Annotated in this window: 26 protein-coding genes; 12 read left to right on the top strand and 14 right to left on the bottom strand. The window is 36.0% G+C overall.

Annotated features, from left to right (window positions below; genetic code table 11):
- Nucleotides 1–94: 94 nt before the first annotated feature.
- The 3 genes from D0817_RS23435 to D0817_RS23425 are packed head-to-tail and all read right to left on the bottom strand — an operon-like array spanning nucleotide 95 to nucleotide 1,568.
- Complete coding sequence (locus tag D0817_RS23435; protein WP_127340774.1) at nucleotides 95–607, bottom strand: hypothetical protein; 513 nt, start codon at nucleotides 605–607, stop codon at nucleotides 95–97.
- Nucleotides 608–611: 4 nt separating this feature from the next.
- Nucleotides 612–848 carry a hypothetical protein gene (locus D0817_RS23430; RefSeq protein WP_127340773.1) on the bottom strand — a complete coding sequence of 79 codons (237 nt, stop codon included), beginning with the start codon at nucleotides 846–848 and terminating at the stop codon, nucleotides 612–614.
- A gap of 6 nt (nucleotides 849–854) precedes the next feature.
- Entirely contained in the window at nucleotides 855–1,568 is a 714-nt protein-coding gene (locus D0817_RS23425) for a transglutaminase-like domain-containing protein (RefSeq protein WP_127340772.1), read from the bottom strand.
- 372 nt (nucleotides 1,569–1,940) lie between these two features.
- Here D0817_RS23425 and D0817_RS23420 point away from each other — a divergent pair, with 372 nt between their 5' ends.
- On the top strand, nucleotides 1,941–3,332 hold the full coding sequence (locus D0817_RS23420; RefSeq protein WP_127340771.1) for a hypothetical protein: 1,392 nt from the start codon (nucleotides 1,941–1,943) through the stop codon (nucleotides 3,330–3,332).
- Between the two features lie 7 nt (nucleotides 3,333–3,339).
- Entirely contained in the window at nucleotides 3,340–3,918 is a 579-nt protein-coding gene (locus tag D0817_RS23415) for a DUF6705 family protein (protein ID WP_127340770.1), read from the top strand.
- A gap of 55 nt (nucleotides 3,919–3,973) precedes the next feature.
- Here the strand turns inward: D0817_RS23415 and D0817_RS23410 are convergent, their stop codons facing one another.
- From D0817_RS23410 to D0817_RS23365, 10 genes are all read right to left on the bottom strand, one after another.
- Nucleotides 3,974–4,219 carry a hypothetical protein gene (locus D0817_RS23410; protein WP_127340769.1) on the bottom strand — a complete coding sequence of 82 codons (246 nt, stop codon included), beginning with the start codon at nucleotides 4,217–4,219 and terminating at the stop codon, nucleotides 3,974–3,976.
- Nucleotides 4,220–4,223: 4 nt separating this feature from the next.
- Complete coding sequence (locus D0817_RS23405; RefSeq protein ID WP_127340768.1) at nucleotides 4,224–4,523, bottom strand: hypothetical protein; 300 nt, start codon at nucleotides 4,521–4,523, stop codon at nucleotides 4,224–4,226.
- Between the two features lie 67 nt (nucleotides 4,524–4,590).
- Nucleotides 4,591–4,866 carry a hypothetical protein gene (locus D0817_RS23400; RefSeq protein ID WP_127340767.1) on the bottom strand — a complete coding sequence of 92 codons (276 nt, stop codon included), beginning with the start codon at nucleotides 4,864–4,866 and terminating at the stop codon, nucleotides 4,591–4,593.
- A 97-nt stretch (nucleotides 4,867–4,963) separates the two neighbouring features.
- Complete coding sequence (locus tag D0817_RS23395; RefSeq protein ID WP_127340766.1) at nucleotides 4,964–5,203, bottom strand: hypothetical protein; 240 nt, start codon at nucleotides 5,201–5,203, stop codon at nucleotides 4,964–4,966.
- A gap of 214 nt (nucleotides 5,204–5,417) precedes the next feature.
- A complete protein-coding gene (locus tag D0817_RS23390) occupies nucleotides 5,418–5,675 on the bottom strand; it encodes a hypothetical protein (RefSeq protein ID WP_127340765.1) in 258 nt (85 codons plus the stop codon).
- Between the two features lie 11 nt (nucleotides 5,676–5,686).
- Nucleotides 5,687–5,908 (bottom strand): hypothetical protein, encoded by a 222-nt coding sequence (locus tag D0817_RS23385; RefSeq protein WP_127340764.1) that lies wholly within the window; start codon nucleotides 5,906–5,908, stop codon nucleotides 5,687–5,689.
- 11 nt (nucleotides 5,909–5,919) lie between these two features.
- A complete protein-coding gene (locus tag D0817_RS23380; RefSeq protein ID WP_127340763.1) occupies nucleotides 5,920–8,880 on the bottom strand; it encodes a primase-helicase family protein in 2,961 nt (986 codons plus the stop codon).
- Between the two features lie 56 nt (nucleotides 8,881–8,936).
- Nucleotides 8,937–9,131: a hypothetical protein gene (locus tag D0817_RS23375; RefSeq protein WP_127340762.1), complete on the bottom strand. Its 195-nt coding sequence runs from the start codon at nucleotides 9,129–9,131 to the stop codon at nucleotides 8,937–8,939.
- Nucleotides 9,132–9,264: 133 nt separating this feature from the next.
- Nucleotides 9,265–9,516, bottom strand: a complete 252-nt coding sequence (locus tag D0817_RS23370) for a hypothetical protein (protein ID WP_127340761.1) — start codon at nucleotides 9,514–9,516, stop codon at nucleotides 9,265–9,267.
- 541 nt (nucleotides 9,517–10,057) lie between these two features.
- A complete protein-coding gene (locus D0817_RS23365) occupies nucleotides 10,058–10,318 on the bottom strand; it encodes a hypothetical protein (RefSeq protein ID WP_127340760.1) in 261 nt (86 codons plus the stop codon).
- 576 nt (nucleotides 10,319–10,894) lie between these two features.
- On the opposite strand from D0817_RS23365, the gene D0817_RS23360 reads away from it, so the two are divergent.
- Complete coding sequence (locus D0817_RS23360; RefSeq protein WP_127340759.1) at nucleotides 10,895–11,263, top strand: hypothetical protein; 369 nt, start codon at nucleotides 10,895–10,897, stop codon at nucleotides 11,261–11,263.
- A 727-nt stretch (nucleotides 11,264–11,990) separates the two neighbouring features.
- Here the strand turns inward: D0817_RS23360 and D0817_RS26040 are convergent.
- The gene (locus D0817_RS26040; protein ID WP_167470969.1) at nucleotides 11,991–12,167 is read right to left on the bottom strand and encodes a hypothetical protein; all 177 of its coding nucleotides are present in this window, start codon (nucleotides 12,165–12,167) and stop codon (nucleotides 11,991–11,993) included.
- Between the two features lie 1,082 nt (nucleotides 12,168–13,249).
- Here D0817_RS26040 and D0817_RS23355 point away from each other — a divergent pair.
- The 9 genes from D0817_RS23355 to D0817_RS23315 form a co-directional block, all read left to right on the top strand.
- Nucleotides 13,250–13,645 (top strand): OmpH family outer membrane protein, encoded by a 396-nt coding sequence (locus D0817_RS23355; protein WP_161568459.1) that lies wholly within the window; start codon nucleotides 13,250–13,252, stop codon nucleotides 13,643–13,645.
- Entirely contained in the window at nucleotides 13,629–14,231 is a 603-nt protein-coding gene (locus D0817_RS23350; protein ID WP_127340757.1) for a hypothetical protein, read from the top strand. Before D0817_RS23355 ends, D0817_RS23350 begins: the two co-directional genes overlap by 17 nt.
- A complete protein-coding gene (locus D0817_RS23345; RefSeq protein ID WP_127340756.1) occupies nucleotides 14,228–19,843 on the top strand; it encodes a hypothetical protein in 5,616 nt (1,871 codons plus the stop codon). Before D0817_RS23350 ends, D0817_RS23345 begins: the two co-directional genes overlap by 4 nt.
- Nucleotides 19,844–19,854: 11 nt before the next feature.
- On the top strand, nucleotides 19,855–27,543 hold the full coding sequence (locus D0817_RS23340; RefSeq protein WP_127340755.1) for a PKD domain-containing protein: 7,689 nt from the start codon (nucleotides 19,855–19,857) through the stop codon (nucleotides 27,541–27,543).
- 70 nt (nucleotides 27,544–27,613) lie between these two features.
- Complete coding sequence (locus D0817_RS23335; protein ID WP_127340754.1) at nucleotides 27,614–30,151, top strand: PKD domain-containing protein; 2,538 nt, start codon at nucleotides 27,614–27,616, stop codon at nucleotides 30,149–30,151.
- Between the two features lie 67 nt (nucleotides 30,152–30,218).
- Nucleotides 30,219–32,900 carry a hypothetical protein gene (locus D0817_RS23330; RefSeq protein WP_127340753.1) on the top strand — a complete coding sequence of 894 codons (2,682 nt, stop codon included), beginning with the start codon at nucleotides 30,219–30,221 and terminating at the stop codon, nucleotides 32,898–32,900.
- A 68-nt stretch (nucleotides 32,901–32,968) separates the two neighbouring features.
- Nucleotides 32,969–36,904 (top strand): VWA domain-containing protein, encoded by a 3,936-nt coding sequence (locus D0817_RS23325; RefSeq protein WP_127340752.1) that lies wholly within the window; start codon nucleotides 32,969–32,971, stop codon nucleotides 36,902–36,904.
- Nucleotides 36,905–36,908: 4 nt separating this feature from the next.
- Nucleotides 36,909–37,622, top strand: a complete 714-nt coding sequence (locus D0817_RS23320; protein ID WP_127340751.1) for a LolA3 family protein — start codon at nucleotides 36,909–36,911, stop codon at nucleotides 37,620–37,622.
- Nucleotides 37,623–37,638: 16 nt separating this feature from the next.
- Nucleotides 37,639–48,090, top strand: a 10,452-nt coding sequence (locus tag D0817_RS23315; protein ID WP_193555369.1) for a thrombospondin type 3 repeat-containing protein, incomplete at its 3' end; no start/stop codon positions are given.

Here is a 48,090-nt window from a genome sequence, read left to right as displayed (position 1 = left end):
GTAATAACGTAGTTGCCCCATTTGATACCATACCACCTAGTACCCCTCCTCCAATAATTACTACTTCTTTATTCATTTTTGATTAATTTAATTACTAACTCTTTTTTGTGGCTAAATAAATTCCGCCCAGTACGACAACCGCACCTACGGCATATAAAGCAGTATTATCCTTTGCAGGGCTTTGCAAAACAGTTGCACCCGTTGCAGGGCTAACGGGGGTTAAATCTCCGACAGGCTGTTCAGATTGATCTGCGTTAAACGTTGGGTTGGTAACAATTGGCGCAGGTTTTAAAGTGCTCACGGCCTGAACTTGTGGGTTAATGTTATTTTTAACAGTACTCACAATTGTTTTTCCAACGGCTGTTTTTGAAAGCGATGTCGCAGTATTGGCAATTTTACCAATAAAACTTGCAGAACCATCTGTCTTCTTAAGCGCTTTTGATAAAATACCCGAAACGGCTGAACCGCCAACAGGGATAAGACTTGTAGCAATTGGTAAGGCTGCTTTAGTAAGCTTTACCGCGTTTTTCAAACTCACATCCTTGATTCTGATCTTTTTCCAAAACGGTTTTCCAAGGCCACTATTTACATATACATAATCTTGCATCTGGCTATCTTTTAAGGGTTATTGGTCTTCTGTTTGATCGAACCAAACGTTTCTTTTTGTTTTTAAGCAACAAATGCGGTGCAAAGGCTGCCTTTGCAACTGTGCCCTGAGCCTTTTTTGAAAGAAGCAAATGCGGTGCAAATGCTGCTTTAGCTACGTTCTTTAAACTGACATTTTTAAGTCGAATCTTCTTTAAAAAGGATCTTCCAAGACCCGCGTCATTTACATTAACATGTATCATACTTCATTATTTATTAGATTTTCCAAATAGAAATAAACCTCCTAAAAGTGCTCCTATCCCTAGAAGTAAAGGTTTATTGGATTCCTTTGCAACGGTTTTGGTTTTTGTTGCAATTGTTTTGCGCTTACCCTTTGCAGTGGGAGCATTAAGCCCGTAATGCGGTAAATTAACTTCGGTGTCGTGTGCCATAGTGTATATAGGTTCTCTGTTATTACTTGTTGTACCGTCTATAATAAAATAGCCGTCTTTTATATCGCCTGTTTCTTGGTTAAGGGGTACAATTACGTATACATGAGTATACAGGTCAGGGCGAAAACTCGGTTGTTTGATTTGCCTGATATAATGGCGAATACCCATATTGGCCAGTAAACAACTGGCAAAGATGGAATAGGTTTTACAATCAACGCCCGAAACCCTTTGCCTGAAAGCGCAGGCAGGACTTCTAAGGTTTTGTTCGAGTCCATCGGCTTTGTACTGTATATGATTGTACAAAAACCAATAAATCTTATCACACGTTTCTTTCAATGAACTTTTTTGCAACACCTTTGCAACTTCCTTTGTCTGATGGTTATATTTTATAACCATTTCTTTAATCATTCTCACCGTATCAAAAGTATTGCCGTTGCCCAGTTTAGTCTTATCACAGCTAACACGTGGAAACAACGGTTCGTACTCCTGACCGCCTAAGATGTTCCTTTGTAACAAGTTATCAATATCCATTTATCTCATTTTCGTTCTTGTGTTAGGTTATTAGGCTGATTCGATTACAAATATGAATAGGATATAATGATGCGATAAAGGATTACTAAGGCAGGGTTTGATTTGTAAATGTTCGGATAGCTTTGCAAAGGTTTTGCAAAACCTTTGCAAAGGCGATAGCCCTAAAGATGGGGCTTACGGGAATTTAATCTACATTTTAAAACTTTCTTGTAAAAAAATACTTAGATTATTTGTTAAAACCGTCAAATAGTATACTTTTGATTTTCGAAAGAAAAAACTGTAATAAATGATATTTGTACTTAAAACAGTAAAGCAGCAATCATAAAAACAAGACGATAACTGCCAAAAGCTTAACTAATTAACCGTTAAAAAATGAATAGAAAATTAAAACAAATTACAAAAGTAGTTTTATGCAGTTTCATTCTCCTTGCCTCGGGTTGTGCCACTGACAACGAGTTTACCCAGCAGGAAGCCCAAATGAATCAGGCCAAGAACTGGTTTGATAAGTATGACGCCAACGGGGCGAATTATGCTTTATTTCAGAAGATGCAATATAATTGGAACCAGGCAAGCGTTACAAGATCAGAGGACGGGACAGAGACGATTATTGTACCCGTTACGGAACTTAAAAAAGATCAGCGCGAATTTTGGGAGCAGAAATTGTATATCTATAAATCAGATGAAGGTAGATATTCAGCCCTATTGTTCGAAGCCTATTCCAATAAGGATATTAAACCGGAAAGTCAATCCGTAGACGGTGGAGATTTTACAGGTTATATGACGGTTTGGGATTTGAAAAAAGGCGCTGTAAGGGCTGCGAAGTTTTTAAATAATCAGGTAGTTGAAGAGGGAGTAGCGGCATTTCCTAATGATAGAAGCAAGACCAACAAAGCTCCGGAAACTGGTGAATGTATTTACGCTGATTTTGGTGAGGGATGCCATAATGATGGTGGAGACGGTACTGGTAATGCAATTCCGTTAAGACCAGTTATTGTAACGGGTCCCAGTACAGGAACGCCAGTGATTTACACCCCACGTGGCCCTGTAATTGGAGGAACAACCCCGGGCGGTTATACTTCACCCGGTGGCGGAAATGGTGGCGGTGGTACTGCTCCCCCTCCTTCAACGGCTATAAATCCATGTGATAAAATAAAGACACTCTTAACAAATGCAAATTTTAAAGCCAAAGAAGAGGAACTTAAGAAAAAAACAAATTTAAAAGTTGAGTCTGGATATATGCAAAGTAAAAATGGTCCTTTTACACCTCTTACAGGAACTTCAAGTACGGAAAATTCAGATCAGATAAGTCTTGGATCAGATGCGAATACAGTAGGCTATATCCATACCCATCTTGACCCTTATGAAAGAGTACTGCCAAATGGTGAGACACAATCTGTAGCGCCGATAAAAATGTTTTCTCCCGGAGATGTGAAACAGTTTGTAATTTTGCTTCTAAATGCCAGTAGGAATAATATTCCTATTGATAATATTTACGGAACAATGGTTTCCAGTTCATCAACATATCAACTGAGGTTCTCAGGAAATATAAATGATGTTATTTTAAAAGGCGGCAGTATTAATTGGAATGGGTTAGATGACCTCTATAAAGTAGCAATGAGAGGAAATAAAGAATTGGGTTTTTTAAAATTTTTAAATGAACAAATAGGGATTAACGGGATTGAATTGTATAAAATTGAAGCCTCAGGAAATTCTAGAAAAACATTGGATAATAACGGAAAAGTATCAACTATTAATTGTAATTAAAATAAACATGAAAAAAATATTCATATTAGGAATTATTCTGCTATTTGCATTATCCTGCAAAGCACAAACAATTGAACCTATCGAAAAAGCGATCGACTACAGAACATCAGAAAATGGAATACCAGACAATACTTATTTAAAAGACATTAATAATTTACTTAATAAGTATGTAGGCACTTGGAAAGGTAGTTATGAAGGCAAAAACTATACGCTTTTTATAGTCAAAAATACTTCAAAATTTGATAAAATAACTGAAGACATATTGTTGACACGTTATTTAATTACGTCTTCAAATGGTACTGTATTGGAAGATACTAGAAATGTACCGGACAACAATACTTATGTGATAAAAGGAAATTATTTCAGCAAGGATTTAACTTCGTATGCATCAGATTTTACTGGTAAAAATTCTCTCTGTGGAAATGCAGGAACAGTATTTATTCGAACCAAAAATGCAGCAAATACACTAATGTCATTGGGTTTTGAACCGGATAAAATCATGATTTCTGAGGAAACCTGTCCCGGTTTTAAATTAGCAGAACTCACATTTCCACGTAACAACTCAATTATGCTTACTAAACAATAGCAATAAATAAAAACAGCTTTCAATATTTTGAAAGCTGTTTTTATTTACTTTAAAGTTATTTTGATTGAAAATCGATTTTAAGCCTACTTCTTATAAGGAAAGTATATTTGTCCTTGCCTTCGTCTAATACCTTCTTAAATAGCTTTATTTTGATTTCATCGTCATTTATATACTTCGAAAGCTTGTTTGCAGAAGTTAACTTTGTGTTTTTAACGTTGTTTTCCTTTGGATTCTCCAAAACACGGATAATAAAGTTTTGATTAATAAATGCATTTGTCGGATTATCGGATTTCTTTGCCATAAGATTATTGTTGTTTTTGTAAAGCCACTTTCTTGGCAAAATCTTCTCTGTATTCCCGCAACTTAATTTTCAATTCTTCGGAAAGAATAAAGCCGTCAGGAACCCCATTTCTGTCAATAAAAATTATGGCTTCAAATGTTGATATATTTTTAGCGAATAATCTTGTTCCAACAGAAATACATTTTCTGGTTTCACTTATAATATCGTTTATCTCTTTTCGGATATAATCAGCCGAAAATTGACTTATAAACAAATCCTGTAGTTGAGATTTGTTCCGTATATAATTTAAAGTTTTTAGGTTCATAGATTTTTAGTTTTGCTAGTTATTGAATTTGATTTACTGTCCGTTTTTTGATTGATGATTGATATGCTTATTTCGCCTTTTTCAGGAACTCATTTAATTCATTTATCTTTTTTGAAGCTGATTTGAAAAAGTCAATTTTTAAGTTCAGTTGGAAAATTTCTTCCTTCTTTGTGTTAATGATTCCGTTTAGTTTTTCGATTTCTTTTTTTTGCTCCAAATATTTATCGAGGCTAAAAAATAATATCTCAGGAGTAGTTTTAAAATTTTGCTCCTTTCCAACCTTTTCAAGTTGCTTTATCTGCGAATCTGTAAAACTTCGGATGTAAGTGCTTTTCTTTATCATGATGTTTAATTTGTAGATTTTTTTTGAAAAGATCCGGAGCTGCAGCGTTTCCAGGTTCGCAAAAAAATCTACTTTTTTTAAAGGTTAGTTTATGTTTTTAATAGCCTATTATTAGACCGCCCCCGATATACATAACCGGAATGCCGTCTTGCTTTTCTTGCGTTGATCTAGTGACCGAAACACTAAAATCGTGATCGTTTGTATGTTCGCCTTCATAATCCCAAGTGGTCAAACTTGCATACTTTTTGCCGTTTCCTGCAATGGTTATTTTTTCGGGCGGTATATTTTCTAAATCGGTTATGCAAATAGATAACCTGCGTAATCTTGATGTTTTCATATTTTGCTTATTTAGTTGTTATCTTTATCAGTAAGTATAAATGTTATGAAAAGTGTAAATACATAAATCAATCTTAGCCAAAAACCCCATTTATTAAGGTCAGTTGTCCCCGCTATAAAACTAAAAACCAACGCTTCTAAAAATATTATGATTACTGGCCTCATAAAGTATTTTATAAATAATCTTAATTTTTTTGCTTTCATATTTTGAATTTTTATTGTGTTATAGTTTCTTTTTCTTCGACTACTTCGATATCATCAAAAAGCCCCACAGGTACATAAATTTGATTGCGTGTGTACAATTCCCTGAATGTCGATAAATCCGTTTCATCTGAAAAATAACAAGGCTGAGTACAAATCGCGCCTGTTATCGATTGGGTGAAATAAATTGCACCGATTTTTTTGCGTCCAAACTGATCTGCAAAATCTTCCTTGTCAGCTACTCGAATTTTCATAAATACATATCGTTTCATAGTGATAGTTTTTAATAATTTTCGATTAAAAAGCTTAAAAACTCTTTTGTTAGTTCTTTACTTTTAGCATTTCCATGCAATACTTCAAAGTCTTGTCTTATTGTATAGATTAAATGAGAAACAATCAATTTGTTTGCTTCTAAAATGTTTAACGTTGTGTTTTCTTGTAACATTAAAGAACTTGACAAAAATTCGTCATTATCAAATTCAAAAGTAAATTCAGATACTTGCATAGTGATAGGTTTTAAAATGGTAAATCGTCAGGGCGGTCGCCTAAATTCAATTCTTTTTGTTCCGGTATTGAAACTTCAATATCATTAGTTCGCACATAGAAAAATTCAAGAATGTTGCGGTTTCCTTTTTCGTTGGTGTGCGGTTTTTTGATGGTTTTTTTATCAGCACTTAAATATTCAACAGGGTTGAAAGTCCAACCTTTCATTTTGCAATATTCTCCCAAACTCTTTTTAAAGTTCGTGGCTGTTTTTTTGTATTTTTCCCCGGCATGTGAGGTATACGCTTTTTGAACTTCATCACGCAATAAAAATCTGTTTAATGTCCCGTGTACTATTTCTTTTGTTGCGCTGTCTTCATCGATCATAGAAAGAGTAAAGTAGCTATCACACCAATTCATAAAGTTTTCACCCATTGAAGCTTGTATGTTGGTCAAATGAATATTAGTTTGCGGGGCTTGCAATTCGTTATCCCTGTTCGATAAATACAACTGGCAACACTCCATTAAGAAATAATAAAACTTATTCCATTGCTTTTCATCCCAGTAGCTTGAAAACAAATCTTTATTATTGAAGTCATGGGAAATTTTACGCTCTTCGTTGTATTTATCGGTTTTTACGTGATAGTAATCTGAAAATGAAATAAAGAACAAACGCCCTAATGTGGATTGATTTATTTTACCGATACCAAAATTTGAAGTTGCAGCCATTTTTCCCGCATCGTGAAACTCAACGTTGTAGGGCTTCTTTGTTTTTGGATTTACAGAAATCGGACCCGTAACCCAGTTATAAAAAAATTCAACACCTAAATACTGGTCAATATCTTCAATTCGCAAATAATCGTTTTCCTTTGTAAAACCATCCAATAAGTGAGAATTAGTAGTTATGTTTTTTGACTTCCCATTGATATAATAATGATTGTTCAATAGTTTATCTATACCATTTAAAAGAACTGACTTCCCGGAACGTCCGTTGCTGTCCTCTTCGCTTTCTTTGGGAGCATCATCCATTATATAAATGAATTTTGCAAAGGATTCAATTTTGTACCTGTGTAATAAATAACCGATTCCGAAGCATTTATTTAAGAAGTGTTTTTCCTGAATTAATCGCTCACTTTCTGTCAAACATTCAGCAGAAAGATTAAAACGGTTTTCGTCGTGATATTTTTGTTTCGCTTCTTTTAGTTCCTTGTTATTTGAAAAATCCCCGAAAGGCTCTTCTAACTCTTTTCTCCAAGACATTCGAGAGCCGTTTATTAGATAATTCATGAAGTCACAATCCTTTTGCAAAATTTCTACCCTATCGTTGCAATTGTCGTCTTTGTAGTGGCGGAAGCTTTGCTTTTCAGCAAAAATGGTTTTATTTACAATTCTGTAATCCCAAACATAATTTTTCAAATCTTTGTAGGGTTTGAGTTCGATACCGTCTTTTGAAATGGTGGCAAACTGATTTTTATAAAAGAATGTTTGTGTTTCCTCTGTAAAATTTTTAAAATCCAAAACTATTTTATCCATTGATAAAAGCTTTGGTTCATTAAATTGCTCCGTATTTTTTATAAGATCAATAACTTCAATCGGCTGGCCTTTTTCAATCAGGTACATTTCCGTAAATTTTCTTATATCATTAGGGAAAAATTGCTCTACAATATGCTCGTTTATCCTGATGAAAATAAATTCCTGAACGCCTGTTTTTTCGGTGTACTTTTTCTCCGGGTAATACAAGTGAAATCCTTTTATCTTAAGGAAATAATGCAAATAAGAAGTTTTGACAGACCATCGTTTGGATTTTTCGTTTTTTTCAAAGAATTTCATTTTTAATGCACCTGTAAGAAGGTTTCCAAACTGGAATTTAACAGCACCTAAATCCGCTTTTTTGTAGAATTTCATCCAGTCCCTGAAATCTTTGCCGTTTGTTCCCAGTTTTTCTTTAGGAAGCCAAATACTTTTCATATTCCAAAACTTCTCAGCAACTTCATAGCCATATTTAACGCCCGATTCGTCAAGATCAGGAAGATTGTAAATGTTTTTACAGATTTCCTTTAGTTGGTTGTATTCTGTGTAATTGATTTGTTCACTTTCGGAGTTGTACCAAATCAGATCATAACCTAAACTCGCAACATTTAATCCGTCAGAACCACCCGAAGCGACTATACAATTTGGTATTTTATAGGCGTCACGTTCTTCAATTAATCTAATTTCAGTGGTTTTATCGCCTTTTGTTTTTTTTATTTGCCTGTTGAAATCGTCAATTTTATCATCATATTTTTTGATAATTCTTTGCAATCCGTAAACGTGACGAACAGGTTTTTTACCTAAATAACCGTGTTTAAAACTTTTATCTTTTGAAAAAGGAGCATAAGTTTTGCACCAAGTTTTTTCAGGCATATAGCAAAAGATCGGGAAACTTTCAGTTGCCGAAACTTTGATATGATTTTTTTGGTTTGTCTTTTTATTGATGAATATTTTTTCATAATATTCTACGCTGAAAAAATCGTATTCTTTGGCCAATTCAGCAGTTACGTAAGTTCCGATTATATCAAGCTGTGTATGCTCTTTTGTGACAACATTGAACCAGTCTAAGGGGCGTTTGTCTTTATCGTCAAGGGTTGTTATTTCGACCGTGGCAGTAAAAAAAGTATTGTTCCCGTCAAGATTAAACCATTCGTACAACATTTTTAAACAAGGGTAGAAATCTAAACCGCTTTGCTCCATTGCAATGCCTATAGGGGTGAAAAAATCGCCTCCAAAATCCTTAACACGCCAATAATTAACCCCGATGCTACCTTTTAGACCTTTATCGTTTTTTACCAAATAACAGGACGCAGATTTATCTGTATCTCTGTATCTAAAAGCGTTTTTGTCGTTTTCTAACGCTTTGCTGAAACCGTCACAATTGTCAAGATATTTTTTTATGATATCTAAACCGTTATCGGTTTTCTCGTAAAGTGTTTCAACGTTAAATTTATAGTTAGCCATTATAGGTATTTACTGGTTTGGTGTAGTTTGTTAGTTGTAATTATTTACCGGAATCATTATAAAATGATAGGTTCTATTACTTCTTTTTCCTTAATAATAGCAGCATGACAGATTTCTAATATTTTGTCGTAAAGGCTGTCTAATTCTGTTTTTTGGTGAGGTGTAAAAACCGTTGCAAGGGGCATAATTTCCCTTTGCAACTCTAGTCTTTGTGTATAGGCGATTAGTTCTACTGTTTTGAAAAGTGCCATGATTAAAGGTTTATTAGAATTAATATTATAACAATCACTATATTAATAATGATAAGTGCAACAATTGAAAGTTTTACAATCCGAAGCGTTTTGCTTAAATTTCTATACTCTTTTCGAAAGCTGTCTTTTTCCATTAGAGTAAGGTTTGAAGTTTTTTAGCAGTTTTTTCATTACGCTTTTTAACAGCGGTTACGAGGTTCACGATTTGCAATTCGACAATATCATTTTTTTGAATTCCTGATACTATTTTTTGAATTGATGCACTGGAAAAAGGATTGCCATTTGAATTGCAAATTTTCTTTTTATTCAGGTATTCAATAATTTTAGGAGAGTACTGTTTACCCAATACTGCAATTATTGTGTCTTTTTGGTTCTCGTTTATCATGATGGTATTTCAAATTGAATTTGATAATTAAATTTTTCGTGTAACTCTCTTAAAGCTTTATTTGTCATATCGTCCGAATCAGGTACATAAATTATTTTCTGACGAACCTGAAAGCGATAAAGACGCTTTATTTTACGATGTAATCTGTACCGCCTGTTTGTCTTTTTGTTGTCTGTATCCATGATTAATATTATTTGACTTTTTAAAAAATTGTAGACTTTTTACGCTCAGATCCTCAGCTGCAGGTTTTCCAGGTTCGCAAAAAAATCTACTTTTTGAAAAAGAAACCCTTATATTCGTTTTGATTGGTGTTAAGCAAATCAATCTTAACACCATGAATGAACATGGAAATACAAATACCAGTTTGTGTGAATGTTAAGAATGTTACAGTTTTGCCGATAGTAAAACGGTCAGTAGAATATCGATTGGGTGAAGCTTTTGCCAAACTCTTTATTTATCTAGTGACCACGTAACAAAACTAGGCGGGGCAATGCTCCGCCTTTGTTTTATAAGGGTTTCAGTATTTCAATGAACTATTTAATTATTTTTTAAACAAATTTTCCATTTGCTCATCTGATAGTGGTTTTTCTCTAATCTCCCAAATTTGTGTGTTCCAGAAAAAACCCTCTTTAATAGTGAGTTTGAAAAATTTTATTTTCAATCTAAACTCCTTTTCGTCAGTATTGATTTTATTAATATCTGGTTGATCTTCCGGGCACAGAATTATTTCTTTATTTTTTATAAATTGAGCTAATGGTAAAAGACCGCCTGCGATTAAAAACTGTAGTACTTTGTTATCCATGATTTATAAATTAATTACGTTATAAAAATTGTAGACTTTTTGCACTCAGATCCGTTCCAGGAATTTGCACCGGTTATCAAAAAAATCTACTTTTTGAAAAAAGAAACCCTTGCATTCGCTAAACGCTGCAATAAAGCTTGCGTACTTACACTCTTATTTTATGAAAAACGAACCCATCCAAATGACAGTTTGGAAAGGCAATGCTGTTGTGAATTTCAAGTTTAACGAACCTAACGCCTTACTTTTAAGTATTGCAGTCGGGCTAATCGCTTACGCTTGTTTAAGTACAAAAAGCATTGCTTAGCGAAATTTGAGGGAGGTAAAACTCCCTCTTTTTTAAGGGTCTCAATATTTCAATGAACTATACCAATTTTGCTAAAACATGGCACTTGTTTTGCATTACGTATTCTTAATGAATGCAACAAAAATTGCAATCATATTGCAACCCAATTTTTTGTATATTGCAGGTTGCTTTTGATCTGTTTTTAAGTGGTTTTCAATCCGCTTTCGGGAACCAAAAGTACAAACTATTTTCTAATAAACAAGTTATTTTCTAATAAATACATATTTTTTTCTATGTCAGAAGATTTTATAAGTGAAAGAATTAAACAAATCATTGAACACATGGGGGTTTCCGTAATGTTTTTTGAAAAACAAATTGATACTTCTAATAACTCAATAGGGAGTGGTGTGAGAAAAAAATCTAATTTCAGTGGTGAAATATTAAAGAAAATTCTAAATAAATATCCGGGTATTTCAGCAAAATGGTTGATTACAGGAAAAGGTGAAATGTTTGTAAATCCAGAAGAAAATAAAGAAAAACTATCCGAGAAGGATAATAAATATATTTTGTCGCTTGAAAAAAATGTTGAGTTACTGGAAGAAAAATTGCAACAATGCCAAGACGAAAAAAAGTTACTTAAGAATAATAAATCTAACGTATAACTTGAATTGATAGATTATCAAAAACATATCCATTTTCCCGATAAGGCCAAAATTAAATTTTGGCTTATTTTTTTGCCTTTTTCAAATGTTTATATTTTTTTTGTAAACAAAAAAATATGTAAACAAATTTATAAACAGGGTTAAAGCCTTGAATTTGTTGCTTATTTTACAATTGTTTATAATGTTTATATTTTTTTTATAAAAGAAAGAAGATAGGATATAAAGGAAAAAAGGGAAAGAGCGAAAAATCGGGAAGTTATGAGGAAAAAAGGGGGCGGGGGTAAAAAAACCACCGTATGAGTGCGGACAGACAATGTGCTGAACGATCTTTTTTCCAAGCTATTAAAATAGAGCTTTCGAATAATTACCGTCCGAGGGTGTAAAATAGGAACGTTGAATAATTACAGTACAAGGGTGTTGAATAAGGGGTAAGATAAAATAAAGAGGGCTTATTGTTCCTTTGTTTGCTGATCGCAAACCAACTCACAAAAAGCCCTCTTTATTTTATCTTACAAGTTTTTTATACAACCGCTTCGCTATTGACTTGGTGTCAAATTCGTGTCAAATTATTAATTTATATATGTTTATTGCAACGCAAATAGTGGGTTAAGCAATTATTTTTTGTGTCATTTTACGGAAAAAGTATCCGGTATTCTCCACATCATTTAAAAACCCTTGTAAAACTAGCTTTCACAAGGGTTTTCTTTTTTCTTCCTAATATTAGAAACTATCGTTCATTTGCCGTATTATCTACATCCGGCTCCTCTTCTTCGTTTTTCTTAAAGTCGTTATTTAAGAATGCAGTCAACTTCTTTTTTTCCTTTTGGTTTTTTCTAATCATAAATAAGATTAAAACAATTAAAACGGCAGCTACAATTCCTATTATTGTCCAATTGATTTCCATAACTTTAATTTTAGATTAAAGATAAAGTATTCTCTGTTGGCGCATATTATGATAAGGTTAAGACTATGCCTAACACCAGACTCCAATTTTTGTTATCAGACATGCCACCTTTTCATCCTATGCTACTATCCCTGAAAAATTAAAAGTTAATTTTAAAATTGTACTTATTTAAATTAACAGGCTTTTTACTCCAAAACTGTTTATTGTGTAATATGTACACTATTTATAAATCAAAATTTACACTATAATTGATAAATTTAACCTAAAATTGACAATTTATTAAAACTTCTATTTGTACTTTTGCAAAAAAATTGGGAGGCATTCGTAATTTATTTTAATTCTTCCTTATTCATTTAAGTAAACATAAAATTGTATCCAACTAAAAACATAACTGAAGTATAACGCAAAACAATCCGGAGATCTTCAAAATAATAAAATAGTATCTGTTTTCTGAATTTAAGTATCATTTTTAAATATTTCTGAATTAGTACCCTGAAATTAAAGCATACCACATTCAAATATAAAACAAGTACCAAAAGCCATAATCAATATGATTGTGGCTTTTTTTATTTAAGCTCATTTCCATAGAGATTCTTCAGTATAAGCAAAAGATAGGTTAAGGCCGTTATTCTACTATTTTCTTCTATTTACTAAAAATGCAATCCAACTGACTTTCAATTTTCACAATCTTACAAGAATAATTTACGGCGAAATTTCCAGGCAACGTCGATCCAAAATATTTATTGTGTAAGACATCCGCAACGCAACATATTCATTATTATTGCATTACAAAAAAACGCGTAAGTAAAGCATTACAATATAATGCCATTTTTTATTAATTTGTTGAATTAAACACAATAAATCTCACAAGAAACTTGAAATATTTCATGATTTAACAAAAATAAAATGAGAATTTTCTTTGTTAAGAAAAATAAAATTATATTTTTACCGAAAAATTAACAAGTCTTTCCGTGATAAAAAATAAAAGCCGTTTGTTGCTCATTTTCAATTATTTACTAATTTTCTCACTAATATTTTATATTATAGTTAGTTCATTTATTTCTAAAACAAAAATTGTTTATGTGAACAACAGCGAATTATTTGATGGCTTTGTAATGACCACTGAATTGAAACGCGTTGGGGAAAAAGAATTTATAACCCGAAAAACAGCACTTGATAATTTATATTCTAAAATACAATCACAATCTATTTCTGCATCGCAAAAAGAAGCTTTAATGGCTGAGTTTATTAAAGGAAAAGAAGAACTTCAACAGTTCAACCAGGCCTTTGCATCAAATGAATCTGCCAAAATCTGGTCGAGAATACACAGTTACACAGAAGATTTCTGCAAAGAGAATAATTACCAGTTAATCTTAGGGTCGGAAAACAAAACGAATGTTTTATACGCGGACGAAAAACTCACTGTAACCAAAGAATTACTTACCTACATAAACAAGAGATATGAAGGACTTAAATAAGTTGTTTTGTATCCTTTTCGTTTTTTTATGTATTTCCTGTAAAAAAGAGACTAAGGAAGATACGCGAAATTCAGAAATCCGCGATCGCTATTTTAACTTAGAAAAAATAGGATGGAAATCCCGTGCCTACACCCAAAAGGTCGACGACATTGGTTTTATCGCAACCGAAGTACCTATTCAGTATTATCTTCTAAAAGATCTGGGAACCGAAAACCTGATTCCGGTAGACTCCCTGTATGAAGCAAACAAAAGAGAGCGTATTATAGAATTCACTTTTCAGCAGGACGAAGAGAAAGATTTACTTGAAAAAGAATTTACCGGTATTAGCTACACCGATGCGGTAAAATATATGTCTTTCGGACTTGACAAAGATTTTTACGTCGTGACTTCAAAAAAAGATACCATTGCCTGTTCGGGGGTTACTTACGAACGCAATTATAAAATAGCGCCTTATCAAAAAGTTTTACTGTTTTTTTCCGGGATTGATCCCAACGAAAAAATACAGCTGATCTACGAAGATTATCTTTTTAGAAAAGGAACATTAAAATTTCAATTTAAAGACACCTATACTCAAATAGCCTTATGATTCAGCCAAAAATTAATAAGTTTAAAAAAACTCTTGCTATTTATTTAGCAATGATGATTCTTTTGGAAACAATTCAACCGATGCAGATTTATGCATTGACCGGAGGTCCTTCACAACCGGAATTTGAGTCCTTTACTCCTATTGGAACTTCAGATATGGTTGATTTGTCAAGCGGGGACTTCAATTACAACATTCCTATTATGGATGTTGGTGGATATCCGATCAACTTAGCCTATAATTCAGGTGTAAGCATGGACCAGGAAGCATCGTGGGTAGGCTTAGGCTGGGATCTGAACGTTGGACAGATTTCAAGACAGTTACGTGGCCTTCCGGATGATTTTAACGGGGATGAAATGACTTATGAGAACAGCATGAAACCCAATGTAACAGTAGGTTCTAACTTTAATGTTTTTGTTGCCGGCTTTGGTGTTAGTGAAGCCAGGGCAAGCGTCGGAATGGCTATTAAATATAATAATTATGACGGATTCGGGGCTACTGCCAGTGGTGGTATGAGTGTTCAGATTGCCGATAACTTAAGAGTCGGAATGGATTTGCAATCTTCTGCCTCTGAAGGCGTTTCTGCATCTCCGACCATTACTCTGGATAATAAAAACAAAAATAGCACAACCCAAGATAACGTTTTAACAGGGAGCCTTGGTGTTACTTACAACAGCAGAAAAGGTATTGAAGGTTTTACTATGTCAGCTTCCCGATCACGAAAAGATGATAAGCAGCGCAAAATAATGGGTGGTGAACATAAGGGTGAAATGATCAATGGTACTCCATCATTTGGCGCCGGAGGTGCTATCTCTTTTATTGATGCCTCATACACTCCAACAAAAAGAGTGGGTATGGTTTCAACCAATTTTATGTTTAACTTAAATATAGAAGGAGAAATCTGGGGTGTCGAGCCCGGAATGAAATTTACGGGATACAGAACCAGTCAGGGAATCAAGAATTCCGAAAAATACAAAATAGAAAAAGCATACGGCTACGAGAATACCTATAATGCTGCCACTTCGGACATTTTAGATTTTAACAGAGAAAAAGACCGGACTTTTAATAAAAATACGACTTCATTACCGATTACCAGTAATACCTATGACATCTACAATATTCAGGGACAGGGAATATCCGGAATGTACCGTCCTTACAAATCACAGGTAGGTTATGTATATGATAATGAAACCAATGACGATACTGCCGGAGGAAACCTGGGATTGGAATTCGGTGCAGGTGGTGGTGTTCACTGGGGTTTTGATGCTACGGCTACAATAGGTAAAAGCAGTTCAGCAGTATGGAAAACATTAAATCCTGCTTTGGGCAGATTTAAAGAGAAAAAAGATGGCAACAGACCCGATTACGAAAAAGTATTTTTCAAAAATATTGGCGGGGCACATGTAGACAAAGAGTTAGATTTATTCAGCACCCAAATGGGAGGTTATGATGCTGTAAAATTTGGGTTAGAAGGTGGTAAATTTTCAAGACGTACTAATGTTAACTATTCAAAAAACAGCGGGACGATTGCCAACACCGGAATTCTTAAAAGAGAATCCTCCCGTTTGTCCAGAAATCAGTCAATACAAAAATTAACCAAACTGGAAGCCAAAAGATTTGGTTCAAAACTTCAGGCAAACGAATATGCCAGAGATCATCATACGGCCGAAGTAAGAATTACCAAAGAAGGCGGTGAGCGTTACATCTACGGCAAAACAGCTTATAACGTCATTAAAAAAGAAGTAACCTTTGATGTTAGTAACAAGAGTAACCCTAACGAAAAAGTTAAATTTGATAAAGGTCTGGTAGAATACAATCCGGGCGTTGATAATTCTGCCAAAAACAACAAAGACGGAGACCAGTACTTCAACAGGGTAACTACTCCTGCTTATGCACATTCCTACTTATTAACTTCAGTACTGTCACCGGACTATCAGGATTTAAAAAATGACGGCCCGACAGATGATGATTTAGGAAACTATACCAAATTTGAATACGAAAACAAAACTCCTGATAAAGACAATTTATACAAATGGAGAATTCCGTTCCTGAAAAATCACGCCAATTACGACGAAGGTTTGCGTTCCAGCAGGAAAGACAACAAGGGAAATTATCAGTACGGGGAAAAAGAACTGATCTACATTAAAAAAATTGTAACCAAAACCCACGTGGCTATTTTTCACCTTTCCGTGAGAAACGATGGTTATGGCGTTGAGGGAGAAAATGGTGGCCTGAGCGATAAATCTAAAATGTACAAATTAGATAAAATCTCACTATACTCCAAACCGGAATATTTAGCTTCTGGAGACGAAGCTACTCCAATAAAGGAAGCCAACTTTGAATACAACTACAGTTTGTGTCCGGGTATTGACAACAGTATTACCAAAGAAGGGAAACTAACCTTAAGCAAAGTTTATTTTACCTATAAAAATTCTAATATGGGTAAATTCACTCCGTATGTGTTTACCTATGGTTTTAACCCTGCATACGATATGAAAGCGTATGACGTATGGGGGAATTACAAACTTCCACAAGACAAACTGGGTCCTGATACAACATCTAATCTTTCTAATGCCGAGTATCCGTTTGTAGATCAAAGCAACAGAGCGACTGCAGACGAATACGCTGCAGCCTGGCTTTTAAAATCGATTCACCTGCCATCCGGTGGTGAAATGGAATTAAAATACGAGTCAGATGATTACAGCTCGGTACAAAACAAAGACGTCATGCAAATGTTTAAAGTGGTAGGAAGCGGTCCTAAAACAGGACTGACTGCATCGAACATTTCTAACATAATCGAAAAGAGAAATCTTGGCGAATATATTTATGTGGAGTTAGATCATAAAATAGATGATAAACTGGCTATCAATGATCCGAAAATTGCAAAGATTTTTTACGATAAATATATACGAAATCTCGGAGAGGCTTCTAATCCCCTTTATTTCAGGTTCCTGTTAAACATGGCCAATCCCACTCCAATACCAGGAATTGACGGGAGTGATAAGTACGATTATGTAACGGGATATGTCAATATTTCTAAAAAATCAGCCGATACCGATTATGGTTTTCTGGAAGTAAACGGAAAACAATACGTAGCCATTCCTGTGGATTATGTTGGAAAAGGAGACGGTTTTAATGCAAAATCGGAAGTAAACCCAATTACAAAAGCAGGGTGGAATTTTGGAAGACAAAATTTAAACCGATTGGTGTACAGCATGACTAATGAAGAAGACACCACCGACCTGAAAGGTATCGTAATGGAACTTATCGGCTGGATCCCAACCCTTCTTGACATTTTTAAAAGTCCAAATGCAAAACTGGAACAAAACGGTATTGCATCGAAATTTGTAACCGACAAATCATGGATCCGTTTATTTCAGCCGGAATCGAGAAAAATTGGTGGCGGCAGCAGGGTACATGACATCAGGATCAATGACCAGTGGAATGTCATGACTAATAATCCAACCAAAGAGATTTACCAGCAATCGTATGGTCAGATCTATTCTTATGATGCTGAAAACGGAAAATCTTCAGGAGTGGCAACTTACGAACCGTTGGGTTGTAAAGAGAACCCATTTGTGAAGCCCTTTTACGACGAAAAGAAAAGAGAATTATTACTGGGACCTGACAGCAGCAATTATGTGGAAGAGCCTTTCGGGGAATCTTTCTTCCCTTCTCCTAAAATAACCTACAGCAGGGTAACCGTTACCAATCTTCCAAGAGATAAACAAAATGCGTCTAATGAGATTACCAGTATCGTAAAAAAACACGCTACCGGATCTGTGGTAACAGAGTTTTACACCTCTAAAGATTATCCGACCATTACGGATCGTACGACCTTATCGTCTAATTATGATAAATCATCGGCCCTGGCGAGCATTCTTAACCTGAGTGTGAAAGATCATATTACTTTGTCTCAGGGATTTGCTGTTCACACCAATGATATGGATGGTAAGATGAAAAACCAGCGTGTCTACGCAGAAGGTCAGACTGATTTTATTTCGGGCGTTGATTACAAATACAAAACCTTACCGACCAGCAAAAATCGCCGTAACAGTTTAGGAAAGCTTGACAATACGGTTCAGACTATTGATTCAAAAGGAGTGATTAGTGATAAATTAGTTGGCGTCGATTATGACGTCATCAATGACTTCAGAGAAAGCAAATCTAATACAGAAACTGCAGGTATTCATTTCAATACTGCCGGTCTTCCTTTGTTTTTAGTTTTAGTTATTGTGCCGGTTCCTTTGCCAAGTTATTCCAGACATGAAAGTTTAATAAGAACTGCAGTGACTACTAAAGTAATCCATACTACAGCACTTCTTTCAGAAAAAATAGCCTATGACCTTGGTTCAAAAGTATCGACAAAGAACCTTGCGTGGGATGCAGAAACCGGGGATTTATTACTGACTGAAACGGTCAATGAATACAATGATAAATATTTCAGTTTGAATTTTCCTGCTTACTGGGCATATGCCGGAATGAGTCAGGCCTCTAAAAATATTGGTTTGGAATGGGATATCACGGCAACAGGCGGTAAATACCAATTGAATGGAACGCATCTTGAATCTGATTATCTGATTGATGGTGACGAATTATGGTTAACGGGTTTAGCACCGGATAAAAAGACGAAAACATTAATGAAAGCCTGGGCGGTACATGTGACCGACAGTAACTTCAAACTGATTGATGATAAAGGATTGCTGATCAAACCGGAAGTAATCAATACGGCTAAGATGAAAGTAATCCGTTCCGGATACAGAAACATGCAAATGGCTTCTATGGCAAGTGTGACATCTATGACAAATCCACTATACGATTATGATGCGAATAATACCATCGTAAAAGTAAAAGGAAACATTGGTGAAAATCCGTATATGTCTACTACTGCCGTTAACAGAATCGTCAATGCGTCTGCGGTACAATACAATGACAAATGGCCTTCTCAGTGTGAATGTGATTTACCAAAAATGACCTTTGCCACTAATGGTGAAATGACCTTTGAATACGAGAAAGAAAACAATACGGCTGAGGAAGATGATATCTTAAAAAGATCATTCAACCCTTACCTGTACAATATTCTAGGAAACTGGAGAGCCAATAAATCGTATGCGTACCTAACCGGTAGAAATTACACCATCGATCCGACTCCGCGTAAAACAGGATTCTTCAATGATTTCTTCCCGTTCTATGTATTTGATACAACTAAAAATACCTGGGGAAAAACGGCTGCCAACTATGACCGATGGACTTTTGCATCGGAAGTAACACAGTACAGCCCTGCCGGACAGGAAGTAGAAAATAAAGATGCCTTAAAACGTTATTCTTCTGCTTTGTACGGATACAACAATCGTTTCCCGGTTGCTGTAGCTTCAAACACCAAGTACACCGAACTTGCTTCTGATGGTTTTGAGGATTATGATTTATCAAACTGCGGAAATGCTTCGCACTTTGACTTCCAGGCACAACTGAAAGTAAATGATGTTTCTGTTTCCGACAAACAATCCCACACCGGAAGAAAAAGTTTAAAAATAGCACCGAGTAAAAAAGCAATTATAAAAAAACAGGTTGTTTCATGTAGTACACCTGCACCTGCTGTAACCGCTAAAAAATAATGAAGAGCCAGATGAAATTAAAATACACATTAGTTTTTACTATAATTAGTTTTTTTATTACGATAGCGGGGTTTGCTCAGCAGTATAGTGATCAGGAAATTGGGTTTAACGCTACAAGGGTTGCTACTTCATTGAAAGAACACGGAGTTAAGGATGCTGATATGAATAGTGAGGTTGCGAGAATGCGAGAAATGCATACTGCACAATATTTGCAAAATATCAAAAGCTTAGATACTTATAAGAAAGAAATTAAAAAAACGGCTAAATCTAGCATGAAAAGTGAAGAGCTAGCAACTCCTGCTGAATTAGCTCAGGATAGAGCTGCCTTAATTGCTTTGTATAATAGTACTAATGGAGCCGGCTGGGCTAATACACAGCAAGGCAAAGGTGTTTGGGCTATAAATGATCCAAATGCAGTAATAACATCCTGGAATCCTGATACAAATACAGGATGGTATGGAATTACTACTGAACCAAGCGGAAGGGTTACCGGCTTATATCTTGAAAGCAACAATCTAAATGGTACTTTGCCTTCTCAAATTGGACAGCTTAGCAAACTTTACTCTTTAACAATTAAATCTAATCTATTATCTGGCACCAATATACCTGCTGCAATTGGTCAACTACAAGATCTTTTAGTACTAGACTTAGGAAATAATAATTTATCAGGAAGCATTCCTATCGAACTAGGTCAATTATCAAAAATGGTATATTTAAGTCTTGACTTTAATGCATTTACTGGATCAATTCCAACAGAGATTTTAATGCCTAATCTTATAAGGATTAATTTAGGATATAATCAATTAAGTGGAAATATTCCACCTGAAATAGGAAACTTAATTAAAGTTGAATCCCTTACGCTAACCGGAAATAAACTAAACGGATCAATTCCGCCTCAAATAGGTAACTTGGCTAAAATTGATTGGTTGGCCTTCCCTAGTAACGAATTAACCGGAAGCATTCCTACGGAAATAGGCCAATTAATTACTGCCAGAACCCTATATTTTGATTATAATAACCTAACAGGTCCTATCCCATCGGAAATAAAGACTTTAGCTAATCTTGGCACTTTTTGGGCCTATGATAATCAACTTAGTGGCTCCATACCAGCTGAATTTGGCCTGCTAAAAAATTTATTCACTATACGACTATCCCTAAACAATTTTACGGGCTCAATACCTCCGGAAATTGGAGAAGCAACACAACTAAGACAATTCGAGGCAGGTGAAAATAAATTAACAGGCAGTATCCCAGATACCTTCAAAAATTTACCAAAATTATCTACACTTGTATTAAATGATAATAGATTAAGCGGTAAAATACCTAATCTAACTGCGTTACCTTTAAGCACTTTCCGACTTTATCGTAATGCATTCCGTTTTGTAGATTTCACAATTGAGGAGCATTCGATTTATAGAAGTAAGATGGGTTATTCAAACTATTCTTACCCCCATCAGGTTTTTGTTGATGAAGAAAAAACTATTGTCAAAAATTCTGGTGAATCGGTAACTTTTACGATGTATGAAGATGGTAGATTTACACCTAATGACACATATCAATGGTATCATTTTCATGGTAATACCACAATAGCAGTCCCTGGAGCAACATCAAGGACTCTTACCGTTGAAAATATTAAGTTTAAAGATAGTGGTGATTATTATTGTATATCTACAAATCCTTATATCACATATAAGCCGTACTGGGAATCAAATTTGTACTTGACAAAGAATACAATACACTTAAATGTTAATGTTATCTGTGAACCTCTTGTTGGAACAATAAAAACTCCTGCGGGGACTATTTCAGCAAATCAGGATATTAATATTTCTTTTGAAAATAGTGGGACAAATTTAACTTATAACTGGACATTCTATGATTTAGATAATACTACTATCTTATTAAATACAATAGATAGTTCACCTAGTCTGTATTATCCATTACCAGGAACTTATAAGATTAATCTAGTAGTAACTGATGAGAATCGATGTACTACTTCTTTTGATAGAACAATTACGATAGCTCCACAAGTTTGTCCAATAGTAACAGGAACGATAAAAACTGGGGCGAATAATTTATTGGTAAATGCTAATTCCTTATTTTATTTAGATTCACCTTCCAACTTCTCATCGTATGAATGGACATTTTATGATTTAAATAATAACATCGATGAAACGATCTACGGCAACTATAGAATAAAATCATTTAATGCACCTGGAAATTACAGAGTTCGTTTAACTGTGATTGACCAAAATAGATGTAAAACCAACATAGACAAAACGGTAACTGTTACTCAACCACAAGCTTGTCCATCTCAGGAAACCGGAACTATTTTTTCCGGAGAAAATGATACTGTTTACATTAATACTAATAATGAATTTTATTTTAATACCAATACAGATCAAGACCTTCATTATAACTGGACCATTTACAATCCCGACAATACTATCAATAATACTTTTATTGGTAACGATAATTATATATCTGGATTAAATTTTACAACTGCAGGAACGTACAAAATCATGTTAAAGATAACAGACATGTCTGGCTGTACTGCAACTTTTAGCAGGAATTTTAATGCTATATATAATTGCTACACATATGGAATGATTAAAGATCGTGATTATCCCTTCTCAAATGAAGGTTTGCAGCCTGTTGTTCCAAATACCAATTTAACCCTTTATTATAATTCATTTACTTCCGATACAGATAATAAGGAGTACTCTTGGAGCTTTTTAAGTCCAAATGGCGATATTATCAAAACAGGAAACGGGGAAAATTTTAATGTTACACCTACAACAATCGGAGATTATAAAGTACTAGTACAACTGACAGACACCGTTACAGGGTGTGTTAACAATTTTGACGCTATTTTACCATGTGTTGATGAGTGTGAAATGAGTAATTCAGAACGTGGCGGTAAAATTACTATAAATGGCGATTATGACACTTCGGAAGAGGCTATTTTTGTTGAACTTAATAAACCAATTGATTTAGGTTTAAATCGAACATATTATTCAGATACAGGTAGGCCTTTAAGTTTTGAATGGAGTTTACTTAATCCTAATGCACAGATAGTAAGTACGGGAACTGATACACTATTCCCTATTGTACTAACATCTCCTGGATTCTACAAAGTCGTTTTAAAAGTCACTGACGCTTTTAATGGATGCAGCACTGAAGTTACAAGAGCATTTGGTAATCAAATGACCAATAGTTGTACACAAACAAATGAAAGATCATCTCAGGTACATGAATTAGCCAGAGCTTTGGCAAAAAAACTTCTTCAACGTACAGCAAGTGGTGAAACTGATATTCAAATAAACAATAGTAGTTTAATAGACGAATTTATTGCTTTAAAACCCTTTATTACAAATTCTCCTAAAGACAAAATATATAATTATAAAACGACCAGAGATAGATATAATGCTATAATTAGTATGAATTTTTCATTCTCGCCAGATAGAGAATCCGATTTTTATATTTCGATCAGAGATGGTGTGTATACAAACGGCGTTACTCCTGATTATTTAAATTATTTAATTGATAAAGCAGTTTATGTAGATGTTAGCCAATATGTTTCTTCTAATGAAATATTAGCTTCATGCTGGGTTTACGACCAGAATAACAGAAGTATGGCAAAATCAGTTTTGGATCCAAAAGATTGTCGATATTCTTCTGAAATTAAAAACATAAATTTTTGTCCGCCAGCATGTAATGTAGTTACGGGAGCACTCAAACAATCAACTCAGGAAATTTTTACCAATAGAAATACTAATTTCTCTTTGGAAACTGCGGCAACAGATTTAACTTATAAATGGACATTTTATAATTTAGGAAATGAAGGAATTACTGTTTATACAACAAATAGTGTAGATAATATATATACACAACAAGGAAGTTATGATATCAAGTTAGAAGTGACCGATTCGAATGGATGTGTTACTACTTTTAACAAAACCGTAATCGCAACTGTAAATACAAATTGTAATGCACCTGTAGGAACAATAAAAACATCTACACCAGAAGTTTTTGTGGGTACAAACACTAATTTCTCTCTTGAAACTGCTGCAACTGATTTAAGTTATAAGTGGACGTTTACTCAAAATGGTGAATCTACTATTATAACCACTAAAACTGTAGACTATACATACATCGCTCCTGGCACTAATAATGTTACATTAGAGGTAATAGATTCTAATGGTTGTAAATTTACATTCCAAAAATTAGTAAACCTTAAAACAGGATCTTCTCTTTGTGACAACGTAACACAATTTGGGCGTTCATTTGTTCAGGTGGGAAGTGATAACGATTTATATAGAGCTGCAAAAATTATTGCAAATCAAAGTACAAACGTAACTTTCCCAATTCAGAGTTATGGTTCTGCATTTGATTTTGAATATAAATGGAGCTTATTAAACGAAAATGATCAATTAGTAGATTCCGGCACCAGCCTGAATTTTCCGATTATGCCTACTAGTGGAGGATTCTACAGAATAGTATTAGATCTTAAAGAAAACACAAGTGGCTGTGTTCATCAATTTTCAAGATCTATAGTTTGTCTGATACCAAACAGCTGTGCGCAAACTAATCCGCAATCTTCAGTTGTAAAAGGTTTAGTCGTTAATCTAATAAAAAACCTAATAGCGCGAGCTATGTTAGGTGAAAATGACGCTCAAATAAATTCAAGTACCGTTACAGCAGAATTTAATGCTTTAAAACCTTATATAACATCTGGCTTAAAAGATAAAATATACAATTTTACATCAACCCGAAATCTTAATGGTGAATTTACTGGTGTAGATTTTTCTTTTGCATCTGATAGAGCCTCTGACATACATATCTCAATCCCTCACAGTTTGCGCTACGAGGAAGATATGCCAATGGAAGATCTTTTGTCATTAATTGAATCTAAGATTTACATTAACCTTAACCAATACAGCTCTTCAAATCAATATTTAGTTTCATGCTATACACAACAATCTACAGGTAAAAGTTTGTTAAAACCAAATGATTGTCAATATGGATCTGAGATAAAATTTATTGATTTTTGTCCTAATGAGTGTGATCCATTGTTAGGCGTTATTAAACTAAACACTGAAAAACCTGCTTTAAATACGGTTACCAATTTCTCTCTTGAAACTGTTGCAACTGGTTTAACTTATAACTGGACTTTTTATAATGCTGATAATAGTATTAAAGAAACTCAAACAACGGCCACTGTTTCTCAAACGTATACAGTTGCCGGAACTTATAAAGTTATTTTAATTGCTACTGATGCGAATAATTGCACTACAACTTTCACGAAAACTATAACTATAACTGCTCCTTCATGTGTTGCTGCTACCGGCACAATAAAAACAGTATTACCTAATATATTTGTAGGAACAACTGCTAATTTCTTTTTTGATACAACAGCGACAAACCTAACGTATCAATGGACATTATATAGAACCGTAAATAGCAGTACAGCAACTTTTACCAGCGGTACAGCAGACATGTATTATGATGCACCTGGAAATTACAACGTTAAACTTGTAGTTACAGACGTTAACGGATGTACAAATACTTTCCGCACAACTGCTGTAGTAACTGTAAAACCGCCTTGTGTAACTGTTTCCGGAGATATAAAAACAGCAAATCCAATTATTTCCACAAATGAAAATACAACATTCTCTTTTGAAACCACTGCAAGTAATCTTCGTTATAACTGGACATTCCATAGCTTAAATAATACGCCACTTTTAACGACAACTCAAAGTAATCCAACGCTAGTATACCCTTACGCCAACGATTATAAAGTTAGTTTAACTGTAACAGACGAGAATAATTGCTTCACTACTATCGAAAAATATATCACAGTACAAGTAAAACATATCTGTGCTGAAATCGTCGGAACCATTAAAACATCAACAGAAAAAATAAAAACCAACAACAGTGCTGTTTTCTCTTTACAGACAGCAGCAACGAATATTGCTTATAAATGGATCTTTTATAACACAAACTCTGTTGAAATTGGTACCGCAACAACAAGTACGGCAGAATGGACATATACCACTCCTGGCGATTATTTAGTTGAATTAGTAATTACAGATCAATACAGCTGTATAACTAAATTGTATAAAACTGTAAAAGTTACTGAACCAGTGGAATGTACGCCTATAGTTGGTACAATAAAAATGGACACTGAAACTCCTTTTTTATATACATATGTCAATTTTACGTTCGAAACTACAGCCACCGATCTTACTTATACATGGAATGTTAAGATCCCCGAAAATGGTGGAACTTATAATTATCCACAGGGAGGCAATCCATTTCAACTTTACCTTCAATATGGAGAAGGAGAATATACAATACTGTTAGATGTTAAGGATTCTAATGATTGTATAACCCATTTTGAAAAAACATTTACACCAACATATGACTGCAGTAGAAATTCTGTAACTGGTATTATATATAATCGTACTCATTCTGAATATTATAGTCCTAATATTTTAATAAACAAGCCAAATGAATTTACATTTTGGCCTTACAGCATGTGGAACTTAAGTGATCTTACACTCAATTGGGAATTAACCAAGCTGGACGATACGCCTATAACCTCTTTTACAGGAGAAGTATTTGTTTTTACACCAACAACATCGGATAATTTAAAACTGAAATTAACAATCAAAGACCGTAATGGCTGTCCTCATTATTTTGACAGAGAGCTGGAAGTTATGGATGCCTGCGCATTTAGTGGTGAGAATCTATCCGGCTCTATTGCTTTCGAAAATGAGGACAATGCCGAGGTATCAACCCTACAAATCAATCAGACAAAAGAGTTAGGATTTCGCCCTGATCGCGAAATAACAAGATCTTATACATATAAATGGGAGATTTACAATGCCAATGATGAATTGGTAGATTCCGGAAATCAGGAAAAACATTTATTAACACTAACGACAGCTGGATTTTACAAAGTGAATGTTGCTATTGAAAATGCAGCAGGGTGTATTCTTAATTTTACTAAACCGGTTAATTGCCTGATTCAGAACTCCTGTACTAATGAAAATCCAAAATCGGAAATTGTAAAAAACATTTATCTGAATGTGTTAAAGAATCTTATCGCAAGATCTCTTACTAATGAAACAGATGAGCACATTAATGCCAGCAGAGCCACAGATGAATTTGAGGCATTAAAACCTTATATCACAAATGGTACAAAAGATAAGATCTATAATTATACTACTGCACGAGATGAACAGGGAAGATTAATTAGTGTTAGATTCTCATTCTCACCAGACAGGAACTATGATGTCCAGATCTTACTGAAAAAAGGATTATGGAATTTCGATTCGGATTATGATGGTACATTAACGCAATTTTCTGCGAATATTGCAGCTGAAATTTACATGGACTTAAGTCAGTATACTTCTTCAGATAATTATTTGATTTCGTGTTATGTTCAGAATGCCCAGCAAAGTTCTGTTCCAAACCCGGAGAATCCACCAACCGTTCAAAGAGCACAAAAAACAAAAAAGCTAAGTAAGATATCCTTAAATACAACTGACTGCTATAAAGAATCAGAAATCCGATACATCGATTTTTGTCCTGCCCAAGCATGTAAACCAACTATTGGAGTTATTCAAAGTGGCTTTGGTTTAGCAAATCCATCCCGACCAGATAAGAATTCAAAAAAATCAGGTTCGAAACTATAACTCATTTAAGATAAAAACATGCTGGTGTCTATGAAAAACACCAGCATAAAAAACAAAAGATAACTAGATTATGGTAAACGATCTTAAAATAAAAAAATACTGGATAATCACGCTTTGTATGGTGTTTTGTTCATTGGCTTCTTTTGCGCAGGAATGTACCGATTCATGGAATCGAAGAGGTGAAATTTATTTCACAAATGATGTTTACGGGGATCCCAGAGGAACACTTATTAACACTGCGGTAAATCTTACGTATGGAAGTTATGGCAGTCCTATTTCAGGCTTAACCTATGAATGGAATTTATATGACGCCAATGGGACCTTCGTTAAATCAGGAAATACAATTAATTTCCCAATTATGTTAACCAGAGCGGAAAATTATAAAGTTACCATAAAGGTTACCAATTCTCAAGGTTGTTCCTATTATGAAAAAACAATCACAGGAAGAGATCCTAATGCCTGCATTGTACCAGCTGAAGATCGTTTTCAGGGTTCTTTCGATATAGAAACCTATTGGAGGGGAATTCCGTTACATGTTGAAACGCCTATGGTATTAAGTAATCCCATCGGATACAATGCTGCAAACTTTACTTTTCTTTGGAAACTGTATAATGCTGCAGGAACATTAATCACTACTGGAACGCAATCGACTTTTCCAGTAACATTTACTTCTATTGAGGAATACAGAATAGAATTAGAAGCCAAAGACCTTAGGGGCTGTATTACTAATTTAACCCAGTTGATAACGCCAATTGAACCTTGTATTTATAATTCAGAAGAAAGATCAGGATATATAGCCACAGATAAATCTCCCTACGATAACGGTTTAGAAATTTACGCTAACGAATCTAATAATTTATCTTTCTATTCTTACGGAAAACCAGCGGAAGATTTTACCTATAAATGGGAACTTTTTAATCCTAAGGGAATTTCAATAGGCACTTCAGAAGAAGCCAGCTTTCCTATGACCTTACCTTCAGGGGGAGAATATGAACTCCACTTAAAAATTACGGACCCCTCTAACGGATGTGAAACAGATATGGTTCAAGGTATCGTATGTTTAATTACAGACTCTTGTACGAATGATAATCCAAAATCCCAAAAAGTAAAAGCTTTATATGAAGATTTATTAGTAAACCTTATTTCGAGATCTATTCAGGGAGAAACAGATGCTCAGATTAATGCGAGTGCACCAACCGCAGAATTTATAGCATTAAAACCCTATATCACAAATGGGCGAAAGGATAAAATATATAATTATGTATCAACATCACGAAAATATACTGAAGTAAGTGGCAGAGAAAAAATTGTGGGAGCCCGTTTTTCATTTTCTCCGGACAGAGAATATGATGTTGATGCTGTAATTGGTTGGGGTATTGGATATGATTCGAAAAAAACAACTATAGAACAGCTTAAAAAAACTATAAGAGATTCCATCTATACTGATTTGGGTCAATACATGACTTCAGAGCAATTTATAACTTCCTGTAAAAGCAGATACAGTGGCGGAGGAAAAATGAGTAAAAAGAAAGATGGTTCTGATCTGGAGTATTGTGATTTTGGTTCACAAATCAGACATATTGATTTTTGCCCGGGAACAGGAGTTACCTGTGATCCGGCAATAATTGGCTTTATCGATAATCGTTCCCAAACTGTATTTACACACGAGGACGTTCCTTTTAAATTTACTACAACTGCAACAAATTTAACGTATAGCTGGGCTGTCGCATTAGAAAGCGGAGAAATAATCAATACGAGTGATCCTGATATCACGGTCCCCTATATCTATAAATTTAAATATGAGGGCACTTACTTTGTTACAGTAACCGCTAAAGACCCAACAGGCTGCAGCAAAACTTTCAGCCGTCTTATATCAGTTCGTGATACACATTGTGAGAACACGCCCTATACTTTTAAATTTGAAACAGCTGATACGATTTTAAATTATGAATGGAAAGCTATTGATACTCTAGGACAAACTATTAATCCACAGACAAACACAACAGGCACCTATACGTTCACGCCTCCTACAGCCGGAAATTATGAGATCCGGTTGGCGACAACCAATGCCGAGAATTGTGTTACATTGTTTTCGAAATATGTACAAATAACAAGTTGTAATGGCAACCCTGTCTCCTGTACACAAAACAGTCCAATGACACCAAAAGTACACAGTTTATTTATTGCTTTAATCAATAAATTGGTTACTACACCAAACGGAACGGATGTAAACAGGTATGCCCGTAATGAAATTATAGCATTGGCTTCGTATACCTCGACTTCAAGAACCAGAATTTTCAATTTTGTAAACACCAATGCTGCTGTAAGTTTTTCTTTCACGCAAAATGGAGCTTCAAATGATGTATCCCTGCCAAAATCTGCATCCGGAACGATTTCAGGTATTGATTTAAGCAAATATTTCGGTTCGCAGCAAATTACTGAGGTCATTACCAATTATAGCGACGGATCGAATAATCCTGCTGGCGGATTTGTTCGAAATATTGATTTCTGCCCTGCTGCAGACTGTTTACCGGCTATTGGTCAGATGACTATTATTCCTTCAAATGGAGCAAGTAAGAGTTCAACAGGCAATCGTTCAAAAATATAACACACTTAAGATAAAAACACACTAATTGTTTTAACCGACAAGTAGTTATAAAAATGATAATCAGATTATGGTAAAGAATCTTAAAATAAAAAAATACTGGATCACTACGCTTTGCATGGTGTTTTGTTCACTGGCTTCTTTTGCACAGGATTTAAGTGATGCAGCGATTGGTTTTGATGCAGCCAGAACTAATGTTGCTTTAAAACAACACGGCATTAAAGATCAGGATATGGAGGCTCAAATCTCTATGATGCGTGAGGCACAAAAACGTCAGTATTTGGAAACTAGCAAAATAGAAAATAATATTTCACAAAAAATTAAATCTGAGCAAAGTAAAAAAGCAAACACAGGTAAGACAACATTAGCCAGCCCAGAGATTCTTGCCCAGGAAAAAGCAGCTTTAATTGCTTTATATAACAGCACTAATGGCGCTGCATGGACAAATACAAAAAATAATCAAGGCGCCTGGCCAGTAAATGATCCTAATTCAGTAGTAACAAGGGATTGGGCTGGAGTTAGTGTAGATGGTGCAGGAAGGGTTACAATGCTGAATTTATCTTCTAACAATTTAACGGGAGTTTTACCAAATCTAAATGCTTTAACAGAGCTATCAGCAATATGGCTTCAGGGAAACAAAATACAGGGAGGAAATATTGATACATTCAGTGAATCGACAAAACTATCACTATTAAATATACAGTCATGTAACCTTGATGGAAATCTTCAATCACTAATGAAGTTAACAGATTTACAAGTTTTTACCGCATCCACTAACAATATAAGTGGTAGTTTTCCTGAAGATTTTTATAAATTATCGAAGTTACTAACATTAGATTTATATCTTAATAAATTAGAAGGAGACTACAGTATTCTTGGGCAAATTCCTACATTGACAACTTTGGCATTAACCTGGAATAACTTTAATAAGGCAGGATCTTTGGATTATAATAACAGATCAGTTCCGGAAAGTTTTAAAAACTTAACGAATCTGACCTCTTTAAGATTACAAGGACATGGCTTGAAAAACAACCTGAAAGTTTTAGGTAATCTGGTAAATTTAAACTCTCTGGAAATCGACAGCAATAAGCTAGAAGGCCCTCTGCCTTCTGAATTCTCAGCATTACAAAAATTATCTTTTTTCACTGCTACAATTAATATGATAACAGACATTTCAGTGTTATCGGGTATAAATTCATTACAAACGATTGGATGTCAATCAAACTCAATTGTTTCAATACCTTCCGGCTTTAGCCAGTTAAGTAATTTATCTTCCTTAAATGTAGCCAAAAATAAACTCAGTGGTCCCCTTATTGATTTAGCCTCTCCTAAGTTAAACTATTTGGATATTTCTGAAAATTACTTCCGATTTATTGATATAGAACCTGTTTTTTCTAAGTATAGCAGCTTTGCTGCTTTTAGTTTTCGTTATGCCCCTCAGGCAAAAACAGATCTGGCTGAAACAATAAATCGTGGTACAGGTGGTTCTATAACTTTATCCATGTCTGATGATGGAATTCACAGATATACCGACAGTGATAAATTTAAATGGTATAAAGGGGCTTATCCTAATGGGGTACTAATTTCTCAGGATGAATCGAGACAAATTACTATATCGGATTTAAAGCTGGCCGATGCAGGATATTATTACTGTTTATCGACACATCCTCAAATTACAAATGCAGCAATAGCAAATCGAAATCTTATTTTAGAGAGACAACCCATTACATTAAAGATAACAAACTGTCTGATAGTAGAAGGAAGTATAAAAGCAGCCACGGAAAAATTCCACACCAACGCCGCAAACAGTTTCACATTCGAAACTACGGCTACCGGTTTAACGTATGAGTGGTCTATCGCCACAGCGGCAGGAACTCCCGTAAATGCAGCACCATCCAATACAATTGGATCCTATTCCTATACTTTTTCAGAAGCCGGGGATTATATAGTAACCTTAATTGCGAAAGATGCCAATGGGTGTGCGACAACATTTACAAAAACTATTCAGGTCATTGTCGAAAGATATTGTGCAAAAGAACCCATAAATTTTGGCTTTGAAACCACTACTCCGGGATTAACTTATACCTGGAACAGTTCAGACGCTTCGGGTACTATAGTACATACGGTTACAAACACAACAGGCCTTTATACTTTTACACCGCAACTTGGTGGTGAATATGAAGTAGAATTAATCGTAAATACGGCAACAAGTTGTAAAACGTTATTTACGAAAAACATTACCGTAGAAGATTGTACACCAATTGTTTCCTGTACGGCAAACAATCCTATTACACAAAAAATACACAGTTTGTTCATCAATTTAATCACGAAACTGGTAAGTACTCCAAACGGAACAGATGCAAACGTGTATGCCCGTAATGAGATCATCGCTTTATCTTCTTATGTGGCAGGTACAACCAACAGCATTTACAATTTCAGTAATTCAAATGCGGCTGTAACCTTTACGTTTTCTCAAAACGGAGCTGAAAATGATGTGTACATTCCAAAATCTGCCTCGGGAGCAATTACAAGTATTGATCTAAGTAAGTATTTCGGTGCACAGGGCACCACTGCTGTTACGACCAATTATAGCAACGGAACTAACGGTTCCGGCGGATATGTTCGCAATATTGATTTTTGTCCAATCGCAGAATGTATTCCAATTACCGGTGTGATCAACATTGTCAAAAAAGCAACTGCACAGGCAAAAAAAACAGGTCAAAGTTCAACAAACTCTAGTTCAAAAATATAACTCACTTAAGATAAAAAACACTAATTGTTTTAACGGACAAGTAGTTATAAAAAAAAGAAAATTAGATTATGGCAAACAATCTTAAAATAAAAAAATACTGGCTAACCACTCTTTGTATGGTGTTTTGTTCATTGGCGTCCTTTGCACAGGATTTGAGTGATGCAACGATTGGTTTTGATGTAGCCAGAGTAACCGCTTCTTTAAAAGAGCATGGTGTTAAGGATCACGATTTGAATCCTGAGATTTCTCGTATGCGAGAAATTCAAATACATCAATATACTGAAATGAGAAAAACAGATGCAGAAATTATAGCAAAAGCGGAGTCAAAACTTTTACTAAAAAATTATACTTCACGTACCTCTGCTGTTACAGATATACCTCAAAGTGAAAAGAACGCCTTAATGGCATTTTATAATAGTACAGGTGGGGCAACCTGGAGAAATAAAACAGGTTGGAATTTCGACAATCCCGTTGTTGATTATTTCTCGGGAGCAGCCGGTGGCTGGTATGGAATACGTCTTAATAATGGGCATGTATCTGAAATAATTTTATCTTCAAATAATCTTACTGGTCCAATTCCATCGGAAATTAAAGATTTACCGTATCTAAGACGTTTAGATATAAATGCCAATAATCTAACAGGAGGAATTCCTAAAGAGATTGGAGATCTAAAAGTTTTATACAATTTACAAATAAACAACAATAAGTTAACAGGACATATACCCGTTGAAATTGGTGCTATGCCGGAATTATTATTTGCATATTTATCAGATAATCAACTTACTGGAAGTATTCCTCATGAAATTGAAGGAGCAACAAAATTGCAATTACTTTATCTAGGTGGTAACCAACTATCCGGAACATTACCTCCCGAATTAGGGAATCTGAAAAATTTGAAAGAACTAGCCCTGCAAACCAATCAAATTACCGGAAGTATTCCGACTGAATTAGGAAATGCAACTTCATTACAACAGATAAATTTTAACACTAACTTATTATACGGAACAATACCTTCGTCCTTGTTTAAAGCACCTAAACTTTTTTTAATATCAATAACAGATAACAATTTAACTGGTCTTCCTTCTGATATGGGGGAAAATACTAATGTTAACTTTTTATATCTAAACAGAAATAAAATATCCGGAAATATTCCTTCCACTTTTGGACTCTCTTCATCATTTCGTACAGTAGATTTATCATATAATCTGCTACAAGGAACAATACCAAATGAAATTTCAAATTGTCAATCAGTTACTGCATTACTTCTAAATAATAATTTATTGGAAGGAAACTTTAATTTAAACGTAGGAGGCTTTACTGCTTTAGTGAATCTTGATCTGAGTTCTAATAAATTAACCGGAGCATTTTCAAACTTAACATCACTTTCTAATTTAAAATTTTTAAAGATTAATAATAATAATTTACGTTTTATAGATTTTATAGATCAGTTCCCATCATATAAAGCTACAAAAACAACATTCAATTTCTCACCTCAGGCAAAAATTGGAAATTTAGAAACAATTAATAAAAATTCAGGAAGTTCTGTTGTTTTAGATATGTTTTTAAACACGGATAACAGATCTCACGAATTAGATACTTATCAATGGTTCAAAAATGGCAGTGAAATTACAGGTGCTACTAATAAAACATACACAATTAACAATTTATCCGATTCAGATGCCGGGGTATATACTTGTAAAGCGTATCATATTACTAATCCTGATATGTCACCGCTAATTTTAGAAAGAGAGGCCATAACATTACAAATAACAAACTGTCCATCAGCACCGGGAACTTTAAAATCAACCGCAGAAAAATTCTATACCAATGCCCAAAGCAAGTTTTCATTCGAAACTACTGCTACTGGTCTAACATACGAATGGTCTGCAGCAACAGCAGTCGGAACCCCGATAAACACAATGCCATCCAGTACTAAAGGATCGTATTCCTATACCTTTACGGAAGTTGGCGATTATGTGGTGACCTTAGTTGTGAAAGACGCTAATCAATGTTCGACCACATTCACGAAAGCCATTAAAGTGGTAGACAGATATTGTGCAAAAGAACCGGTTGATTTTGCTTTCGAAACAACATCTACGAATCTGAACTATACCTGGACGAGTACCGATTCTTCAGGAAATATTGTCAATACCGTAACCAACAGAACAGGCCTTTATACTTTCACACCAGAGCTTCCCGGAGACTATGTAATTGAATTAGTAGCCAACGGAGCATCACAATGTGTGAGCTTATTTACCAAAAATATTACGATTGACGAGTGTGTACCGTTTATTTCCTGTACCAAAGACAATCCACTTTCTCCGGAAATGCACCGTTTGTTTATTACCATGATTAGTAAACTGGCAACCGCTCCAAACGGCAGTGATGTAAACGTGTATGCACACAAAGAGATTGCAGCAATGGCTCCGTATACTACGGAGAAGACTGCCATGATCTACAATTTTATCAATACCAGCAGTGCTATAAGCTTCTCTTTCACCAAAACCGCTACGGAAAGTGATGTCTATCTTCCTAAATCTGCTACGGGATCGATTCTGGCAATTGATTTAAGTAAATATGAGGATGCCCTTACAGCAACTACTGTAACAATTACGTATAACAATGGTATTCCAAATACGAAAGACGGTCACGTTAAAAATATTGATTTCTGTCCTAAGGAATTGTCTTGTGTATCGCATGTCGCGCTTGTTATAGATGAATCAGGTTCTATTGATGCAACCGAATTCAATAAAATCAAAAAACAATTAAAATCATTTGTGCTGCAACAAGCCAAAACCAACGACGATATCGGATCTAATATTCATGTTTCCATCACCGGTATGTCGGATAGTGATTTAAATACAAGAACGGATTTTATTGCTCCTCTTAAAATGACAATGAGCAATGTAGGCTTGTTTAACGACTGGATCGATAAGTTAGGAAAACGATACGGGAAACAAGAAGGAATCAGCCAGGCTTCCGATTACTGGAAAAGTGGACTGGATGGCGCTTTAGCCTATCAGATGAAACCAACTTTTGTGATCATGGTAACCGATGGTGCACAAACGGATGATGTTGCTGGTTTAAGAGCCACCTTTAAAAAGTTCAACAACAATAATAAAGCAGAAACAGAACCAAAACTGCCTCACTTATATGTAGTGGGTATCGAAAACGGTTTCTACATTGACAGGGCTTCGTATACCAGTAAGGGCATACCAAGAGATCAGGATCCTAATTACAATCCGTCGTTAGCGCCTAAAGATAATCTGGCAGCAAGAACAACACCATGGCTTACCAAATCCTTACAGTACCTGTTGGATCTTTCACCAACTGAATTCCCGTTATCAGACATCAATCAGTTTACGGTGGGTACGTATTACGGACACGATAATTTTGAATTACTGGCTTCAGATGAAACCTATTTCTCAGATAAATTAGCCGATGGAAAAGTAGTCTGCGGAACTGCTGCCATAAAAGATTTCTGTGATGACTGTTTCTCTTTCAAACCGGAACCGGGAAAAGAATATATCCTGAGTGCCTGGGTAAAAGAAGAGTCTTTTATACAAGTAAAGAATTACGAAAACCCAATAATCAAAATCGTTTTCTATAACAATAAAGAAGCATTGGACATCCCTGCCCAAAGAATTGATTCATTAGTAGTAAAAGCAAATGGTGATATTATCGACGGCTGGCAGCGTGTCGTGAAGAAATTCAAAATACCAACAGCAACCATTACCATGGCAATCGAGCTGGAAAACATGAGCCCGAGTATCCCGGTGTATTTTGATGATATCAGAATTCATCCGTTACGGGGAAGTGTCAAATCATTTGTTTATGATCCTGTAACCTTCAAACTGATGTCGGAACTGGATGAAAACAATTACAGTACTTTTTACGAGTACGATAATGAAGGCGGCCTGGTTCGTGTGAAGAAAGAAACCGCAAAAGGGATCAAAACCATTCAGGAAACCCGCTCCGGTAGTGTAATTAATATAACCCAATAATAGTATGTTCTGTAAAAAAATAATATACGTATGGGTTTTATTCACTTGTTGTTTAGCACATACACAGACGGTAAACGAGGTTTTTCAGAAAGTAGCGAAGCAATACAGCCTTGCCCAGCCTTTACAATACAAATCCAGTTATGCCCTGTACAAGGATTTCGATTCCAAAAAAATCGAGGAAAGTTACAAAGGCACTTATTATAAGAATGCGGGAAATGAAGTCTATACCAAAGTCGGCGAGACCGAAATACTGAATTCAAAAACCGTTTATCTGAAAATAAGCCATCCGGAGAAAGCCCTGGAGATTTCAGATCCGGTCCCCAATTACGCCGGGGATTTTGATATGAAACCGCTGCTGGCTCTCTGCAAAATTGAAAAATTTGTTGATCGCAAAACCTATTGGGAAATAACCCTGGTAGCCAAACCCTACTCGAGTCTTCCCTATTCTAAGATTATCGTACAGATTACAAAAGGCTTTTTAATACAAAAACAGACCTTTTATTACAGTACAGTAGTCAATTTTTCGAAAGATTACCGAAGCCCGGATCCACATTATCCGAGATTAGAGATTATCAATACGAATTATAACAGAAATCCGGTTAACGCTTCGATTTTTAATAGCAAGACCTATTTTACAACATCGGCCAAAAAAGAAATCATTTTAGCCGAAAGATTGAAAAAGTACGAGATTATCGATCAAAGAGTTTCCAATAAATAAAATAAAAAATAGATATATGTATATCAACAAGCATCTAATAGCATTTGTATTTACACTGTTTTCATTGTTCGCTTTCAGCCAGCAGGAAGAAACTTTAGGAGATAAAAAACAGGGCAATCAACTGAGCGGAAAGCCAAAGCTGCAAGTAACAGACTCTAAAATTGCCGACATCGACAAGCAAAATGTCTTTACTTCTGTAAACCCGGGAGTATCCATTCATTTTGGTTTTGCTGATGAGACGACTAACAGCGCCGCTTTTGCAAGTGTGTATTACAGCCAGGTCGTGTTAACGGTGATTCCGCTTGATAAAAACGGAAACCCGATTACTACTTATAAGGACAAGACCGGAGCGGTAAAAACGTTCCAGAATTCTTTGACCTTAAAAATCAAACACGATTATGCAACAAAAGAAAAGAAATTTGACGATTACGCCATATACCGTTTACCGGGCGTTCATAAAGCAGAGGTCATCGTTGAATCGATCAAATATTTTGACGCCGATGGTACCACTGAAATCAATATCACGAATGCTCCGGCCTATCTGGAGCTGAAGTTTAATACCGAACGCTATTACAACATGCAATTGAGCAATACACAGTTTACCTCTGTGCTTCCGCTTACGCACCAATTTGTAAAGTACAATTCGACAAGAGGAACTGTAGTTTCTAAAGTAAGTGACGGTGCAGATGAGTTAATCATCAACTGGACCAAAGACCTTGTTGCCCCTGCAGTAGAATACGAACTGGAATGGACGTGGATTGACAACTACAAAAGAGACGGCAGTAAATTAATGCCGGCTGAAATTGCCTTAACCGAACAGGATTTCAAACAAAACAGTACCCGAATCCAGACAAAAGAACTGGGGTACAGAATTCCGTTGGTGTATTCCAATGGTTATCTGGTATACAGGGTAAGACCTGTTGGACGCTTTCTGGATAATATTGCTAAAAACTATTACGGAATGTGGTCTTCGGGTTTGACCGACACCTTTACAAACATAAGTGATTGGAAGAACGTGGTTGAAATAGACCAGCCACACGAATTGGGTAAAAAGAACTGGCAATACCAGGCTTCTTTTGCCGAAGACGGAAAAAAGAAAGAGGTCGTAAGTTATTTCGACGGAAGTTTACGTAACCGTCAGACTGTAACCAAGACCAATACAGAAGGAAAAGAACTTTCCGGCGGACAATTAGTCGATACTCAGGGAAAAGCCATTGTTGGAGAGGTAATCTACGACACACAGGGAAGACCAGCTGTAGAGATACTGCCGGCGCCTGTTAACTCATCGGGAATTCATTATTATAATGACCTCAATAAAAACATGGGGAACACAATTTATTCCCACAATGACTTCGACTGGGATAACCCGAGTGTTTTGGACTGTACTCCGGTACCGGCTTCCAAAATGTCGAATGCAAATGGTGCAGGTAACTATTATTCAGAGAATAATGCTGTTGCTGATAATTTTCAGGATTTTGTTCCAAATGCAAACGGATATCCGTTCTCGCAGGTAGAATATACGCCTGATAATACAGGAAGAATCAAAAGAAAAGGAGGCGTAGGATTAGACCACCAGATTGGAAGCGGCCATGAAATGTTATATTTCTACGGTCAGCCAAAACAGGAAGAACTAAACCGTCTTTTTGGATATAAAGTTGGTGATTTCAAACGTTACAAAAAAAATATTGTAATCGACCCGAACAGCCAGGCCAGCGTTACCTATGTGGATCCGCAAGGAAGAACCGTGGCGACTGCCCTTATTGGAGACAACAAAGGAAATCTGGTGTCTTTAGACGATGAAACCAAGGATAATCTGCATCTGATCACAACTACCAATTTATTATCGAACAACGATAAATATTCTTCAGGAGTTGCCGGTATAGAAGAAGACGGAATAAGATTAAACGTTCCTGTGTCGGTGGTGAAAGAAGGTGAAACTACATTTGCCTACACCCTGACCAAAACAGTGGGTTCTTATACCGACTTATGCCTGACCGGAAAACAATATCCGTTTGTGTATGACTGGTCGATGGGTATGAAAAATGACTGTGCCGACGAATTACTTGTAGGAGCTGATCCGTTGCGTGCAAAATTCGGAACAGAGAGTATCAGTACTTTTGCCCCGGTTGCCCTGACGATTGCAAAAAGAGAATACAAAGGCTTAAATAATGGTCAGTTCTTAAAAGTCGGAACCTATCCTTTAAGCAAAGATCTTAAAGTAGATCACGATGTCTTAAACAGATATGCCAATGATTATATCGCTCAATTGGTACTCGATAAAAAATGTCTTCCGGACTATTCGGGGTTAGAACCGGATATCAAAGAGGAAGATTGTAACGTAACCTGCAAAAGCTGTGAAGAATCATTGGTATGTGACAATCTTACCATAGAACAGTGTGATGCTTTTAAACTGAAACTTTCAACAGATCCTTCTTCGCTTGGAAAAACCAGCGAAAGAGAATCGTATATTGTGGATGCCGAAAAACAGTACATTCTTAAAAACCTAAATGCCGAATTTGCGATAAGTACTATTAAGCATAACGGATCTCAGTATACTGATTCTAATGCTGCTTCTACCCTGACGCAAACTCAGATCAATACGAAAGCAAATGCCTTTAAACTTGAATTCAGAAGTTTATTGTCGGGCTGTCGTGAATTGTGCGCACAACCGGTGAATGTTTGTAATCTTAACCTGCAAAATTTATTAGGGGATGTGAGTCCGCATGGCCAATACGGTTCCGTGGATGGTTTAGAATCTGAAGACGACGAAATCAACGATCCTTCAAAGAGCAAAATAACAGACCCGCTAAGTATTTTCAACGATCAGAACCAATTTTTATACGCTGGCTACACCACTGCAATGGATACCGTTCCGGATACGAAGGAAGTGGTAGAAATTAAAGTTTCCAATTACAACTGGAGAAAACCTGTTGGAGGTCATTACAGGCATGGAGAAGACGAGACCATATCTAAAATCCGTGTAAAATTAGTGGGAGAAAACCTTTATAGTCCGGAATTGGTAGATGCTGCTGTTGTAACAGAAGCAGACCGTGACCCTGAAAGTGACGATCCGAATGTATTTTTAGTGGAGCCGCAATACCTGCGTTATGTGGCCAATTTTGTACCCTTATGGAAACCTGAGTGGGCCAATGCGTTATTACCATACCACCCGGAATATCAATATTACATTTACAATAAAGCCATATGTGAAAAATTCAATACCATTGGCGATAACTCAGATGGATTTGATGAAAAAATAAGAGACATCCATTACTACGACAGTGAAAATAATATCGTTAAAGACAATAGCATCTTTACACCAACAGGAATAATCAATTCCCTGTTAACAAAAGTTGATGTTGTAAATGATAATAGCGATCCATATTATATTTCTAAAAACAATTTAGAGTCCGAGGACGACTTTATACTCCGCAGGGATTTAATGAGAGAAGCCTTAACGACCAATTTTGATGGTATTGTGATGAGCAACGGAAAGAGACTGAACATGCTTCAGGCCTCTTATTACTTTGCCGTGTACACGAATGGAATTGCTCCGGAATCTGTATACGAAGATTTCGTAAACCTGAGTCAGGACCAATTACTGAACAAGATTAATACCACCCTGACAGATCCAATCAAAGAACAGGTATGGAGCAATTTCAAAACGAATTATATTGCTTTAAAACAAAAAACAAGAACCGTTTTTGCTCATATTTTTGCAAGTAAAAACAACAATTACAATGATTGCATCGGTAATCCTGAAAGCTCAGATACCTTTGTTACGTTGTTTAAAAAATATACAACCGTTGGAAATCCAACTAATTATGGAAGACTTACGAAATTAATAGACCCCATTTCTGATCAACCCGCTAAACCTGCAGGAAGTGACGGAATTGAATGGGCTTGTTCCGAAGAAACTTCTGCTTTGTACAAAACCAAAGAAAAAAGATTTGTACCTGCCGATTATGGATATGACTCTGCTCTTAGTGATGCACAGGCCCTGGCCGATATTAAAGCAAGTACGGAAGCAGCGATGTTTATGGAAACCGGAAAATGTCCAATGGCATTTGAAATGGAATATTTTCTTCAGGGATTAGTAGACCGTAAAATTCAAAGTCAGGGATTATTGATCAATGGTTTCAAGACGACCAGCATGCCGTATCTGACTAAAAATTTATTCAATGCGCAGGTTAACCCAACCTTTAATTTACAGACCGCTTCAGAAACACCGAAAATAAAAGCTTTCGAAGATGCTTCGGGAACTTTAAACATTGGTTTTACCTATTTAGGCAATGATATTGCAACACCAATCGAATTGCGTTTTACCAACAATACCTCCGACTATCACGATGCCTGTGGAAACAGTGTAAATGCACCAGGATGGCAGGATATCGTTGGATTCAAAACGGTATATTACATCCCGGGATCTTATGATATGGTGGACAAAACCTACAGGTTCCAGATTATCGCGCTTGTAAAAAGAAGTGGAACAAGTTCTGATTGTAAATCTCCGGAAGAAGTAATTATTGAAGGTACTACTAAAGCAAACGTTGGAGAATGTTCTTATTTAGCAACAGCACCTTGTGATAAAAAAGATAAATTCGATGAATCTTTTAGAAAACTGGTACTCAATCTTCAGGCCACAGGACAAATTAGAAATGCCAGTTTAGATATTACGAAAAATCCTGTTTTTACAGATGGTTATTTGTATACGTATTTAGGCGTTAAGGAAAATGATGTGGTAACCTGGAGAAATACTTCAGAAGGTATTTCCATTTTTGTTAATGATGGCAAACGTGTTGCCCTTAATACAGGAAGCTACACTTTAGGAACAGACCGTATTACGAATATTTCAATCGGAAATTTACAGGGCGGTTATAACCTGGTTAGAATCACAACCCGAAGAGGTCTTTTGTTTTCAAGCAGACAAGTAACGGGAAGAATCACGTCCGGAAATACCAACAGACCGCTTTATTTAACCTGTTGTTCGCCTTGTGGAGAATGGGATTATAATGGAGATGGTTTAGGTGACGCCTGTGGCGGTGGTGGAAATTGTGGTACTATAGATACAGATGGTGACGGAATTTATGATAATTGCGACAACTGTGTTAACACACCCAACCCGAATCAGGAACCATGTAACAACTACACGCCTGTAATCTCGTGTAATGTGGTTGCCGCTGAGGAATTGGCGTATGAAACAAATGTAAAAAACCTGTTAAACGATTTCTTAATCTCAAGAAACCATGAGATTAATGCTGAAGGGGACTTCTACAAAGCAGGAAGCGTATCAGGAAACAGTTTGGTGAATACTTTTGTGAGAGATTCTAAATTAGTATCGCACTTCCAAAAAGAAAGAACCCGATATACGGAGAACAATTTCCGTCCGGTCGTGATCGATAAATATTCTATCATTGCGGAAAATACTTTGGTAAGCATCACGTTTGATGAAAATTCAGGTTCGGTTTACAACAAGAATTTCATCAACTTTTATGATATCAATCTAAAAAATGCCAGACGTATCAACTACATAGACGTGACAAGTGATTTATCTTTTGTCATTAACTTTGTAGACAGTCAGAACAGAACCATCACACAAAAAGGGGGTAAAATTTCGCATTATACCTTTACGAAAATAACAAGTTCAGAAGCCAAAGCTCCTGCCGTAGCCTTCTGTCCTTTTGTGTCGGAAACGTATCCGCCTAAAACCACCAGCAAAAAAGCAGACAGTTCAGACGATTTGTATGTTACTATTTCTAAAGACGGAGAAGTAGAATTCCAGAATAACAAAATGGCGTTATCGTCAAAAACAGGAAGAAGCAAAGCAGTTCAGTCCATTGAAGCGGAAGTTCCGACTTTCAAATGTTCTGATGTATGTATTACCAGTGTAGTTGCTCCTGTAGTGTGTGGTGACAAGTGGCGTACCTTCGCCTCTGTAATCAGCATGCAGGTTCCGGATTATAAATTAACGGAAAACATGGATATCAATCCTAAATATTTCTGTGAAGCAAACTTTGGCTATATCAGTTCTGATTATTTACAGTACCTGGCCAAAATGGAAATTACAAGTGTTAAGAATCCATTGTTTGTAACCATCAGTGAATTTGGTTCTACTAAATTAAGATACGGAAATACAGCAACAAGTGCTGTTATCAATGAATACTACGCTTACATCGAAGGACAAAAAGTAAATCCTACCGAAGAATCATTAGTATGGATGCAGTTTGCAGACCGTTATGTTATTGCCAACAAAATTTGTGCACCTGCTGTCATGGTTCCGACTTTTAGCCTGGAAATCCCGGATGAAACCATCACAAAAACACCATGTGAACTGTACGCGGCTTCTGTAAAAGCAGCCAATAAACAAGAAATTGAAGCAGCTTTCTTTGCCAACAAAAAAGAAGAGTTTAAAGAAAACTATCTTGCTGCTGCCTTAGAAGGCGTAACAGAAACGCTGACTCAGACTGCTGCAGACAAAGAATACCAATATACTTTATACTACTATGACCAGGCCGGAAATCTTACACAAACGGTTCCGCCTGAGGGAGTAGACCGCTTAAAACCAACCTCAGATGAGGCGATAAAAGACGTGAGAGCCAACAATCCGGAAAAAACAGATACAGCCTTTGTCAATGGCGTAGCAGTTGCTCCGGAACATAAAATGCAAACGCAATACCGTTATAATTCCTTAAACCAACTGGTATGGCAAAAAACGCCGGACGGAGGCGAAACCCGATTTGCCTACGATGCTTTGGGAAGAATTATAGCTTCTCAAAATGCCAACCAGATCAAAACAAGACCGCTTTTCAGCTACACCCGTTATGACGGATTGGGCCGAATTATGGAGGCCGGTCAATTTGAAGTGAAAGACGGTGTTACGCTTACGATTAATGAAAACGGAAGACTGGTATTCGGAAACACGACCGATTTAGTTCCTGTTGATGCGGTTTCAGATGCATTCCCTTATAATCAGGGAGCAAGTTTTGAACAGATCACCAAAACGTTGTATGACGTTCCGGTAGAAAATACAAATAATTGGTTTACCGCTTACGCTGCCGATAACAATCATAAAAGAGTTACAGCTGTGCTTTATTATGACAAACTGGCTTCAGAAGTAACCGCAATCAAAGCATATGACAAATATGACAATGCCATATTGTACGATTATGATGTACACGGAAATGTAAAAGAACTCATTCACCATACCAATAACAATACAGAACTAAGAACTTTAGGTCTGGACCGTAAAAAAGTGGTGTATGATTATGATTTGATTAGTGGAAATGTAAATCAGGTAACCTACCAGCCAAATAAAGAACAAGACCAGTTCATACACCGTTATGAATACGATGCTGATAACAGGATCAAACAAGTATACACGAGTAAAGACAATGTGGTCTGGGAAAAAGAAGCCAACTATTTGTATTACGAACATGGTCCGTTGGCCCGTGTGGAAATCGGAGATAAAAATGTACAGGGCTTAGATTATATTTATACGCTGCAGGGCTGGCTTAAAGGAGTAAACTCCGAAAGACTGGGTGTCGGTTATGATGCCGGTAAAGACGGATTGAGCGTAGCCAAAGATGCTTTTGGTTTTGCTTTGAATTATTATAAAGGCGATTACAAATCAAGATTTGGTACGCCTGACAATACTATTTTTAGCTACAGCAAAGCGGAAAAACTGGAAGGGACTTCGAACCTGTACAATGGAAATATCAAAGAGATGATCACTTCCTTGTCAGGCACGAATAACGAACCGATCCCGACTCAGTTTAATTATTACAAGTACGATCAGCTGAACCGTATCAAGAACATGGACTCCAAAGCGATTGCCTACACAGGTGGTCTGTCCGGTTCTCCTGCAACCGGGTTTAAGAGTGATTACAAATACGACAAAAATGGTAATATCACTTATCTGAACAGCTGGGCGCCTTTAGCCAACGGGGCGTTAAACACAACCCAAATGGATCAGCTTACGTATAATTACCTTGCCGGTACCAACAAACTGGACCATGTTACCGATGTGGTTCCGAACAATGCCTTTACCAATTTCATTAATAAACCGGATGATACGTCATTTGATATCGACAGCCAAAGTGCGAAAAATTACGAGTACGATGAAATAGGTCAGTTAATCAAAGATGCGAAAGAAAATCTGGACGAAATAAAATGGCGTGTAGACGGTAAAGTAGCTTCTGTTACCAAAAGTAAAGGGCTTTCAGATCAGGTCATTATCAGTTTCGAATACGATGGTCTAGGAAACAGAACCGCCAAAACCGTAAGCAGCGGCACAACTGCAACTACCACTTATTATGAGCGTGATGCACAAGGAAATACACTGAGTACGTACGAAATGGTAAAAGAAGGTGCCGTTACCAAATACTATCTTGTTGAACAGGATATTTATGGCAGCAGCCGTTTAGGGGTAGAAAAAGGAAAAAGAGAAATCACAAAAGATGTTTCTTCAGCCCTTAAAAATTCTAACGTAATTACTGCAGATGCTAAAAATGCTGTCATAGCACAAGTGGCTGCAGATATAAAAGCAAAATCAGGAATAGGATTTACTATCGACACACAATCTGCGACCTGGCCTGTAGATGCGAAGAACGGAATCAATTTATTTGAAAATAAAACCGCGCAAACAGAATCAGTGTCATTGAGTTCACACTTTAAAATTAATCCTTCTAATACCGGGATGACTACTATTGCCACACTTCACGGATCGTCGATAGAAGGAGGCGACAATTTCCCCGGTGATAATACCTTCGGGTACAGAAGTTCGATTGTAGTAAGTGTCAAAAAAGACGGTACTGGATATACACCAGTCATTTCGTTAATCAAATATCGTCGTAACCATAACAAATACAAAAAAGTAATCAAACTGAAGAAGCGTACCCGTTTCTCTTTCAGGAATTATGAAACCTTGACAGAATACACCATGAAACCAATCGAAAGAGCCGAAGATCAGGGTATTTCGATTCCGGAAAAAGAATGGGATTTCAAAGCCGATATTAAATTGAACAATGCGACATCCAATTACGATATCGTACTGAACATTAACGGGAATATCTATACGACAGTTGCCAAAACAAGCCAGCCATTAACCGGGCAGGAAAATGTAGGATTTGACAATGGTGATTCGGGGCTTAAAATCAAGATACCGGCCAATACGCTTGGTAAAGCTGCTATTGAATTTCAACCGGGTGTAGTACAAAATTATCCGGCCACTATCTCACAGATTTGTGACTTTACCTATAGTATCAATAACGGGGAAGATCCGGAAGATATTAAAGTACACAAATTTGAACTGGACGAAGGAGCAGGTACTACATCACTATCTGATACCAAAATTACAATGACCTTGTCAGGCAGTAGTTTTGAAAAAACGTATTGTGGAAATCCGGATGAGGATACAGACGGAGATGGTTATATAAACACAGAAGACAACTGTCCTTTTACCTTCAATCCGAAACAGGAAGATGAAGATAAAGATGGTGTAGGTGATATTTGTGACAACTGTAAAAAAACGATTAACAAAGATCAGTTAGATGCTGATAACGATGGTGTTGGTGATGCCTGTGATAATTGTAAATTAAAACCTAACTTTGACCAGGTGGATACCGACAAAGATGGTTATGGTGATGTTTGTGACAATTGCAGAATAAAACCAAATCCGGGACAGGAAGACAGCAATGCTAATGGTATCGGAGATGCCTGTGAAGGTGAGGATCAGGGAGAAGGAAGCGACACCGTTGCCGGAACGCCACTTACCTCCTACCGTTTTGTTGGAGATAAAAATTATGAGTTATCCAACCATTTAGGAAACGTGTTAAGTGTTATTACCGATAGAAAACTTGTTCGTACGAGTAGTGAACCAATTCAGGTAGCCCTTGATAATTTTGATTTTACAGGATGGGCAACTATCAGAGCCAACAGCAATTGGAATACTACATACAGTCAGGCCGTTGCTACCAATACGGATAGAGCAGTAATTACTGCTGATGGCCCGGGTAAAGGAGTATCTTATGCTATGAGCACCACCGCGGGCAAAAAGTATACCATCTCGTATGATTTAGATTTGATGGCAACACCTGAAATAACGGTTAAAGCAGCAGATTTGTCAAGTCCGGGCCCAATAATTAAAAAAACAGATAATGCTTCTGGCAGACAAAGTGTAACATTCACTGCGACGTCTAGTGTTACTGTAATCGAATGGTTACGTACCAGAGCAAAAGACAATATAATTGATAAATTTGCTATAGACAATGTGGCTACGAGTGTAGAATCAATACCAAATACAGTTGCTTTTACAGCCTTTGTACCGGACGTAGTGAGTTACTCAGATTACTATCCTTTTGGAATGCTGGTACCAAACCGTCATGCCGACACCGAAGAATACCGTTACGGATTTAATGGTAAGGAACTAGATAATGAACTAAAGGGTGAAGGGAATAGTTATGATTATGGT

It is taken from the genome of Flavobacterium cupreum (assembly GCF_003996965.1).
Taxonomy (GTDB): Bacteria; Bacteroidota; Bacteroidia; order Flavobacteriales; family Flavobacteriaceae; genus Flavobacterium; species Flavobacterium cupreum.
This window is presented reverse-complemented; position numbering and strand designations above follow the sequence as displayed.

Coding starts and splice junctions, on each gene's coding strand:
- D0817_RS23435 (WP_127340774.1), bottom strand. CDS start 607: ATGCAAGATTATGTATATGTAAATAGTGGCCTTGGAAAACCGTTTTGG.
- D0817_RS23430 (WP_127340773.1), bottom strand. CDS start 848: ATGATACATGTTAATGTAAATGACGCGGGTCTTGGAAGATCCTTTTTA.
- D0817_RS23425 (WP_127340772.1), bottom strand. CDS start 1,568: ATGGATATTGATAACTTGTTACAAAGGAACATCTTAGGCGGTCAGGAG.
- D0817_RS23420 (WP_127340771.1), top strand. CDS start 1,941: ATGAATAGAAAATTAAAACAAATTACAAAAGTAGTTTTATGCAGTTTC.
- D0817_RS23415 (WP_127340770.1), top strand. CDS start 3,340: ATGAAAAAAATATTCATATTAGGAATTATTCTGCTATTTGCATTATCC.
- D0817_RS23410 (WP_127340769.1), bottom strand. CDS start 4,219: ATGGCAAAGAAATCCGATAATCCGACAAATGCATTTATTAATCAAAAC.
- D0817_RS23405 (WP_127340768.1), bottom strand. CDS start 4,523: ATGAACCTAAAAACTTTAAATTATATACGGAACAAATCTCAACTACAG.
- D0817_RS23400 (WP_127340767.1), bottom strand. CDS start 4,866: ATGATAAAGAAAAGCACTTACATCCGAAGTTTTACAGATTCGCAGATA.
- D0817_RS23395 (WP_127340766.1), bottom strand. CDS start 5,203: ATGAAAACATCAAGATTACGCAGGTTATCTATTTGCATAACCGATTTA.
- D0817_RS23390 (WP_127340765.1), bottom strand. CDS start 5,675: ATGAAACGATATGTATTTATGAAAATTCGAGTAGCTGACAAGGAAGAT.
- D0817_RS23385 (WP_127340764.1), bottom strand. CDS start 5,908: ATGCAAGTATCTGAATTTACTTTTGAATTTGATAATGACGAATTTTTG.
- D0817_RS23380 (WP_127340763.1), bottom strand. CDS start 8,880: ATGGCTAACTATAAATTTAACGTTGAAACACTTTACGAGAAAACCGAT.
- D0817_RS23375 (WP_127340762.1), bottom strand. CDS start 9,131: ATGGCACTTTTCAAAACAGTAGAACTAATCGCCTATACACAAAGACTA.
- D0817_RS23370 (WP_127340761.1), bottom strand. CDS start 9,516: ATGATAAACGAGAACCAAAAAGACACAATAATTGCAGTATTGGGTAAA.
- D0817_RS23365 (WP_127340760.1), bottom strand. CDS start 10,318: ATGGATAACAAAGTACTACAGTTTTTAATCGCAGGCGGTCTTTTACCA.
- D0817_RS23360 (WP_127340759.1), top strand. CDS start 10,895: ATGTCAGAAGATTTTATAAGTGAAAGAATTAAACAAATCATTGAACAC.
- D0817_RS26040 (WP_167470969.1), bottom strand. CDS start 12,167: ATGGAAATCAATTGGACAATAATAGGAATTGTAGCTGCCGTTTTAATT.
- D0817_RS23350 (WP_127340757.1), top strand. CDS start 13,629: ATGAAGGACTTAAATAAGTTGTTTTGTATCCTTTTCGTTTTTTTATGT.
- D0817_RS23345 (WP_127340756.1), top strand. CDS start 14,228: ATGATTCAGCCAAAAATTAATAAGTTTAAAAAAACTCTTGCTATTTAT.
- D0817_RS23340 (WP_127340755.1), top strand. CDS start 19,855: ATGAAATTAAAATACACATTAGTTTTTACTATAATTAGTTTTTTTATT.
- D0817_RS23335 (WP_127340754.1), top strand. CDS start 27,614: ATGGTAAACGATCTTAAAATAAAAAAATACTGGATAATCACGCTTTGT.
- D0817_RS23330 (WP_127340753.1), top strand. CDS start 30,219: ATGGTAAAGAATCTTAAAATAAAAAAATACTGGATCACTACGCTTTGC.
- D0817_RS23325 (WP_127340752.1), top strand. CDS start 32,969: ATGGCAAACAATCTTAAAATAAAAAAATACTGGCTAACCACTCTTTGT.
- D0817_RS23320 (WP_127340751.1), top strand. CDS start 36,909: ATGTTCTGTAAAAAAATAATATACGTATGGGTTTTATTCACTTGTTGT.